Below are 57,671 nucleotides of genomic sequence, written 5' to 3'. Positions count from 1 at the left end.
CTGGAAGCCGAACATGGAGTAGTAGATGAAGAACGGGATCATCGGCTCGCCATGCACCGAATAACTGGTCGCAGCCGCGATCCAATCGGCCATTGCGCCCGCTTCGTTGATGCCTTCCTGAAGCACCTGACCGTCCGCACTTTCCTTGTAGTACGACATCTGATCACGGTCTTGCGGGGTATAAGTCTGGCCCAGAGGGTTCCAGATACCCACGGACCGGAACAGCCCTTCCATACCGAAGGTGCGCGACTCGTCGGGAACGATTGGAACAACCCGGCGGCCGATTTTCTTGTCGCGCAACAGCGTTGTCAGGATGCGCACAAATGCCATCGTCGTGGAAATCTCGCGATCCCCCGATGATTTCAACTCCTTCTCGAACTTGTCGAGACCCGGAATTTCAAGCTTGGGTGCATCGCGCCAATGACGCACAGGGAACGACCCGCCAAGCGCCTTGCGGCGATCCGCAAGATACGCCTTTTGCGCATTGTTCAGCTGAACAAATGGCGCTTTGGGCAAATCTTCGTCAGACACAGGAATCTGGAAGCGGTCGCGCATGGCGCGCAACTGATCTTCGGCCAGTTTCTTTTGCTGGTGCGTCGTGTTCTGGCCTTCGCCAGCCGACCCCATGCCATAGCCTTTGACCGTCTTCACCAGAAGACAGGTTGGTTGGCCTTTTACATCTGTCGCCCGTTTGAACGCGGTGTAGACCTTTTGGCTGTCATGGCCGCCGCGGCGCAGATTCCAGATCTCGTCATCGGTCATATCCTCGACCATCGCGGCGGTCTCGGGATACTTTCCGAAGAAGTGTTCGCGAATGTACGCGCCGTCCTTCGATTTGAAGGTCTGGTAATCGCCGTCTACGGTTTCATCCATCAACTGGCGCAACCGCCCGGTGACGTCTTTTTCCAGCAGCTCATCCCAGCCACGGCCCCAAAGAAGTTTGATCACTTCCCAGCCTGCGCCACGGAATTCGCCTTCGAGTTCCTGAACGATCTTGCCGTTGCCGCGCACCGGGCCATCAAGACGCTGAAGGTTGCAGTTCACGACGAAGATCAGGTTGTCGAGCTTTTCGCGCGCCGCGAGGCTGATCGCGCCAAGGCTCTCTGGCTCGTCCATTTCCCCATCACCGAGGAAGCACCACACTTTGCGGTCTGCCATGTCGATGAAGCCGCGCGAATGCAGATACTTCATGAACCGCGCTTGATAGATCGCCATGAGCGGGCCAAGCCCCATGCTCACCGTCGGGAACTGCCAATAGTCGGGCATCAACCACGGGTGAGGATACGAAGACAGGCCAGACCCGTCGACTTCGGAGCGGAAATTCTCAAGTTGTTCGGCGCTGATACGACCTTCCATGAAGGAACGGGCGTAGATGCCGGGAACCACGTGACCCTGGAAAAACACCAGATCGCCGCCATGCATGGCAGAGCGCGAGCGCCAGAAGTGGTTCAGGCCCACATCGTACATCGCCGCAGAAGAGGCGAAGGACGCGATGTGCCCACCGTATTCGCTGCTTTCCTTATTGCGCCGCACAACGGTCGCCATCGCATTCCAGCGATTGATCGCCCGGATGCGGCCTTCCATATCCAGATCGCCAGGAAATTCGATCTGATCATCTGTAGGAATTGTATTCTGATACGGCGTTGTCGCCGAGAAGGGCAACATCGCCCCGGCAGCCCGGGCCTGCTGTACTGCGCGATCCAGCAAATAATGCGCTCGGTCCGCGCCATCGCGTTCAATGACGTCCTGAACCGCGTCCTGCCATTCCTGGCTTTCTATCGGGTCAAGATCTTCGTGTTCACCCATGTTCTACCTCCCTAGTTCAGCGTTTCTGTGCAAAACAAAATGTCAGCCTTGTGTGGCGCAAACGAAAGAATGTTGCGGGCCCGATGCCCTTTTTCCGTTGCTTTTCAAGTGCCTAGCCTTGCCTCTCAATTCGTTTAACCGAAGATTTCTTTTTTGCCACCCTTTGCAAATGCATACCTAACCTTACGGAATTGCATGGCAGGTTCTGCAAACCGCAAAACCGGCGTCGATTCATAACTGGTTAACAGTCTCATTTTTCTTGAAAAACGCCGACTCCATACAGACCAACTTGCAGTCACCTGCCCGAAGCCGGGAACTTGCGTCGTTCCGCAAATTTTTTGAATTTTCGACTACCATGCCATGCGAGGTATATGGCCGTGTGCTGCATCTAGGCGCGCGAATCCCGCACCTGTCACCGATTCAGCGCCCACGCGCACGGCCTCAGAACGTTTTCGAAAACGTATCATCTCATCGTCCCCCCTCAGGTACTCTGCACCGGGCCTCACCAGCACGCAAGCCACTGTGAACACCAAGATCGCCGATCCACATTTCGGGCTTCCGCAACGCGCCAAATCTGATCCGGTCCTGACCCTTGCAGCCATTGCGTGAATTCCGCCTTGTCGCCACCCAGCGTTATGGCATGATCAAAACATGACGGGTCAAATCGACAGCAACACCGAAACGCCTCAGGGAACGAGCGCCTACCTCACGGTCCACGAACTGGCGGGGATGCTGCGCGTGAAAGAACGCAAAGTTTATGACTTGGCGGCCGCTGGTGAGGTGCCTTGCCTCCGGATCACAGGCAAGTTGCTCTTCCCGGCAGACGACATTCAGCGCTGGATGACTGGGGCTGTATCAGGCGGAAACATTGAAGCCGCCAGCCGCCCTCCGATTGTTCTTGGCAGCCATGACCCTTTGCTCGATTGGGCGCTTCGCCAATCCCGCGCGGGGTTGGCCAGCTTTTTTGACGGCAGCGGCGATGGGCTGCGCCGTTTTGAAATCGGCGAAGGGATCGCGGCAGGGCTGCATTTACCCAATCCGTCTTCATCTGGCCCAGACGCCTGGAACACACATGCCGTGGAACAGGCCCGCGTGGGCAACACGGCGGTTTTAATCGGCTGGTCTATTCGCCAGCGCGGGCTGATCCTTGCACCGGGTCTTGGCCGCGAAGTCCGATCGCTTGCAGATCTGGCCGGGCGTCGCGTGGTGCCGCGCCAAGCCGGATCTGGAACACAGTCGTTGTTCGACGCAATGATCAAGAACGAGGGCTTAAATCCGTCTGCATTTGAATTGACCGATGTGGCACCGGACGAAGACGATGCCGCCCGGCTAATCGCACGAGGCGAGGCTGATGCGGCCTTCGGGTTGGAAGCCCTGGCGCGCCCCGCGGGCTTGGATTTTGTTCCACTGGTGGCGGAAAGGTTCGATCTTTTGGTTGATCGTAAGGCTTGGTTTGAACCGCAGTTCCAAAAATTCTGGGAGTTTTGCACCGGCCCCAACTTGGCCAAACATGCCGCAGGGCTTGCCGGGTACGATATTGCTCCGCTGGGCCAAGTCCGCTGGAACGGTTGATGCTCGTCATGGATGTTACTCGCGAAACCCACGGGGTTTCCAATGATCTCTAGACAGATCTGGAAATTGCGCACAGCGCTTCGCAAAATCTGGGTGCGCGTTGTTGCCTTTGCCGTACTGGCGGCGGCGTCTATCGTTCTGGCAAAACTTCTGGCCCCTCTTCTTCCAGAAGGGTTGGCTTTCAAAACCGGTGCGGAATCTGTCGAACGGTTATTGAACTTGTTGGCCTCGTCCATGCTTGCGGTCACAACCTTTTCATTGTCCATCGCAGTGTCAGCGTTTTCCGGAGCCGCGCAAAATGCGACCCCCCGCGCCATTGCACTGCTTCAGCAGGACCGCACGACGCAAAATGTTTTGGCTACGTTCCTTGGGGCCTTCTTGTATAGCCTGCTCGGCATCATTGCCCTGAGCGCCGGACTGTACGACTCCAATGCTCAAGTGATCCTGTTCTTCGTGACCATTGCAGTTACAGGCTTGGTTATCGTCGCCCTGATGCGCTGGATCGGCCATCTGATGAGCTTTGGCCGTATGGGCAACACCTTGGACCGTGTGGAATTGGCTGCAAAGAACGCGCTGGGGCGGTGGCGCACTGCGCCTAACTTGGGGGGACACCCCATAAACGGGGACGTGCCCGCAGGAGGGTCAGAGGTTCTGGCGAAAAAGTCGGGCTATGTGCAGCACGTGGATATGCCCTCGCTCAATGGACTTGCCGAAAGAACAGGTGCGCAAATCTTCATTGACCGGCGGCCGGGCGGCTTTGTTGCCACAGGTCAGGCGCTTTGTAGTGTTCATGGATCACAGCTTGAAGCAGATGACCGCGCGAATATTCAGGCCGCGTTCAGCATCGGCACAGAACGGGTGTTTGAAGAAGACCCACGTTTTGGCCTCATCGTCCTCTCGGAAATCGCATCACGGGCGTTGTCGCCCGCGGTGAATGACCCCGGCACCGCCATCAGTGTCATCGGGCGCATTGTCAGGTTGCTTTCTGACTGGCCGAACCACGAGACACCGGAAATTTGCTTCCCACAAATGCATGTACCCCGCATTCTTGCCGAGGATATGCTGGTCGATGCCCTGCGTCCGGTTGCGCGCGACGGTGCCGATAATATCGAAGTACAGGTTCGGCTTCAAAAGGCACTGGCTTCCCTGCGCAACACGGCACCGGATGACTTTGAAGATCCCGCTGCGCGTCTGGCATGCGAGGCGCTGGAACGCGCCAACCGGGCCGGACTGCCTGACAGCGAACTGACCGACCTTTACGACATCGCCGCTTGGGCCAGACCAAAAGAGATAGCCGCGCATACCTGAAAAAGTCAGCTCCAGTCAGGACGCCGTTTTTCCAAAAATGCCGCGATCCCCTCGGCGGCGTCAGGCGTTTCCCATACATCCGCAAGACGGGCGATTGACGCGTCAATGACCGCATCCGTGATGTCGGGACCCAAACTGCGCGCCATGGCCTTGGCCGCGGCAACCGCAGACCCGGAGGTAGACAGATAGGGGGCCGCCTCGGCTTCGATTTGTGCGCTCAACTGCGCCTCTGGCACGATCCGGCTGACCACACCAAGCTCTTTCGCTTCGGTTGCTGAAAAGAGCCGCGACGACATGAACACCTGCCGCGCCGCGCCTTCGCCCATTCGCGCCAACACATAGGGCGCAATTGTTGCCGGGATCAGACCCAGCCGGGTTTCCGTCAATCCAAATCGGCAATCAGGCAGCGATAGCGCGACGTCGCACACGCAGGCCAAGCCGACACCGCCGCCAAAAGCCCCCCCATGAATCGCGCCGATCAAGGGGCATGGCATCTCGTTCAACGCGCGTAGCATATCGGCCAGTTTGCGCGCCTCTGCGATCCGCGTCGCCCGGTCCGCCTTGATCTGATCTTGCATCCAGCGAAGATCGCCCCCTGCGCAAAAGACAGGCCCGGCTCCGCGCAAAACGATCACACGGGTGGACCGCGCGGCCCCAACACTGCGCGCCATATGGGTCAATTCGGAAATCATCGCCGCCGACAATGCGTTGCGCGCTTCAGGTCGGTTCAGGGTTACCGTGACAATGCCGCGACCGTCATCGGCCAGGTCAAGTGTTGTCCAGACCGTCAAACTGCTGCCCCCTGTCGCACGGCTTTGGCGATCGCTTCGGCATGACCAAGCGCGTCAGCGTCCAATCCAGTTTGCACGCCGTGTTCCTCAAGCCATTCCATGACAACGCGGGTGTCCGCATTGCCGGGGGCACCCGGTGCATAGGGGCAGCCCCCAAGCCCTGCCACGGCAGTGTCAAAGACCCGAACCCCTGCATCCAGGCAAACGGCAATGTTCCTTATGGCTTTCCCGCCAGTGTCATGAAAGTGCCCAGCCAACACAGACGCAGGTAATTCGGTCATCACCGCTGCAAGCATCGAATAAACCGTATCCGGCCGCCCTTTGCCAATCGTGTCCCCAAGGGAAATCTCGAAGCAGCCCATTGTCATCAATTTCGTCGCGATACGCGCAACCGCCGAGGGGGGTGTTGACCCATCAAACGGGCAATCCGTCACGCAAGACACATATCCCCGGACAGGGATTTTCGCATCTTCCGCCGCCTCCAAAACCGGTGCGAACCGCGCAAAGCTCTCGGCGACAGAACAGTTCAGATTGGCCTGACTGAACCCCTCAGAGGCTGACGCAAACACCGCCACTTCATCTGCCCCCGCCGCACGCGCAGCTTCAAACCCCCGAAGGTTCGGCGTAAGCACTGCATATCGGACGCCGGGCGCACGGGTAATTCCCGCCATCACGTCGCCCGCATCTGCAAGCTGCGGAATAGCGCGGGGGCTGACAAAGCTCGTCGCTTCAAGCCGCGAGACACCGCACTGCGACAGCGCATCAATCAGCGCGATCTTCTGGTCGGCGCGGATCATCACCCTTTCGTTTTGCAAACCGTCGCGCGGGCCGACTTCGAATAAGGTAACGTGATCAGACATCGACCTGCTCCAGTGTCACAAGAACGGCACCTTGCCCCGCATTGGCCCCAGCTGCCAACAGCACTGCAGCAACGACCCCATCCCGCGGCGCGCAAAGCGTGTGTTCCATTTTCATCGCCTCCATCACCACAAGCGGATCGCCCTTCGCCACCACATCACCCGGCGTGACCCGAACATCCCGCACTAGTCCCGGCATGGGTGCCTCGACCACGTCGCCTGCATAATCTGCGGCGTCTCCTGCACCCAATGGATCAGACAGATCGAAAACGTGCGGTGTGTTGCCTTCGAACACGGTCAGGCGCCGCCCGTCGCGATGTATGTGTACCGTGCGGGTCAGCCCCGCATGCGTCACACGCACAGCTGTATCCGCCAGGGGGTGAACGCATAAGGTGACCTCTTCGCCCCCGATCTCAATTGTGTACGCGCCATCCCTTTCAATCGTGATCATTGCGCTCAACCGATCACCCAGATACTCAAGATCGGCAAATGTTCGGGCCGGACCCCAAGCACGGAACCCCCGCAACATGGCGCCGGGGTCACCCGTTTCTAGTGGCTCACCCAAACCTGCAGCCGCCAGCGCGGCCACCCCAAGCAGAACTGGCCCGGCAGGGGCCATCGCCAAAAGCGCGGCGCCGCGGCGCGCGATCAACCCTGTGTCAACGCGCCCGGCCTGAACATCGTCATCGGCCAACAACGCGGACAAGAACGGCACATTGGTAACCGGCCCGGCAATCCGCACCTCTGCCAAGCCTTTTTGCAATTGCGCCAACGCCGAGGCCCGGTCGGAACCATAGGCGATCAGTTTGGCGATCATTGGGTCATAGTGGGCCGTGATCGTGTCGCCTTCGGCAATACCGCTATCAACGCGAAGCGCGCCGGTTGCGAACCTGGCCGCCGACGGCCAATGAAGATGCGTGACTGTTCCCGGCGCCGGAAGAAACCCGGCTGCCGGGTCTTCGGCATAAATCCGGGCCTCAAACGCATGACCGCGCAGCGAAAGATCGACTTGCGTGAACGGCAATGCTTCGCCCAAGGCCACGCGGATCTGCCACTCTACCAGGTCCAGCCCGGTCACGGCTTCGGTAACTGGATGCTCCACTTGCAGACGTGTGTTCATTTCCATGAACCAGAACCCGTCTTCGCGTAACCCGGCAGACCCATCGGCGATAAATTCCACCGTTCCGGCACCTGCGTAGCCAATGGCACGCGCTGCCTCCACGGCGGCGGCACCCATGGCTTGGCGCACGGCCACTGGCATATCGGGTGCTGGCGCCTCTTCGATCACCTTCTGATGACGACGTTGCAGCGAGCAGTCCCGTTCAAACAAATGCAGGACCGTGCCATGTGCGTCCGCCAGGACCTGCACCTCTATATGCCGCGGCGTTTCAATATACTTTTCGACCAGCACAGCCTCATCGCCAAAACTGGCCAAACCCTCGCGGCGCGCACCTTCCAGCGCGGCGGCGAACTCTGCCGGTGCATCCACCCGGCGCATTCCCTTTCCGCCGCCGCCCGCCCGCGCCTTGAGAAGGACCGGATATCCGATCTGGTCCGCAGCGGCGGCAAGGGTGTCGAGCGACAGATCTGAACCGTGATGACCGGGCACAACGGGGACGCCTGCCGCTTCCATGCGAGCCTTGGCTGCGTCTTTCAAACCCATGGCTCGGATTGCGGAGGCGGTCGGCCCGACAAAGATCAAACCCGCCTGTGTCACCGCTTCGGCAAACTCGGCGTTTTCAGACAAAAACCCATAGCCGGGGTGGATAAGTGTCGCCCCCGTCGCGCGCGCAGCCGCAAGAATTGCGTCACTGCGCAAATAGCTTTCGGTGGCGGAAGCCGGACCAATGCAAACCGCCGTGTCAGCAACCTGCACATGTGGCGCGAACCGGTCGGCATCCGAATAGACAGCAACCGTGCGCAAGCCCATCCGCTGGGCGGTTGCTATGATGCGACAAGCGATTTCGCCGCGATTGGCTATAAGTATGGTGTGCATCTGGTTCACATCCTGAACAGACCGAACCGGGTGTCCGGCACGGGCGCATTTCTGCAAGCCGCCAGCGACAGGGCAAGCACCTCGCGCGAGTGGCGCGGGTCGATCACCCCATCATCCCAAAGCCGCGCAGAGGCATAGAGCGGATGCGCCTCGCGCGCGAATTTCTCGCGGATCGGCGCACGCAGGGCCTCATCCTCGGCCGCTGACCAAACGCCGCCCCGCTTTTCCACGGAGGCGCGTTTGACATTTGCCAACACGTCGGCGGCCTGCTCTCCGCCCATCACGCTGATACGGCTGTTGGGCCATGTCCACAAAAAGCGCGGGGAATAGGCCCGCCCGCACAGGCCATAATTCCCGGCCCCGAAAGAGCCGCCGATGATCATCGTGATCTTTGGAACACAGGCGGTTGCGACAGCCGTGACCAACTTGGCCCCATCCTTGGCGATACCGCCCGCCTCATAGGCGCGACCGACCATGAAGCCGGTTACATTCTGCAAGAACACGATCGGGATTTTGCGCTGACAGCATAGCTGGACGAAGTGGGCACCCTTCAGCGCGGATTCTGAAAACAGCACCCCGTTATTGGCGATAATTCCGACAGCCATTCCCATCACGTGGGCGAACCCGCACACCAGCGTTTCGCCATAGCGCGGCTTGAATTCGTCCAGCCGAGACCCGTCCACAATGCGCGCGATCACCTCGCGGCTGTCATAGGGCGTACGCAAATCTGCGGGCACCACGCCGGGCAGTTCATTCGGATCGGCAGCGGGTGGTTCCGGGGGAAGATCCGGTCCCGAAGGTTCAGGAAGGTTCAGCGACGCGACCGCCTGCCGCGCAAGCGCGAGGGCATGGGCGTCGTCATCGGCAAGTTGATCGGCCACGCCCGACAACCGCGTGTGCACATCGCCGCCACCAAGGTCTTCGGCACTGACAACTTCGCCTGTGGCGGCCTGCACCAAGGGCGGGCCGGCCAGATAGATAGTGCCCTGCCCCTTCACGATGATCGTCACGTCGGACATCGCGGGCACATAGGCCCCGCCTGCCGTGCACGACCCCATGACAACCGCGATTTGTGCGATGCCCTGCGCCGACATCTGTGCCTGGTTGAAGAAGATGCGCCCGAAATGGTCGCGGTCAGGAAACACTTCATCCTGATTGGGCAGGTTCGCACCGCCGCTGTCGACCAGATAGACGCAGGGCAGCCGGTTTTCCTGCGCGATTTCCTGCGCACGTAGGTGCTTTTTGACCGTGACCGGGTAATAGGTTCCGCCCTTCACGGTCGCATCATTGCAAACGATCATCACATCGCGCCCGGCGACCCGGCCAATGCCCGCTATGGCACCCCCGCAAGGCGCGGCGCCGTCATACATGTCATGCCCGGCAAAAAGGCCGATTTCCAAAAACGGTGATCCCGGGTCCAACAGCCGCGCCACGCGATCCCTTGGCGCGATCTTGCCCCGCCCCGCGTGGCGGGCTTGTGCCGCTGGGCCGCCGCCGGACAAGGCCAGATCAGCCGCTGCTTGAACATCGGCCAATGCCTCCGCGTTTGCGTTCTCGTTCGCACGAAAAACGTCTGAGCCGGGCACGACAGTTGATTTGAGAATTCCCATCAATTCGGCTCCCGGCGGACTGCACGCAGGGCTACCACACGTTCAGCGGTGAGGTGCGCGCGACAGGCTGGCCAAGCGATTTGCCGAAACGTGCCCATCCCCCAACGCGCCGTTTGAAACCGGCACTCTGCATCGCGAAACACGATCCAGGCACGCTGTGCGTCGACCAAGTTATCCTCAATGTCCTGTTCTGCAACATAGCTCCGCAACGATGGCCAAAGCGCATTCAATGCCCCGTCCCACGCCTCGAACTCTGCCACCTGGCATTGAGAAATACCGATCGTCGTGTCCCGCTCTGTGTCCGGCATGGACTGGGCGCACACATCGGCCGTTAGCCCGAAACACGCCATATCACAGTCTTCGCTGGCACAGGGCACAAGACAATTTTCAAGCGCCCCTGCGCCTACGCTTCCCCCCCACAGGATCAAACACAGCGCCGCAGCTCTCACGCCATAGCTCCCATCATTTCGCGGCCAATCAGCATGCGCCGAATTTCCGATGTCCCGGCGCCAATTTCCATCAGTTTGGCATCACGGAACAAACGCGACACGGCACTGTCATTCATAAAGCCGCTGCCGCCCATTGCCTGCACCGCCTGATGGGCGACCACCATTGCTTCTTCACTGGCATAAAGGACACAGGCCGCAGCATCCTGCCGGGTGACGCTGCCCCGGTCGCAAGCTTTGGCCACTTCATAGACATAGGCCCGCGCGCTGTTCATCTTGGTATACATGTCGGCGATCTTGCCCTGCATCAGCTGAAAAGACCCGATGCTTTGCCCGAACTGCTTGCGGTCCCGCATGTAGGGCATGATTTCATCCAGACATGCCGCCATTATGCCGGTGCCGATCCCGGACAGGACCACGCGCTCATAATCCAGCCCTGACATGAGCACTGCAACGCCGCGCCCTTCCTCGCCTAGGACATTTTCAAACGGAACCTCGACATCCTCGAAGATCAACTCAGCGGTGTTGGATCCGCGCATGCCCAGCTTGTCAAAATGCGGGCTGGTCGAGAACCCGGTCATCGACTTTTCGATCAGGAACGCCGTGATACCCTTCGCGCCAGAATCTGGGTCTGTCTTGGCGTAAACCACCAACGTGTCGGCATCGGGGCCATTTGTGATCCAGTATTTCGTGCCGTTCAGGCGGAAATGGTCATTGCGCTTCTCTGCACGTAACTTCATCCCGACGACGTCCGAGCCGGCACCCGCCTCGGACATAGCCAGCGCGCCCACATTCTCGCCCGATATGAGGCCAGGCAGATAGCGCGCCTTTTGGTCCACAGTGCCATTCAATGCGATCTGATTGACGCACAGATTGGAATGCGCCCCATAGCTCAACGCAATCGAGGCTGACGCCCGCGCGATTTCCTCTACCGCGACCGTATGAGCAAGATACCCCATACCGGCCCCGCCCTCAGCTTCGGGCACTGTTATACCCAAAAGCCCCAACTCACCCATCTCTCGCCACAATTCAGACGGGAACGTGTTTTGGCGGTCAGTGTGATCTGCCAATGGCTTGACCCGGTCTTGCGCCCAGCGATGTACGCTGTCGCGCAAAGCGCCGATATCTTCGCCCAAATCGAAGGTCATGGATGCAGTAAACAAGTGTATTTCCTCCCTCGTCGCCTCTCACGGGCCATTAAAGCCAGTGTGCGGCGCGATAGCGCCGGAAGCCAGAGAGAATCTCAAGAGCGGCAACTTGTGTCGCGCCCGTGCAGGTCTGCTAGGGTTGGTTCGCAGGTGTCGCGATGAAGCCGAACGCCGCTCCAACGGCCGTTCCGGCAAGGGCACCTGGAACACCGCCAACGGCAAGTCCGCTGATAGCGCCAAGTCCTGCACCTTGAGCAAGGTTCATATTCTGATCTTGGGTGCAACCTGCCAACAGAGCCATAATGCACAGCACTGTTGCACGAAAGAAAGGACGACCGAGGTGGCGATAAGCGGGGCGCATGGAATTCCTTGCAACCGTGATTTGCGCCCTTCTACCCTCAGTGAAAGATATTGGCCACACTGGTGCCGTGTGGTCATGTGAATGTGAATGAGCGCTTGCGATGTGTGGCCAGACGTTTATGTGTTAGCGCAATCAATGAGCATCTGCACCAAATCATAGCCGGTTACATGAGTTCACATCCGACAATCTGTGGCTTGACGACATCCCGTCAACAGGCTCGTGATGGTTGTTACTTAACTGGTAGGGTCGCGTGAACGCGGCATCACGAAGGAACTTTACGAATGACATCCGTTGAATTGCGCGACAGCATCTTGCACCATCTTAAGTATTCACTGGGCAAAGACGCGGAACATGCCGTTACCTATGACTGGCGTATGGCCCTTTCACTCGCCGTTCGGGACCGCATCACCGACCCATGGTTCGACGCAACTCGTGCAAGCTATGCCGGCCAACACAAGCGTGTTTATTACTTGTCGATGGAATTCCTGATTGGCCGACTTCTTCAGGATGCCATCGTCAATCTGGGGCTTCTTGAAACAGCGCAAAGCGCCTTTGACGAGATTGGCCTGCCGCTGGTCGACGTCCTTTCAAACGAACCCGATGCCGCGCTTGGCAATGGCGGCCTAGGACGACTAGCCGCTTGTTTTATCGAGTCATTGTCCAGCCTTGGCGTGCCCGCGATGGGCTATGGCATCCGGTATGAGCATGGCTTGTTCAAGCAGAGCTTTCAGGATGGAAAGCAGATCGAAGCCCCAGAAGATTGGCTACAGCAAACCCACGCGTGGGAATTTGAACGCCCTGAATCAACTTATCACATCGGGTTTGGCGGCACCGTAACTGAAAAGAATGGTCGTAGCATCTGGGAACCGGAAGACGGTTTGATCGCCCAAGCCTTTGACACGCCTGTTATCGGCTGGAAAGGCAACTGGGCCAATACATTGCGGCTTTGGTCGGCGCGCCCGACACAGATTTTCGACCTCGACCAGTTCAACAGCGGCGACTACATCGCAGCGTCGGCGCCGGAAACGCTGGCGCGTACAATCAGCCGAGTATTGTACCCGGATGACACCACGCCCCAAGGCAAAGAGTTGCGCCTGAAGCAAGAGTTCTTCTTCACCGCAGCCTCCCTGCGCGACGCCTTGCGCCGCTTCGACACCGAGTATGACGACCTTCGCATGCTGCCCAAGAAGGTTGCGTTTCAGCTAAATGATACGCACCCGGCCATTGCTGGCCCGGAACTGGTGCGTATCTTGTGCGACGAACGCGGCATGAAGATGGAAGACGCCATTACGACCGCGCGCGGCTGTCTGGCCTATACGAACCACACCTTGCTCCCCGAGGCGCTTGAACGCTGGTCGGTCGATTTGATGGGCCGCTTGTTGCCACGGCACGTGCAGATCATCGAACAGATCGACGCGGCGCACGCCAAGGAAAAGCCAAAGCGCACGGTTACCGCGCTTGAAAATGGCGAAGTCAAAATGGGCGAGTTGGCCTTCATCATGGGCCATAAGGTCAATGGCGTTTCGGCCCTGCACACCGACCTTATGAAACAGACCGTGTTCAAGGACTTGCATGAACTGCACCCGGATCGGATCGTGAACCAGACCAACGGCGTTACGCCGCGCCGTTGGGTGCTCGGCGCCAATCCACGCTTGAGCGGGCTGATCACCGACGTGCTGGGCGATGGCTGGGTTGCCGATCTTGAGCAACTCAAGGGACTGGAGCCGCATATCGACGATGCAGGTTTCCTTGATCGTTTTGCTGCGGCCAAGCGTGCAAACAAGACTGACTTGGTGGACTGGGTGAAAGAGACCCATGACCTTGATCTTGACCCTGACGCCATGTTCGACGTCCAGATCAAGCGCATGCACGAGTACAAGCGCCAGCACCTGAACATTCTTGAAGCCATCGCACTTTGGCAGGAGATCAGGGACAACCCGACAGGCAACTGGACACCGCGCGTGAAGATCTTCGGCGGCAAGGCTGCGCCGGGATATGTCTTTGCAAAGGAAATAATTCACTTAATCAACGATGTCGCCGCGGTTCTTAATGCTGACCCCGTGACGTCGAAGTACCTTAAGGTGGTTTTCTTGCCAAACTACAACGTCACGATGGCCGAGCGTTTGATCCCCGCATCGGATTTGTCAGAACAAATCTCGACCGCTGGTAAAGAAGCGTCAGGTACGGGAAACATGAAATTTGCCCTCAATGGCGCGCCGACGATTGGCACGCTGGATGGGGCGAATGTGGAAATCCGCGAGCATGTAGGGGCCGAGAATTTCTTTTTGTTCGGTATGACTGCACCAGAAGTTGACGAACGTCGTCTGCTGGGCGATCACGCGGCACAAGCCATCGCAGCAGACCCGCGCCTTGCGCGCGCTCTTGATGCCGTGCGCGGTGATGTGTTCTCGACCGGCGACGCAGGGCGCCATGCGGTCATTGCGGACAACCTTTCAACACATGATTATTTCGTCGTGTGTTCCGACTTCACCGATTACTGGCGTGCCCAGCGAGAAGTTGATGCGGTATATGCTGATCAGAACAAATGGATGCACATGGCGGCTTTGAACACCGCGCGCTCCGGCTGGTTTTCATCAGACAGATCCATGCGCGGCTATCTGGCCGATATCTGGAATGCTGGGTCGGCGTTACCCGAGAAATAGGGCCGGAAGGGGCGAAAAACCTACGCAACATTTGCGTCTTGAGACGAGACAGTTAGCATAGAGGTATGTCAGTGACAAAAAACACCCCCGACTTTCCGCCCCTCGACGCCCTTCACAGCCTTGCCGCCGCCCAACACGGTGACCCGTTTTCGGTTCTTGGTCTACACAAGCACGGCAACGTGCCGTGCTTGACCGTTTTCCGACCCGATGCCGCCAAAGTGACCGTGCTGAGCGAAGATCGCGAGTTGGATCTTACCGAGCACCCCGAGGTATCGGGCGTTTTTACCGGAACGGTCCCAGATGCGCCCTATCGATTACGCGCGACATCCGCCGCCGGACACTCTTGGGAATTTGAAGACCCGTACAACTTTGGCCCCGTCATCGGCGAGATGGATGAGTATCTCTTGGGCGAAGGGACACACCAACGCATCTGGAAAGTGCTTGGCGCACATCCCACAACCCATGAAGGCGTCAACGGTGTTCATTTCGCTGTCTGGGCTCCCAATGCAAAGCGCGTTTCTGTCGTCGGCAGCTTTAACCAGTGGGATGGACGCACGTACCCGATGCGTTTGCGCGGTGCGACAGGTGTCTGGGAAATTTTCATCCCCTCACTCGTCGAGGGTGACGTCTATAAATACGAAATTCTGTCCAATGACGGCACCGTGCAACCGCTCAAGGCCGATCCGGTCGGCTTTGGCTCGCAGCATCCACCGGAAAACGCGTCGGTGGTCCGCGATATTGGCGGATACGGCTGGCATGACGACGATTGGATGTCAGAACGCAGCGGGCACAATGATCGAACGGCCCCGATTTCGGTATATGAAGTACACCTTGGATCGTGGCGCCGCATCACCGCCGAGGGCAATCGGCCCCTGTCTTACAAAGAAGCCGCAGAGCAATTGGTGCAATACGTGGCCGACATGGGATTCACCCATATCGAATTGATGCCAATCAGCGAGTTTCCATTTGATGGATCTTGGGGATATCAGCCCGTTGGCCTATTTGCTCCAACAATTCGCCACGGTCCCCCGCACGAGTTCCGCGATTTGATTGACGCGGCGCATGCTGCGGGATTGGGGGTCTTGATAGACTGGGTTCCCGGGCACTTTCCGACCGATGCACATGGGCTTGGAAAGTTCGATGGCACACCGCTTTATGAACATGCCGATCCGCGCGAAGGGTTTCACCAAGACTGGAACACCCTGATCTACAATTTCGGCCGGACCGAAGTCGCGAACTTTCTGATTTCCAATGCCTTGTACTGGCTTGAAGAATACCACGTGGATGGACTGCGCGTCGACGCTGTGGCATCGATGCTCTATCGCGATTACTCGCGCAAAGAGGGTGAGTGGGTTCCAAATGTCCATGGTGGGCGCGAGAACCTTGAAGCGATTTCCATGCTCCAAAGGGCCAACACGATCACCTATGGCGCGCAACCGGGGATCATGACAGTGGCGGAAGAAAGCACCAGCTTTCCAGCCGTGTCACGACCTGTCGATACGGGCGGCTTGGGCTTTGGCTACAAGTGGAACATGGGCTGGATGAATGACACGCTGTCCTACATCAAGACCGACCCGATCTATCGCAAATACGATCATCACAAGATGACGTTCGGTTTGCATTATGCCTTTTCCGAAAACTTCATCCTGCCCATAAGCCATGACGAAGTGGTGCATGGCAAAGGATCCATGCTTGGGCGGATGCCGGGGAACGATTGGGAACGCTTTGCCAACCTGCGCACCTATTACAGTTTCATGTGGGGCCATCCCGGCAAGAAGCTGTTGTTCATGGGCTGCGAATTCGGTCAGCCCGAAGAGTGGAACCACAACGCCCAATTGAATTGGGCCGCCGCCGCACAGCCTGAACACGCGGGTATTCAAAGACTGGTGCGCGATCTGAACACGCTTTACCGCGAGCATCCCGCCCTTCACATGGCAGATTGCGATCCGGCCGGATTTGAATGGATCGAAGCAAACGATTCAGATGCGTCTGTTTTTGCGTGGTTGCGCAAGGGATCCGGTGATGTCGACCCGGTGGCAGTGGTGTGCAATTTCACACCGGTTGAACGGACCGCTTACCAGCTTGGCCTGCCAAGTACGGGAAAGTGGAAAGAAATTTTGAACAGCGACGCCGCGATCTATGGCGGAGGTGACCGTGGAAACATGGGCGCAGTAACAGCAACATCAGCACCGCATCAGGGGCAACCAGCATCCGCAGAGGTGGTGATACCGCCCCTGTCTGCCGTGTTCCTTACGCCGGATCGCTGAGCGATACTTTTAGGGGGAGGAGAAACATCATGGATCACCCATCGCATAACCGGCTATCCAGCCGGACAATGGCTTTTGTTCTGGCAGGCGGTCGCGGGTCACGGATGAAGGAACTGACCGACCGGCGCGCCAAGCCGGCGGTTTACTTCGGCGGCAAAGTTCGGATCATCGATTTCGCGCTTTCAAATGCTCTGAATTCCGGCATCCGGAAAATGGCAATTGCGACACAGTACAAAGCCCACAGCCTGATACGTCACTGCCAGCGCGGCTGGAACTTTTTCCGCGCGGAACGCAACGAGTATCTTGATATTCTGCCCGCATCGCAGCGCGTGGACGACAAATGGTATCGGGGCACCGCAGATGCCGTGGCACAGAATATCGACATCGTAGACGATTATGATGTGGATTACGTGCTGATCCTTGCCGGGGACCACATCTATAAAATGGATTACGAGCTGATGATCCGTCAGCACGTGGATAGCCGCGCGGATGTCACAGTCGGCTGCTTGACCGTTCCGCGCGACGAAGCAAAGGCTTTTGGCGTGATGGGCGTAGACGCCACTGGCCAGATCACAGAGTTTCTTGAAAAACCAGAAAATCCGCCTGCCACGCCTGAAGACCCCAATATTTCGCTCGCATCGATGGGGATTTATGTCTTCTCGTGGAAATTCTTGCGCGAATTGCTGATTGCCGATGCCGAGGACAAGAATTCCACCCATGATTTTGGCGGCGACCTGATCCCTGGTATCGTCAAGAACGGCAAGGCGATGGCGCATCGATTCACGGACAGCTGTGTCAAAAGCTCGCCAGACGCCCCGGCATACTGGCGTGACGCTGGTACGATTGACGCCTTTTGGAAGGCGAATATCGATCTGACCGATTTCAATCCGGATCTCGACCTGTGGGACAAGGAATGGCCAATCTGGACCTATTCGGAAAGCGTTCCACCCGCCAAATTCATCCATAACGAAGAAAAACGGCGCGGGTCTGCTGTGTCTTCTCTGGTGGCTGGCGGCTGCATCATTTCCGGCACGGACGTTCGAAATTCAGTGCTGTTTACCCAAGTACACACGAATTCCTTCGCGGCTCTGGAGGGGGTGGTTGCGCTGCCATATGTTGAAGTTGGCAGGCATGCACAGCTTAGAAATGTCGTGATCGACCGCGGCGTGATTATTCCGCAGGGGTTGGTCGTCGGGCAAGACCCGGAAGAAGACGGAAAATGGTTCCGTGTTTCAGAAGGTGGCGTCACGCTTATTACTCAAGACATGCTGGACAGGAAGGCCGCCGCAGAATGAAAGTCCTCTCCGTCGCATCGGAATGTGCGCCGTTGATCAAGACCGGCGGGTTGGCCGATGTGGCGGGCGCTTTGCCCGCTGCCTTGGCCCCCCATGGGTGCACGATCAAAACCCTGTTGCCGGGCTATCCCAAGGTAATGGACCAAATTGCCGAAACCGAAGTGGTCGCCACGCTGCCCGATCTGTTCGGCGGAAATGGCAGAATCCTTGCTGCAACTGCCGCTGGTCTTGATCTTCTGATCCTCGACGCACCGCATCTTTTCATGCGCGACGGCAGCCCGTATCTTGGGCCTGACGGGCGTGACTGGCCCGATAACCCAGAACGGTTTGCGGCCCTGAGCTGGGCCGCCATGTTGATCGCTCGAGACGGCGTTGAAGATGGCTGGAAGCCCGATATCGTGCACGGCCATGACTGGCAGGCAGGGCTTGCTCCGTATTACCTGCGACGCCATTCCCCCGGCACCAAATCCGTGCTGAGCATTCACAACATCGCTTTTCAGGGGCTTGCGCCGCCATGGCGATTGAACTCCATGCGGATTGATGCGTCGGACTTTCACCCCAACTCGGCCGAGTATTACGGCCAGATCAGTGCACTCAAAACTGGCCTTCTCAATGCGGACAAGCTGACCACCGTAAGCCCAACCTATGCACGCGAATTGCTCACCGAAGAATTCGGCATGGGGCTGCAGGGGGTTTTACGCGATCGCCGTGACGATTTGGTCGGCATTCTGAACGGCATAGACCTTGATGCATGGAACCCTGAAACAGATCCCGAAATCAGGACATATCGCACGCCCAAGGGAAAGGCCCCCAACAAGATCGCGCTGCAAGAAGAATTTGGTTTGCCTGATGGCGACGGGCCACTTTGCATCGTCGTCTCGCGATTGACCGAGCAAAAGGGCCTTGATCTGTTGATCGACGCTCTTCCCGCACTCACCGAGAACGGCGGGCGACTTGCGCTTTTGGGCAGCGGTCAGCCGGAATTGGAAAGTGCATGGCAATCCTGTGCCGCCCGGTTTGCCAATGTGTCCGTGAAACTGGGCTATGACGAGGCTTTGTCTCATCGGATGATGGCCGGGGCCGACGCAATTCTGATCCCATCCCGGTTTGAACCTTGCGGGCTGACGCAGCTTTACGGCCTGCGCTATGGCACCATTCCTGTCGTTGCCCTGACTGGCGGCTTGGCCGATACGGTCATCAATGCGTCCGATGCCGGGGTGAAAGCAGGTGTCGCCACGGGGCTCACGATTAGTCCTTTGACGGCAGATTGCCTGCACGATGGGCTGTTGCGCCTTTGCAGCCTCTTTTCTGATAGCAAGGTCTGGACGAAGATGCGCCGCAATGCCATGCGTCATTCCGTAGGGTGGGAAAGCTCTGGCGCGGCATATGCCGCCCTTTATAAGGACCTCGCGGACAGTACTTAAATGGCAAAAAATACCACGATGAGCGTTGGCCGGTCGAATCCGGTCGGCGCAACTTTCGACGGAGACGGGGTCAATTTCGCCATCTTCTCGCAGAATGCGACCCGGATGGAGTTGTGCCTTTACTCAAACGACGGCACCGTGGAAATTGCGCGCCACGACATGCCAGAACGCAACGGCGATGTCTGGCACGGCTATATTTCAGGTCTAAGGCCCGGCCAGCTTTACGGCTACCGCGCACATGGGCCCTATGACCCGGCAGCGGGGCACAGGTTCAACCCGAACAAGCTTCTGGTCGATCCTTACGCCAAACGGCTGACCGGTCACCCCATCTGGCACGACGCGCTGCTGGGGTATGTCGCCGGTGAGGATGATCTGAGTTTCGACACCCGCGACAGCGCAGCCTACATGCCAAAATCGGTCGTGGTCGATCCGTCGTTTGAATGGGGCGGCGATAGGCGCCCAAGGACCCGCACGCGCGAGAGCATCATTTATGAGGCGCATGTCAAAGGCCTGACAGCAAACCACCCCGATGTTGCCCTGCCCGGTACCTTTCTTGGTGTGGCCTCGGATGTGATGCTGGAGCATTACACAAAACTTGGCATAACGGCGCTTGAACTGCTGCCGGTTCAGGCGTTTTTGAATGATCGCTTTCTGGTCGACAAAGGGCTGACAAATTATTGGGGCTACCAGAGCCTTGGCTTCTTTGCGCCCGACCCTCGCTATATGCTGGACGGACAAGTCGCCGAGTTTCAGCAAATGGTCGCCCGCCTGCACAGCGCCGGGATCGAGGTGCTGCTTGACGTCGTTTATAACCATACCGGCGAAGGCAACGAAAAAGGCCCGACACTGGCGTTTCGCGGGCTCGACAACTCGAGCTACTACAGGCTTGCGGATGACCCGCGCTATTACATCAACGACACCGGCACCGGAAACACGCTGAACCTTGATCATCCGATGGTGCTGCGGATGGTAATGGACAGCCTGCGATACTGGGTTGAGGTCATGCATGTTGACGGGTTCCGCTTTGATCTGTGCTCGACCTTGGGCCGCACGGGCGATGGCGGGTTTGACCGGGGTTCCGCTTTCTTTGATGCCCTGCGGCAAGATCCAGTTCTATCTGATGTGCGCCTGATTGCAGAGCCATGGGATATTGGCCCTGGCGGCTATCAACTGGGCGCGTTTCCTCCCCCATTTCTGGAATGGAACGACAAGTTCCGGGACGGTGTCCGTCGGTTCTGGCGCGGCGATTCAGGCTTGGCCCCCGACCTTGCCGACCGATTGACCGGCTCAGCGCAGCAATTCGACCATTCCGGGCGTCCAGCAACGGCGTCGGTCAATCTTTTGACGGCCCATGACGGGTTCACGCTGAGCGATGTGGTCAGCTACAATACTAAGCATAACATGGCCAACGGCGAAGACGATCGCGATGGCCATGGTGAGAATTACTCCGACAACATGGGCGCTGAAGGCCCCACCAAGAACAGGCGCATCTCAGCGGCCCGCTCGCGCCGTCGTCGCAACATGATGGCGACCTTGCTGCTCAGTCAGGGCACGCCGATGATCTTGGCCGGGGATGAACTTGGAAATAGCCAGAACGGCAACAACAACGCCTATTGCCAAGACAACGAAATCAGCTGGATTGATTGGGCGAATGCCGATGAAACCATGCTGGATTTCACCCGCGCCATGATCGCCTTCCGTAAGGAGCATCCGATCCTGCGGCAAAAGCTGTTCCTTCACGCTGAAGAAAGGGCCATTGACGGCAAGCCAGATTTGTTTTGGTGGCGCGCTGATGGCGAACCCATGACCTCTGAGGATTGGGAAAATCCAGACCTGAACCACATCGTTGTTGAAATGCGGACCGCAGGGGCAACACCTGACTATGACGTTCTGGAAACAGCTTTGCTTTTGGCGTTCAATCGCGGTGACAGGCTGGACTTTCGGCTGCCAGATCCGGGCAATGGCGGGCGCTGGCTGCGCTGTGTGGACACATCTCGAACGCCACCTGTGCGGGACGAACGCACAGGCGATGTTGTCAAATTATCTGCCAATTCGGTGACGGTCTTCGGGCTGGATGCGCGCGAATGATCGACGCTGGCAGCGCATTAGGCGAATTGGTCAATGCAGCAGGCATCCTGCTTCGGTTCAAGGACGTCACACAGCAGGAGCGGTTGACAACACCGCAAAGCGCGCGCGCGCTTCTGGCCGCGATGGGTCTGCCCGCCGAAACTGACGTCGACGCCGTCAACAGCCTTGCTGCGCTCAGGCGCGGCCCGAACGACGGCTATGCAGGATGGATCGTGGTGCAATCCGGGGTTGCATCGACATTGGACGGCGCTGGCCCGTGGGTTCTGTGGACGGAAGACGGCGAAGAGACGCGCGGAACTGGACAGGGCCACATCGCTCTGCCACCGCTGCAAAATGGCTATCATACGCTGGAACAGGACGGGCGGCGCACGCTGGTGATCGCAGCACCCCGTACCCTGACCACGCCCCCCAAGAGCTGGGGTGTTACCCTTGCGCTTTACGGGCTGCGTACAGCACAAGAAGGCGGCTTTGGCAGCTATATGGACCTTGCGCAAGCCGTCGAGGGATTAGGTCAGGCCGGTGCGGATTTCGTCGGCATAAACCCAATTCATGCCGGGTTTCCAACGGATCCAAAGGCCTTCAGCCCTTACTCCCCGTCCAGCCGCCAACGATTGAGCATTGCCCATATCGCCGTGCCCGGCGTCAGCGGCAGCCAAAGCGATCTGATCGACTATATGGCGGACCGCCCTGCTCAGATGGCTGCGCTCAGGGCGGCATTCGCGGCACTGGACCCGCAGACCAGAGCCGGTTTGGACAGCACCGCTGCGCGCGACCCTTCCTTGCATCTCTTTGCAGTGCATCAAGCCATTGCAGACCGCCACGGACCCCTTTGGCCGGAATGGCCGACAGAGTTACAGGACCCGGCTTCTGAACACGTCGCTATGTTTGCTCAAGAACATGCTGAAGCCGTTGCATTCCATGTTTGGGCACAAAACATGGCAGCCCAGCAACTTGATACAGTGCGAGAAGCCGCAGCCGGTGTCGAGATGCGCTTCGGTCTGTATCTTGACCTTGCGGTCGGCACACATCCCGGCGGGGCCGAGACTTGGGCGCAGCCAGATGCCTTTGCACGCGGTGTTTCCCTTGGTGCGCCGCCCGATGCATTTTCGCCCGGCGGTCAGAGTTGGGGCATTGCCCCGTTCAATCCACGCGCCCTGATCGCACAGGGATTTGCGCCCTTTATCGAAACGCTGCGTGCCCAATTCCGCTATGCCAAATTGCTTCGAATTGACCATGTTCTGGGGTTCGATCGGGCCTTTTGGGTTCCCGAAGGTGACGCGCCCGGCGCCTATGTCACGATGCCAAAGGCCGCGCTGTTGGCCATTGCACGGGTCGAAGCGGCACGCGCAGGCGGATGGGTCGTTGGCGAAGACCTTGGGAACGTGCCGGACGGGCTGCGTGAAGATATGGAAGACGCCGGCATATTGGGATGCCGTGTCGCGATGTTCGAACGGAATGGAACGCCGCCGGTCTATTCCGCGCCCGCAACGTATGACCCGCTGACGCTTGCGTCGTTTGCAAGCCACGATTTGCCCACATGGAAAGGCTGGCGCGCGGGCCGCGACCTTGAATGGTGGGCGCAGATCGGACACCTGCCCGAAGACCAATTGCCTATTGCCAAGGCGGAACGCGCCGCCGAGGTCGCCGCTTTTGATGCAATTTATGGCACAACTGACGGGTCTGCCGACAGTCTGCACCGTGCGCTTGCCCTAAGCTCGGCAACCCTTGTGGCCATCCAAGCAGAAGATATGCTGGGGGTAACCGAACAGCCGAACCTTCCGGGTACGATTGACGCGCATCCTAACTGGCGTCGCCGTTTGCCCGTCTCAGCAGCCGCCCTTGGCCAAAATCCCGATGTGCTGCGCACCTGCGCTTTGATGCGCCGGGACAGCCCCTGACAGGAGCCTTCATGACAGACCTCGCCGATCGCCTTCACGCCGATGCAGACGCCGCACGCGCCCTTGCCGACTGGTGCGCAAAAACCCTCAATTCGGCCGAAACCGCCTTTGATGGTGAATGCGAGATAGCGAAACGCCTTGGGGCTCACAGTCGCGCGGATGGCAGCGCGACCTTTGGCTTTTGGACGCCAGAGTTGTTGGATCACCGCGTTTCAGATGGCGACGTGTTCCTTGAAGTATTGTCCCCGGTTGAATCGCTGGACCTGACCCGCGCTCATCAGGATGTGACATTCGCACGGGTCTATGTGCCCGTGGCGCGCTATGAAGCGCATACATTCTGCGTTGTGGACGGCATGATCGCCGGAAGCCGTGACCGCGTGGGTGATTTCTATTCCCTTGTTTGGCGCGATGCCCACGGCGAATGGCACCGCATCCTTGACCCTCTTGCCATGTCACTGCCCTTTGGCGCGTTCGCCCCTGCAGAGCTGTACGACCTGGACGCCATGCAGGCCGCGCGCAAAGATCTGGACTATTATGCCGAACTGAGAGAGGCCGCCGGCGGCAAGCCTCACAAGTTTGATCCGCCCTGCAATATTCTGCAAATTCATGTCCCTACGGCAACGGCCGGGGGAACGCTTGCTGCCCTTACCCGGCAATTCGAAAGATTGGCAGAACGGTTTGCGTCGGATTTGCCGCTTGAACCATCAGACCAGCTTTACCTTGGGTATGACGCGGTTCAACTGCTTCCTGTGGAACCCACAACAGTCTATGAAACCGGGCCTGACTTTTGGCAAGAAGACCCCAAAGGCATTGACTACACCACGGTCAGCCTGACCCGGCCTGACACTACAAACTGGGGCTATGACGTGGTGATTGCGGGCATGGCGACCGTCAATCCTGTTTTGCTGGAAACGGGGCGCCCGGATGAGCTGGTAGACCTTGCCGCAGTCCTGCACAACTTTCCCAAAAAGCGCAAAATGCTGATCGTCGATGTGGTCTTCGGGCATTCCGACAATCAGGGCCTTGGCGCATTGAACCCGCATTTCTTTGCCGGGCCGAACATGTACGGTCAAAACCTTGACTATCGAAATCCGGCGGTACGCGCGATCCTTCTGGAAATGCAACGCCGTAAGGTCAATTTCGGCGCAGATGGCGTGCGGGTCGATGGGGCGCAGGATTTCAAATGGTACGACCCCGCAACACAGACCATGCAGCACGACGATGAATATCTGCATCAAATGGCGCTGTTGCCGCAAGAAGTGGCCGGCACCGCCTTCCGCCCATGGTTCGTTTTCGAAGACGGGCGCCCTTGGCCGCAAGAAGATTGGGAACTGTCTTCGACATATCGCGCCGTGACCGAAAACATGCGCGACATTGACCCCGATGTGTTTCAGTGGGGGCCGCTGACTTTTGCGCATAACACGCCGTTCATCTATGGGTTTTGGCTGTCAAAATACTGGCGCATCCGCGAGATGCTTGAAGTTGGATCAAACTGGATTTCCGGCACCGCGAACCACGACACGCTGCGACGCGGAACGCAGGTCAGCCCGAAACTGAACATCAACACCCGCCTTGGTGACACCAAGATGGATATCCTTGACAAGGCGTATGACAACCCGGCCGTATCCATGCTGACCTATGGTGCGTTTCCCGGCGTGCCGATGGATTTTTTGAACGCGACAAGCCGTGCAAGTTGGGGCTTTATCCGCAATCAGGACGACAAATATGGCGTGAAGGTTGTCGCAGAAGAAGCGATCAGCCTGACCTGGCAGGTGGATGAGTACAGTTACTCCGTTCCCCAGAACTTTCGCCGCCTCAAGGAGATTGGCTTCGAAACCCGCGAGGACCTTCTTCGGTTTTTCGAATTTCTGCCCGCACTGGTCGAAGTGACCGCCTATGATCTGAACGTGATCCCGGATCTGCTCAATTCGGTAGAGCCAAAACTGGCAGGTCCGTCCTATTTTACAGCGCAGGAACTCAAGCACATTGCGCGGGCGTGGATGGACGACATGCACGAGTATTGTAACGTGTCCAATTCCGTGTCGAGCCTCGATCCAGTGCAGACCGAGTACATGTTCGAATTACGTAAATACCGGCGTGCGAACCGGTGGCTGCGTAATAATCTGGGGCCGAAGGACCATTTCGACTACATGCAGCCAATAGACGGGCGCACTGTCTTTACGTGCTTGCGGCATGCGCCGGACGGGAAGCAAACCTTCATCATTGCCCATATGGAAGGCGGCGAGACTGGGGATTTTGATCCCTTGCGACTACCAATTCCGGGTCTGGACGGCTTTGGGTGGAACTTGCGCCTAAGGACACCTTCGATCGGGTCCGAGTATATCGGCGGTCCCATCACCTTGCGCGACAGCATGGCATTGATGTTCGAGCGGGACCCAGCCGCATCTTGAAGCTTGCCCACGCCTCGCCTTGGGGCAATCATTGGGTTGCTTTGCAGCACTTCGGACCAAAAAAGGGAATGTAATGAAGGTCGATGGCGTCAGTTACAGATCAATCTGGCGCGATGCGGCCAGCGACGAAGTTCGGATCATTGACCAGCGGTGGCTACCTCATGAATTTCGCGTTGCCGCGCTGAACACCCTGGAAGAGTTTGCAGGTGCGATCAGAGATATGTGGGTGCGCGGCGCGCCGTTGATTGGGGCGACAGCCGCTTATGGCGTCGCATCCGAGATGGCAAAAAACGCCAGCGACAGCCATCTGGACCACGTGCACGCGGTGTTGAACGCAACGCGGCCAACCGCGATCAATCTGGCCTGGGCTTTGGATCGATGCCGAACCGCGCTTCGCCCGCTGCCAGAGCACGAGCGGGCCATGGCCTCACGGCAGCTGGCTGATGCCATTGCCGACGAAGATGTCGAGATCAACAGACAGATTGGCCTGCACGGGCTGAGCCTGATCCGCGACATTGCAAGCCAAAAACCTGCAGGAGAGCCGGTGCGTCTTTTGACCCATTGCAACGCCGGTTGGCTCGCAACCGTGGATTGGGGCACCGCCACCAGCCCGATGTACCAAGCCGCAGATGCGGGCATTCCCCTGCATGTCTGGGTCGACGAGACACGCCCGCGCAATCAAGGGGCGCTCACAGCTTGGGAGCTTGGCAGTCACGGGATTGGCCACAGCTACATCACCGACAACGCAGGCGGGCACCTGATGCAGCACGGGTTGGTGGACATGGTGATTACCGGGACTGACCGCACAACTGCAACTGGCGACGTATGCAACAAGATCGGCACCTACCTTAAAGCGTTGGCCGCACGTGACAACGACATCCCTTTCTATGTGGCCCTGCCCTCACCCACCATTGACTGGCGCGTCGCAGATGGGGTGGGCGAAATACCAATCGAAGATCGCCCTGCAACAGAAGTCAGCCATATTCAGGGTCGCGCACCGGATGGCGGCATCTCACCCGTGCAGGTGACGCCAGAGGGCAGCGCGGTCGGGAATCCGGCGTTTGATGTCACACCCGCCCGGCTTGTTACGGGCTTGATCACCGAACGCGGGGTCTGCGCCGCAAGCGAGGATGCGCTTACCGCGCTCTTTCCAGACCTCGCACGCGCGAATTCTCGCGCATCGTGACGTGATCACGTGTCCGTGGCGCGACTTTCCCTTTGCTGCAACTATAGTTTACTCAAACATAGGGTGTTAATCGCAAAGCGCCGATACTGGAGACGAACAATACAATGCAGGACTTGGCCTGGAAACATATGATCGACGAGACTGCGCCGACCCTTCCGGTTGGTGAGTCATCCTCGGCGCTGCACAGAGCCTTCGGTCCCTTGCTTGAGGCCCGGCGCAAAGGCCGACCACATATCATCGGGCAGCTTGGTTTGTCACTTGACGGGCGCATCGCGACCGAAAGTGGCGAATCCCGGTACATCAACGGTACCGAGGCTTTGCATCATCTGCACCGTATTCGCGCGCTTGTGGATGCGGTAATTGTCGGCGCTGGCACTGTTGAGGCTGACGACCCACAACTGACCGTGCGCCACTGCGACGGACGCGATCCCGCGCGAGTGGTGATTGACCCAAACGGACGAATCGGTCGGGGCGCAAAGATCTGGTCTGCATCCGGCGCGCGCAGGATCGTATTGGGCGGTGCTGCTGATTTGCCGGATGGCGTCGAAAAAATTGCGGTCCCAAAGGGGCCGCTGACCGCAAAGCGCATTATCGGGCATCTGGCGGACCAGGGCCTGCATCGCGTTTTGGTCGAAGGCGGGGCGGACACCCTCGGTCGTTTCCTTGCCGAAGGCGCAGTTGACTCGCTGCATTTACTTTATGGCCGGGTGATAATTGGCTCAGGCAAGGCAGGTCTGACGCTGCCTCCTCTGGCCTCTCTAGATGACGCACCGCGACCGCACACCGACACGCATGTCTTTGACGATGGCGATTTTCTGGTGGCCTGCCGGTTCAACACTTAACCTTTCGGCGGCGTTGCGAAAATATCTGTGTGGCCGATAGTCAAGCGCGTCGTGTTCGCCAGTCGCATGTCGCACCAACGCTGTGCAACCTCGTCACCCACAAGGCCTTTCATGGCGTCGGACCAGCCGCGTATCAGTTCTTTCATCAACAACGTGTCACGCGGCGCTTGGAGGCGCCACGCGCTGTCTTCCATCTGCACTTTATACCCGCGGGCAGACAAAGCCCTGGCCAGCGCAACAGCCGCACCAGGGCCCGCTGCCGGCCCGCCCAGCCCCTTGTCGCCCCGTTGATGACGATTAAACGCCGCTGAAAGCGCAGCGTCACCGCCCATAGCAGGCGCAAAGCCAAGCCGCCCATCATAGGTCAGACACGCCAACACTGGCAGCTTGTCTTCGGCCAACCGGTCTGCCAGTTTGTTAATCCATTCTGGAGCCGCCAAATCAAACAGCGCCGTTGCTGTCACAAGGCGGCACGCCTCTGGCCACGGCGCGGGATCTGCGGAAAGATCAGCCAAGGCAGTCTTTACCCCCTTAGCCGCCCCCGCAATTGCCAGTGTTTCCGGGTCATGATCGGTCAGTAACCACTGTGTGTCCTTCGGAAAGGAAGGCGCAAAGGCACGCATCCCAGCCCCCGTGCCAGACCCCAGATCACACACGAGCGGCGCAGTATGTTGGGCAAGCATCGCCCCTGCCCGGTCAATCAAGTCGCGCGACCGGGACCGGCTGTCTGCAGGTTCGCGTAGAGCAAGCCAGTCGGCTGAGAACCCACTCATCCCTGCGCGACCGGCCCTTCCAACCATGCCCTTGCCACATGGCTTTCGTTCAACGTCACCTTCAGTTTGGTAATCTCGCGCGCATCCTCACCCAAACGGCCCGCCGCGATTTCAGCCGCCATTGCATCAAACACGTATTTGCACAGCACTTCTGTGGTGGATCGTTTTCCGCCGAAAAGATCCAACTCGTCCAGGTTCTTGTAGTTCACAGTCGCTGTCACACGGCCAAGGGCTTCGGCGGCCAGACCGATATCTACAACAATGTCATTCTCGGTCAGCGTCTCGCGGAAGAACGCCACATCGATCACAAAGGTTGCACCGTGCATGCCTTGGGCCGGGCCAAAAGCCTCGCCCGGCAAGGAATGCGCGATCATGATGTGGTCTCGGACTTCAAGTGCGAACATACGGTGTCTCCGTTCAGGGGTAAGTCAGGACAGGGCACAAAGCCTCTGCCCCCGGTGCAAGCAAAATTGGCAGACGCGCAGGAGCATCTGCAAAAGGAATCTCATGGGTGAGCAGCGCTTCAAGCTGAGGTGCCTGTGCCAAAAGCCGCAAGGCCATTGAAAGACGGCGTGTATAGTCCCATCGCGCCTTGCGGTCAGCGGGTATATCGCCAACCTGGCTCGACACGATGGACAAACGTTTGGAATGGAACGCGCCACCAAGTGGCAAGGCCACGTCATTGCTCCCGTGCCAACTGGCTTCCACGACGCGCGCAGACCGACCCGCAGCTTCAAGAGCCAGCCGAAGGCCCGCGGCGCTGGCGGATGTGTTGATCGTGATGTCCATGTCCCTCGGCGCGGCATCGGGTAGCGAAAATTGCACCCCCAGCGTGTCCGCAAGCGACTTGCGAGCCGGATTTACATCAACAATGGTTACATCAGCACCGGGCATACCGGCGATGATATGCGCTGTCAAAAGCCCGACAACACCGGCACCAACAATCAAAACGCGATCTCCCGGGCCTGCTCCGCTGTCCCACACAATATTCGCTGCGGTTTCCATGTTGGCCGCAAGAACGGCCCGCCGCGCTGGCAAAGCGTTCGGTAAAGGCACCGCCGCTGCGCCCGGCAGCACCGCGTGGCTTTGATGGGGGTGCAGGGCAAAACACCGCTGGCCCAACCGCTCGGAAGGGCCGTCTATGATCTCGCCAACAAAGGCGTATCCGTACTTCACTGGAAAGGGAAAGTCGCCCTCTTGAAACGGGCAGCGCATGCGGTGCCACTCACTTTCGGGTACGCCGCCCCGCGCTACCAGCCCTTCTGTTCCGCGACTAACCCCGGAATAAAGCGCTTTCAGCGTCACATTGCCGGGTTCGCCATCGGATAACGCGACTGGGCGAAGCGCGAACGTATTCTGCGCCACCGTCCAAAGCGCCTGTGCTGTCATCGCCCGATCTCCGCCGTCGTATTTCAAACCCATGTGTTCACTGTCTGGGGCGTTGGACCGCAATGCGCAATCCCAGTCATGCGGATTTCGTCGCTGATTGTCGCAATGCTAGGCCGGACTCAGTCGAAAGGCATACCTGCGCTCGCAACACGCGCAACCTCCCTGCGCGCCCGCGCGCGCAGGGCCGGGCCCAACGGGATGAGACATGGCAAATGTCGAAGACGGACGGGAGCGTTCCTGCCGACCCGAGCAACACGTGTGATCAGGCGTTCAGATGCGCACGGATCTCTTCGCGCGTGGGCATCGATGCGGCTGCGCCGGGCCGCGTCACCGATATGCACGCCGCCGCAACGCCAAATCGAAGCGCATCGACCGGGCTAAGCCCCTCGGCCAAAGCTGCTGCGAAGGCACCGTTCAACGCATCTCCTGCGCCTGTAGTTTCGCAGACAGGCCCAGCCTTCAATATAGGCACATGCACACTTTGGTCCGGCCCATGCAGCAAGGCCCCCTTTTCTCCCAACGTGATGATCGCGGCCCCTGCCCCTTGTTCGATCAGCGCATCTGCGGCCCGGCGCGCATCGTCGACCGTTTGCACAGAGATGCCTGTCAGCCCCTCTGCTTCAGACTCGTTAGGGGTCACGTAATCGCACATTGCCAACATGCCATCCGGCAATGACGCAGCAGGCGCTGGGTTCAGGATCGTGACAGCGCCCGCAGCACGCCCCCGCGCCAAGAACGCCTGAGCCGCAGGCATCGGCTGTTCCAACTGTGTCATGACGACGCCAGCCGTGTCGATCACGCTGCCCCAAGCCTCTACGTCCTGCGCTGACAAATCCTCGGCGACGCCCGGGCTGACGATAATTGCGTTCTGGCCGGTTTCCGCCTCAAGAAAGATGAAGGCTGCGCCGGTATAGCCCTCTGGCTGTTCTAACGCGTGATCCCGCACTCCGGCCTTAGCCCAGACATCACGCGCAATCGCGGCGAAGGTGTCGCGCCCGAGCCGGGTCAAGATCCGTGCGTCTGCTCCAGCGCAAGCAGCCGCCACGGCTTGATTTGATCCCTTTCCACCGGGGCCGAGTGCGAACCCCTGCCCCAGAATTGTCTCGCCCAGCTTCGGCATCCGGTCTGCGCGATACGAGGTGTCGGCCACAAAAACGCCGAGGATCACAACGGGTGATGACATTTACCAACTCCTAAAGGTTTCGGACCGCGCTAAGCGAAAAAGGCGAAGCCTCCGTACGACGCGCATCTGTGACGTCTTTGGCTCTCCCGTAGCCGATTCAAGACTAGCGGTCTTGTCCCCAGTGCGAAAGCTCAAAGCCTGCTATCGCGACGATGCAAAACGCGCCTCGGAAGGCATTCGGGCCCCGTTCCACGCTGTTAGCGACCTGCATTTTCTGCATAGCAGCATTTCCAACACATCCATTGTGCACTCGCAGCATTTGACTACATCTAGGGTCATACAGGCGGACTGTTCCGCACTCGACTTACAGGAGAATGGCAATGGCCTTCATGACAGATATCACCCGTTTCGAAAGTGGCTTCGCGCAGCGTTTCCAGTCAATCGCAGAAGCCCTTCGCACACAGCGCGCGCGCCGCAGCATCTATCGCCGCACATTTGACGAGCTGTCCATGCTCAACGATCGCGAACTGAACGACCTCAACATTTCGCGCGCAGACATTGCAACGATTGCCCGTCAGGCCGCAGACCAAGCCTGATACCAGCGCCCGGCCTCCGCGATTTGCTCAAATTCGAGCCGCGGTGCCGGGCCGCCCCCATTTGTCTGGGGCTTAAAGCCTAGGGTTTCCTTGACCGGCCGATCGGAAAAACCGTCAATGCCAGACCTCTAGGACTGCGACGAAATCTGTGTCGCAACTTATCAGCACAAACAGAATTTTCTTGGCCGCCCACCCGATTATTATCGTTGGGCTTTCTGCCATTGTGGATGCACCCACGGACGATCGTTCACGGCTGGAAGCGGATCGCGCCCAAGAATATGGTCCGATGCCTTTTCCCCAGTCATGATGGATGGACCATTCAGATTGCCGTTGGTGATCTGCGGGAAAATTGAGCTGTCCGCAACGCGCAACCCATCCACGCCAATGACCCGATTTTGGGGATCAACCACTGCACCCGATTCATCTGCGCGGCCCATTCGGCACGTCCCGCAGGGATGATACGCCGATTCTGCGTGCTCGCGGATAAAACCGTCCAGCTCCGCATTGCTTTGCAAAGCTGCGCCGGGCTGAATTTCGTGCCGGACAAAGGGTGCGAATGCCTCTTGCGCAAATATTTCGCGCGTCAATCGTATACAGGTGCGGAAATCCTCCCAATCTTGGGGATGTGACATGTAGTTGAAGGCAATGCGCGGCGCGTCTGCCGGATTAGCCGATGCCAGAGTAACAGCGCCGCGCGATGCTGATCGCATCGGGCCGACATGAGCCTGAAAACCGTGGCCTTCGGCGGCGGCTTGACCGTCATACCGGACCGCGATTGGCAAAAAATGGTATTGGATATCTGGATACGCAATCCCAGCCTTAGACCGAATAAACGCCGCGCTTTCGAATTGGTTCGATGCGCCAAGCCCGGTTTTGGTGAAAAGCCACTGCGCCCCGATGGCCGCTTTCCCCCATAAGTTCCAGTACTTGAACAATGTGACCGGCTGGCTGGCGGCCATTTGGATGTAAAGCTCCAGGTGGTCCTGAAGGTTTGCACCGACGCCTGCCCGGTCTGCGATGACTGGAATTCCATGTTGCGCCAGATGCGCGCCAGGGCCGATACCCGACAGCATGAGCAGCTTTGGCGAATTGATCGACCCGGCCGACAAGATCACCTCGCGCCGCGCGCGGAGAACCTGCGATTCTCCTCCCCGCTTCACTTGCACCCCGTTTGCGCGACCGTCTTCAATGACAACCCGTTCGACAAGACCGCGAACAATGTCGCAATTGGGTCGCTTCAAGGCCGGCTTGAGATAGGCATTGGCCGCAGACCAGCGCCGCCCCTTCCAGACGGTCTGTTCCATCGGGCCGAAGCCTTCTTGCTTTTCGCCGTTATAATCACCGGTCACTTCGTATCCAGCCTGCTTCCCGGCCTGCACAAACGCATCAAAGAGCGGATTATTGCGGCGGCCGCGGGTCACATGCAGCGGCCCATCGGTCCCGCGCCATGCTGGGTCACCCCCATGGCCCCCGTCATGCCATGATTCCATCCGTTTGAAATAAGGCAGGACATCGGCATAGGCCCAACCGGCTGCCCCCATGTCGGCCCATGTGTCGAAGTCGTGCGCATGGCCCCGCACATAGACCATTCCGTTGATGGAAGACGATCCGCCCACCACTTTGCCGCGCGGCGTGGCAAGGCGGCGCCCCCCCAAATGCGGTTCTGGCTCTGATTGGTAACCCCAGTCGTACCGGGCCATGTTCATGGGATACGATAACGCGGCCGGCATCTGGATCAGCGGGCCTGCATCCGTCCCGCCATGCTCGACAATAAGGACAGAGGCGCCCGCCTCGGCCAATCGATAAGCAATGGCACAGCCGGCGGACCCGGCTCCGACGATGACGAAATCCGCTTCCATTTACTTCACTCCTTACTAAATCCTGACACGGATCACGCGCCAAAGCGGTGCATCCGCTCAGAATGGCGCCTCAACCGACCCCATGGCGACATAGACGCTTTTCAACTGCGAATAATGTTCGATCGCTGCCTTGGCGTTTTCGCGACCAACCCCACTGTCTTTTACCCCGCCGAAAGGCATCTCAACCGGGGTCAAATTATAGGTGTTGATCCAACATGTTCCGGCCTCAAGCCCCGCCACAACACGGTGCGCACGGGCCAGATCGCGGGTAAACACCGCACCAGCCAACCCAAAGCCCGTGTTGTTGGCACGAGACAGCGCCTCGTCTTCCGCCTCAAAGCGAAAAACGCTCGCCACAGGACCAAAAATCTCTTCGCGGGCAATTGTCATCTCGTCTGTGACATCGGCAAAGACGGTCGGTTGCATATAGAAACCTGGCCCTTCTATTGCGTCGCCGCCTGCAACGAGCCGCGCCCCTTCCGCCTTGCCCTTGGCGATGTATCCAAGAACAATCTCGCGCTGCATCGCACTGACCATTGGACCAAAATTGGTCGCCTCGTCCCGCGGATCACCAATTACTGCGCCGGTCAAACGCCGCGTCAAACGCTCCACAAAGCTCTCATAAATCCCGGATTGCACCAAGAGCCGCGTCCCGTTGGAGCAAATCTGCCCGCTGGAATAGAAATTTCCGTTGATCGCCGCACTGACAGCATCGTCGATATCCGCATCATCAAACACGATCATTGGGGATTTGCCGCCAAGTTCCATGGTCACGTGCTTCATCTGCTCTGCCGCCGCAGCGTACACCTTGCGCCCAGTCGGAACCGACCCGGTGAGCGACACCTTGGCAACGCGCGTGTCTGAAACCAGCGCTGCACCGACATCGCCGCGCCCCTGAACCACGTTGAATACACCCGGCGGCAGGCCTGCTTCCATCAAGATTTCAGCCAATTTCAAGGTACACAGCGGTGTCGTTTCGGACGGCTTGAACACCATGGTGTTGCCACAGGCAAGCGCGGGCGCGGCCTTCCAACAGGCGATCTGGGTGGGGTAATTCCAAGCGCCGATGCCAACGCAAACCCCCAACGGCTCGCGCATCGTATAGGCCCAATCCCCATCCGCAAGCTGGATGTGTTCCCCTGTAAGCCCCGCCGCGATCCCGCCGAAATATTCCAACGCATCGGCGCCGCTGGCCGCATCTGCCACAAGCGTCTCTTGCAGCGGTTTGCCTGTGTCCAAGGTTTCGAGTTCAGAGAGTTCGCGGTTCCGCGCGCGAAGAAGATCTGCCGCCCGGCGCAGAATACGCCCACGCTCTGTTCCGGTCATGGCCCGCCACGCCGGCAACGCGGCTTGTGCGGCGTCCAATGCGGCATCGACAGTCGCCTGCGTCGCCGTGTTGAGTGTTGCAATTGTCTCGCCCGTGGCCGGAAACACGACAGGCAATTCATCGCCATTCGCGTCATCAAAATATGTCCCGTTGACGAAGTGGCTTGCGGTTGGGGTCGGGTCCGTCATGCGCGCTGCGCCTCTCTGTGATGTGTGGTCGTGCAAAGGATGGCATCGAGGTAGCCGGTTACCAAACCAATCGACGCCGTGGCATCCAAGCTTTCGTTGCGCAAGGCTTGGCGGATGTAAAACCCGTCAATGAGGGCCGCAACCGTCTGCGCCACTTGCACAGCGTCCGGCCCGGCCAAAGGGCGAAGTTCAGCCAGCAAATTTGAGTGAAGCCGCCGCTGATAGACCCGCAAAAGCCGGTGGGCCTGATCTGACGTTTGCGCCAGAACATAAAAATTCAGCCAGGCCGCGACAACTTCGGGTTGGAAGTTTGTCGGTGAAAAGCACGTGCGCACGATGGCATCGACACGGTCGCGAGGTGCCACAAGGCCAGAACGCTCTGCTCGGACTTCATTGCCGAATTCGCTAAGCACCGCCCGCATGGCGGCCAAGAAAAGCTGTTCCTTTGACCCGAAATAGTGATGTGCCAAAGCACTGGAAACTCCGGCTTTTCGCGCGATCTGGCTCACGGTTACCTCAAGCGAACCAGTCTTGCCAATTTGGTCCACCGTTGCGGCAATGAGTGCTGATTTTCTAAGCGCCGAAACATTGGCTCGTGCCATTTGAGAAACCTTGACTGTTGCAATACCAAATCTTTCGGCTTTTAATTGACTCGTCAATCAATAAATATCGGGAGCGTTCAATGACCTTCAAGATCACGGTTTCGGCCCTCGCGCTCAGCGCATCTGCTGGCCTTGCGTCCGCCAATTGCGACAGCGTCACCTTCTCTGACGTGGGCTGGACCGACATCACCGCAACCACTGCCGCGGCCTCGGTTGTGCTCGACGCACTTGGTTATGAAGCCGACGTTCGGGTTCTATCCGTTCCAGTCACATACACTGCCATGGCCGATGGCGATGTGGACGTGTTCTTGGGAAATTGGATGCCAACGATGGAGGGCGATATCGCGCCCTATCGTGAGGCAGGCACAGTGGACACGGTTCGTGCAAACCTGACTGGTGCCAAATACACCCTCGCGACCAACGCTGCTGGCGCGGCATTGGGCATTGGTGATTTTGCCGACATTGCGGCACAAGCCGATGCGCTTGATGAAACGATCTATGGGATCGAAGCCGGCAATGACGGCAACCGCCTTATCCTTGATATGATAGAGGCTGACGCCTTTGGACTGTCAGATTTCGATATCCGCGAAAGTTCCGAACAGGGAATGCTGGCGCAGGTTGACAGGCTCAGCCGCCGGGACGAGCCGATTATCTTTCTGGGGTGGGAGCCGCACCCGATGAACGCCAATTTCGACCTGACCTATCTGACAGGTGGCGATGACTGGTTCGGGCCCGATCTGGGCGGCGCAACGGTTTATACCAACACGCGTGCCGGGTATGTTGCAGAGTGCCCGAATGTCGGCAAATTGCTCAGCAACCTTGAATTCACCCTTGCGATGGAAAACGAAATCATGGGGATGATCCTCAATGACGGGATGAACCCGAACGAGGCCGCAGCCACCTGGATCGAAGCAAACCCTGATGTGCTTGATACTTGGTTGGCTGGCGTCACACATATCGACGGATCGGATGGGCGCGAAGCTGCCCGCATGGCCCTTCAATAAACCCGAAGAACCGCCGCTCGGCATTTGGCCGGGCGGCACTTTCGAACTCTGAAAGACGAGAGGCATCTGCATGGATTGGCTGACCAACGCCAAAATACCCATCGGCGATGGGGCGGCCGCCCTTTTCGACTGGCTTCAGATCAACGGCGCTTGGTTTTTCGACGGGCTTGCCGTCGGCATGGAGGTCTTGATCGACGCGATCCTGTGGGTCCTGCAAACGCCGCCGCCTTTGATCATCGTCGCGGTCTTTGTGCTGCTCACCTATGTCGCGCAGCGCAGTTGGAAAACCGCCCTCTTCGTCGGGCTTGGGTTTCTGTTTATTCTCAACCAAGGGTATTGGGAGGAAACGACCGAAAGCCTCACCCTTGTTTTGTCAGCCTGCGTGGTGTGCATGGCTGTTGGCGTGCCCATCGGCATCGCGGCCGCGCATCGGCCCCGGCTTTATACCGGCATGCGGCCTGTGCTTGACCTGATGCAGACACTGCCGACCTTCGTCTATTTGATCCCGGCCATCGTGTTTTTCGGCATCGGCATGGTGCCCGGCCTGATCGCAACTGTAATCTTTGTTCTGCCCGCCCCGATCCGCCTGACGCATCTCGGTGTCAGTTCCACACCAAAACCTTTGCTAGAGGCGGCGCAGGCGTTTGGTGCGACGCCGTCACAAACCTTGTGGAAGGTCGAACTGCCCTATGCGATGCCACAAATCATGGCCGGGCTGAACCAGACCATCATGTTATCGTTGTCCATGGTTGTTATTGCCGCTTTGGTGGGCGCGGACGGACTTGGCGTGCCGGTTGTGCGCGCCCTGAACCAAGTGAACACGTCGCTGGGGTTTGAAAGTGGTTTCATCATCGTCGTCGTCGCCATCATGCTCGACCGAATGCTGCGGGTGAGGGAAAAATGACCAAAGCTGTCAATTTTGATGCCGTGTCCATCGTGTTCGGCGATGCCCCGCAATCCGCCTTGCCACTGATGGATGCCGGGCAAAGCCGAACCGAAATCCAATCCAGCACTGCTCAGGTTCTTGGCGTGCACGATTGTTCGCTGAGCGTGGACGAAGGCGAAATCCTCGTGCTGATGGGCCTGTCCGGTTCAGGCAAATCCACGCTTTTGCGGGCGGTCAATGGGTTGAATCCGGTGGTGCGCGGCACGGTAAGCGTGAATGACGGCGGGCAGATGGTTGACGTGACACATGCCAACGCAAAGACGCTGCGCCACATCCGCCAGCACAGTGTCGCGATGGTGTTTCAGCAGTTCGGCCTGCTGCCCTGGCGCAGTGTCCGTGAGAATGTCGGGCTCGGGCTGGAACTTTCTGGAATGGCCCGCGACGCCCGCGACGCACGGGTCCAAGATCAGCTAAACTTGGTTGGACTGTCGGACTGGGCTGACCGCAAAGTCAGCGAATTGTCCGGCGGTATGCAGCAACGCGTAGGGTTGGCCCGCGCCTTTGCAACCGACGCGCCAATCCTTCTGATGGATGAGCCGTTTTCAGCCCTCGACCCGCTCATCCGCGCCCGGCTTCAGGATGAGCTTTTGGATCTGCAACGCGATCTTAAACGCACCATTATTTTCGTCAGCCACGACCTCGACGAGGCCTTCAAACTGGGAGACCGAATTGCAATCATGGATGGTGGGCGGATCGTACAATGCGGAACCCCGCGCGACATCTTCTCAGCTCCAGCATCGGACTACGTGGCCGAATTCGTGGCAAATATGAACCCTCTGGGCGTACTGACGGCTCGCGATGTGATGGCGAAAGGCCATGGTCAAGGTACGCCAGTTGGCCCTGAAACCCCGGTCAGCGATGTGATGGATCGACTGCGTGTTGACCCTTCGCCGGTGCCTGTAACAGAAAACGGTGAAGTCATCGGGGCTGTGACCCCGCAAAGCCTGATCGGACGCCTGCGCGACTGACAGCACGCGCCAGATCCCATGTGAACGCCGTAAACTTGGCCGACACAAAGCTTGGTGCGGTGACAACTGACCAAACATCAAAGCGACTTCAGCAAGCCGCACAACGGTGACAATCGCCAGAGTAACCCGTTTCAAGTTTCCAGTCCAAACCGGGCCGCAAATGAGCCCATTGGCACACTCCCCCATGAATACATTGCACAGCGCTGGGTGTTTGATCCCTTGGTTTGATCATGCGATCTTTTGCGAGGAGTGGAAGGACGCGATGTGGGACAAGTACGTCATGAGAGCGTCAGGACCACGCACGCTGTCAGAACAGCAGTTCCGAAAGGCAACAGACGGACCAGCCACCCGAAAGCGATAGACGCAAGCAGATGGGCAGCCTAAGCAGGCTCATGAACAACGCTTCCTCAGCCCCTGTTTCCACAGACCGTATCCTCGCCGGTGTGACACTGATGCTCGGATTCTGCGTGACCGCTCCACTGCTGGACGTGGCGGCAAAGCTGGCATCGACAAGCGTGCCGGTAGGACAGATCACCGCCGCGCGGTTTCTCGTGCAATGTGCGCTCATGGCACCGGTTGTGTGGATCATGGGGCTATCGGTCAAGGTGGCGCGAGGCCAATGGCTCGCGTTGGTATGTCGAGCCGCATTTCTGTTGTCCGCGACGTTCTGTTTTGTCGCTGCGATCAGCGTCATGCCGCTGGCAGACGCCTTGGCAATCGTCTTTGTGGCCCCCTTCATCGTGTTGCTGATCGGCAAGTTCTATCTTGGCGAGGATGTCGGCCCGCGCCGCGTAGGGGCCGCTTTGGTCGGCTTTGCCGGTGTCCTGTTGGTGATCCAGCCCAGTTTCGCAGCCTTTGGCGCAGTGGCGCTGTTTCCGTTGGGCACCGCAGTGGCGTTCGCGTCTTATATCCTTGTCACGCGCGGGCTGTCGCGGCGCGTCCATCCTGTCGCGTTGCAATTTCACACAGGACTGCTTGCAAGCCTCATGTGCTTACCCGTCCTTTTGCTCGCTGACGGGACCGGGCATGCACTGTTTGATCCGGTCTGGCCTGAAGGGGTTGCCTGGCTCTGGCTTTTGGGCGCCGGTTTCTTCGCGACAGTCAGCCACATGATGATGACCTATGCACTGTCTCTGGCGCCGTCAGCCACTTTGGCACCGCTGCAATATCTGGAACTTCCGGTAGCCACCTTGCTGGGTTACTGGGTGTTTGGCGATTTTCCCAACGCACTGACCCTAACTGGCATTGCCGTCATCATCGGCGCAGGCCTGTACATGATCCACCGGGAGCGGGTGACGGCACGAAAATTGATCACCGAACGTGCTGCGCCGCCGATCTGACCCAGCTAGCGTCTGTTGCGCATAGAGCGCGTTCTTTTGTCCGGCGCAGCCACCGCAACGCGTTTCATGTCTCCCCTCTATCGCGTCGGCAAACCCAACCTTGGCCGCAATCCATCCATCCCATCTCGCAGAGCCTCGGGCGCCCCCACGCCTTCGATCGCTGTGCGCAAGGCAGCGTTCAATCCGCCTTCGGTCGCGAGACTACCCAGAAGGCCCGCCAGATGGTGGCCCGATCCGTCAGGGTGCATGTACCCTGCGAACAGCGCCGTAACATACGCCTCGGCTGCAACCGGATCACCCGTCTCACGCGCCAGCCATTGTGTGCCTTCGACAAGCATTCGCAAGATTGGCGCCGAAAGGGATGATGCCGCGAAATGCGCATTCAAAGCCACTTCGCTTGCAACGGGCAGAATGATATTCCGCTCTCCAAAAAGTGCTCTCAATGCGGAACTTTCTGGATACACCGGCAAGGGGCATCCCCCCCGCGCGATGAAGGGCATGGGAATGGACAATGCAATGTCAATCGCCGGGGCGCAGAGCGTCGCCAGATCGGCGCATGGCACATCCACCATGACAGAAATCACAGCATGGTCTGACCGCCATGGCAGGTCCGGCAGCACAAGGCGCGCCGTAGCCGCCATCAAACATGCGATCACAATGTCAGACTTGCCGACAACGTCCGCGTTCGCGGCAATGCTCACCTCTTGAAACTCGGCCGACAACTCCGCCGCGATGTCGGCGTTCCGCTCGCTGACAAAGATCGTATGCCCCTGCCCGGCAAGCCCGCGCACCATTGCCGATGCAATCTCTCCCGTTCCTAGAAATCCAACACGTGCCATCGCCTGCCCTTTCCATTCCCTTGCGGTTCACGCTACCACCAGTTCAGTTCTGCACAAGACAGGGAGGAGCAGTCATGATCCGGATGGCAAAATCAGTGGACAGACTGGGAACAGAATCCGCATTCGATGTTCTGGCACGCGCGGGGAAACTCGCGGCGGAAGGGCACGACATCATCAATTTGGGGATTGGGCAGCCTGATTTCCGCACGCCTGAGCATATCGTCGAAGCGGGCATCAAGGCGCTTCGCGACGGGCATCATGGGTACACGCCCGCCAACGGTCTGCCTGTGCTGCGCGAAGCGGTTGCCGCTGATTTGGAAAACCGCCATGGCGCGTCCGTCGATCCAGAATGTGTCGTCGTGGTGCCGGGCGGCAAGCCGACGATGTTCTTTGCCATCATGCTGCTGGGCGAACCGGGCGCGGAAATCATGTACCCCAACCCCGGCTTCCCGATCTATGAATCGGTGATCCGGTATTCCGGTGCAACACCGGTGCCCATCGCACTTGAGGAGGCGCGCGGCTTTGCCTTTGACGCTGACACGGTGCTGGGTCAGATAACGCCCGCGACACGCCTTATCATCGTAAACTCCCCCGCGAACCCTACGGGCGGCGTTACGCCCAAGGCCGAAATCGACAAGCTGGTTGCGGGCTTGGCGGATTGGCCCGACGTCGTGCTGATGTCGGACGAAATTTACTCCCAGATGCTCTATGGCGGGCGCACCCATGTCAGCCTGTTGCAATATCCCGAAATTCGTGACCGCCTGATCCTTCTGGACGGCTGGTCAAAAACCTATGCCATGACCGGGTGGCGGCTCGGCTATGCGGTCTGGCCCAAAGGAATGGTCGATGCGGCAGTGCGGCTCTGTATCAACGATCATTCTTGCGTCAATGCGTCGGCCCAGTTTGCGGGACTCGCCGCGCTGACCGGCCCACAAGACGAGGTTCAGGCGATGGTCGCGCAGTTCGACACGCGACGAGAAGTTATCGTTGCCATGCTCAATGATCTGCCCGGGGTGCACTGCGCAGATCCAGGCGGTGCGTTCTATGCCTTCCCGAACATCGAAGGTACCGGGCTGACCGCACGTGCTGCGCAGGACCTGTTCCTGTCAGACGCCGGGGTTGCCACAGTTGCCGGCACGAGTTTCGGCGCGATGGGCGAAGGGTTTGTGCGCTTTTCCTATGCCAACAGTCTTGAGAATATAGAGCGCGCTATCAACAAGATACGTGGCGTTCTTTAACCAACGCTAACCAAGCTCCAGGGTGGCCACACTTGCCACCATCGGCTGCGCTTTCGGTGCCGGGCCACGATACATGCGGGCGGTTGAAAACCCGCATGTCATCCCTTCGGCCAAGCACAGCGACGTCAGCCCCTGCTGGCTATCCGGCACATCAATAGTCACCGGACCATCCCCCGTGGCAGCCGCCGCCGCACGCAAGAGTATTTCGGCGTCGTTATCCGTCGTCGCTATCAGCGGCCCGATCTTTGTACTTGTACGGCAAGCGCGCAGCGTCACGAACCCCATCATCTTGCCGTCGCGATCCAACACAAGCGTCTTGCGCGTCGTCGTATCAGTAAGCCAAGCCTTGAGGAACGCGGATTTATTGTACCCGTTTGCCGCCGTATCCATGGCAATCAGACCGGGCAAATCGGTTGGCCGCACGCACCGCACATTATTGCACTCTTGGCCTGTCACCTGTCCCTCAAATCGGGCCGTTTGACCCGCCGAGACAAAGCCAGACACCTGATAGTTCTGCTCTTGGTCGCGCACCCCATCAAGGCCGACTGTGCGCGGACCCGCATGTTGCATCGCGTAGTCCCAAAGGGTGAATCCAATCCCCTTCCCGCGCCATGCAGGCTCGACAATGTACAGTCCCAGAAACGCGAAACTGGGATCGTGGTTCACGACGGAAATGGCGGCGACAGGTGTGTCATTTTCAACGGCCACAAAAAACCCATCGGGATCAGCGGCAAAAAATGGGGCTGCGTCGTCGTGGCCAGGGTTCCACCCTTCCCGCGCCGCCCACTCCAGCGCGATCGGCAACTCATCCGCCATCATTGTCCGGTAGATCACACTCATGACTTACCCAACGCTTCGGCCAGCGACCGGGGCGGTTGTGCGCCGTGTGGCAAATCAAGAAGCGACAACAAATCGACAAGGTGGCTTTTCATCAGCGCTTCCGCCTCGTCTGCGTTGCCTTCGGCCAACGCCCGCAGCAAGGCATGATGCGCGTGGCTTTCACAAATCGCATTCCGCCACCGCCAATACAAAGCAATAACCAACGACGAGCGCGATACAAGGTTAGCTATAAAGGCCGCGATCGTCGTCTGATCGGCAATGCGCGCGATATCCAAATGGAACTGTCCAGACAGGCGCAATGCGCGCCCGGTTTCACCAGCGGCCAATGCCTCATGCTCCGCCGCCAAATGCGCCTCTAGCAGGGCGATATCTTCCGGTGTCGCTCGCAATGCCGCGGAATGGGCTGTGCGCGGTTCCAAAAGCGCGCGCGCTTCGAACACTTCGCGTGCTTCGCGCATATCAGGTTGCGCGACGAAAGCCCCCCTGTGCGGCGCGATGGTGACCAACTGCTCATGGGCGAGGGTTTGCAGTGCTGCCCGCACAACGGTGCGCGACACGTTAAAGGCCGCGCCGACTTCATCTTCGCCCAGTTTCATTCCGGGGGTCAGGCGATGTTCGTGAATCGCTGTCGCTAGGCCTTCTGCCACTGTACCGGCGCGCGCTTGTCTAGAATTGGTGTCCAAGGCTGGCTCGGGAATGGAATTGGTCATGTTATGATCTTTTTGTTCGGCTTCCTCAGTGGTGACGTCTTCCCGAAGTCAGCGCAAGATCCCCAAACCGCAACACCGTTGGATACAAAATCGTGCACAATCTGCGCGACGATATTGTGCACATTTCAACCATTGAGATTAAAAAACACTCACTGAGGAAGAAACAGGCACTGTTGCCGCCTTATGAAGTGAAAATCGCTTCTGCTTGCGCTCCTCTCAGGCACACCTTTTGGAAACTGAAAAGGAACCGCCATGGCGACCCCGCCCGATCTGCAATTGGTGAACCTCACAAAACGCTACGGCACGACCACTGCCGTGGACGCAATAAACCATCATTTTCGCGCAGGCGTCTATGCTTGTCTTCTGGGGCCATCGGGCTGCGGGAAGTCTTCCACACTTCGGATGATCGCAGGCCACGAAAGCGTCAGTGACGGGTCTGTCGTGCTGGGCGGCACGGATGTGTCACACCTGCCACCCGCCAAGCGCGGCACGGCAATGATGTTTCAGAACTATGCACTGTTCCCGCACCTGAGCGTAACCGACAACGTCGCTTTTTCTCTCAAGATGAAAGGCGTAGACACGGCGACCCGCCGCAAACGTGCAGCCGAGATGCTGGAACTTGTGGACATGTCTGCGCAAGCAGAACGCCTTCCAGCGCAGCTTTCTGGCGGCCAGCAGCAGCGTGTTGCGTTGGCCCGTGCCTTGATTACCCAACCGCAAGTGTTGTTGTTGGACGAGCCGCTTTCCGCCCTGGATCCTTTCCTGCGCATCCGAATGCGCAGTGAATTGAAGAAGTTGCAGCGCGAGCTTGGCATCACCTTCATCCACGTCACCCACGGACAGGACGAGGCGCTGGCTTTGGCGGATGAGATCGTCGTGATGAACAACGCGGTCATCGAACAATCCGGCGCCGCGCGTGATGTGTTCAACGCGCCGCGCACCGATTTTGTGGCGCGCTTCATGGGCGGTCACAATGTCATCGCGCTGCCCCACGGCGGCCAAGTCGCGGTCAGAAGTGACCGGATTTCGCTGACCGACCCATCGGCCGGACGGCTTGAGGGCCGCATCATGACGATTGAATATCAGGGCACCGCCGTGACGCTGAATGTGCGCGCAACAGGCGATCAAGACATCGCCGCCCTGATCCCGGAAGAACAGTATTTTGCCAATCCCTTGACCGAAGGCACCGCCGTCGGACTGACCTGGGAAGACGTGGCGATGCACTCGCTGCACGCCTGACACGAGAAAACTGCCAACACCGAACACGCAACAGAGAGGAAAACCATGACCCCCAGCAAAAAGACCGGCGGCATGAACCGCCGCAGCCTGCTTAAAGGCGCCGCCGCTACCGCCGCAATCGCAAGCACCAACACCATCGGTGCGCCGATGATCTGGGCCCAAAACATCAAGGACATCACCCTGCGCCAGTTCGGCACCGGCGTGTCAAACTTGAATGATGTCGCCACCAAGGTGAAAGAGGATCTCGGTTTCACACTTGAGATGACAGCGCTCGACAGCGATGCTGTGACACAGCGCGCGGCGACCCAGCCCGACAGCTTCGACATCGCAGATATCGAATACTGGATCTGTAAGAAAGTCTGGCCAACTGGCAACCTGCAGGCGATGGATACGTCGAAAATCGCCAACTATGACAAGATCGTTGGCATTTTCCGCGACGGCAAACTGACCCCCGAGTCGACCATCGCGCAAGGCACAGCACCGCACAGCGTCGGCTTCGTCGAAGGCCCGGGCGGCACGGAATTCGTGGACAATGAATCCGGTTGGATGACCCTGATCCCAACGATCTATAACGCCGACACACTGGGCATCCGCCCCGACCTCATCAACCGCCCGATCAGCAACTGGTCCGAACTTTTGAACCCGGAATTCAAGGGCAAGGCGTCGATCCTCGACATCTCGTCCATCGGGATCATGGACATGGCCATGGTCTGCGAATCCATGGGCGAGATCAGCTATGGCGACAAAGGCAACATGACCAAGGAAGAGATCGACAAGACATTTGCGATCTTCACCGAAGCCAAGAAAGCGGGCCAGTTCCGCGCCTTCTGGAAAACGTTCGACGAAAGCGTCAACTTGATGGCCTCGGGCGAAGTCGTGATCCAGTCGATGTGGTCGCCCGCGATCACAGCGGTCAAATCGCGGGGAATTCCGTGCGTTTATCAGCCGCTGGAAGAAGGCTATCGCAGCTGGGGCGGCGGGCTTGGCCTGTCAAACTCTCTGTCCGGCTTGGAACTTGAAGCCGCCTATGAATACATCAACTGGTACCTGTCCGGCTGGGTCGGCGGCTATTTGATGCGTCAAGGTTACTACTCCGCCGTGCCGGAAACCTCTAAAGAGTTCATGAGCGAGAACGAATGGGGCTACTGGTTCGAAGGCAAAGCCGCGACCGACACCATCACGTCGCCCACTGGCGATCCGCTGGCACAAGCCGGCGACGTACGCGATGGCGGTTCGTTCACCGACCGCATGGGCGCCGTGGCGTGCTGGAACGCCGTCATGGATGAAAACCAGTACATGGTCCGCAAGTGGAACGAATTCATCGCCGCGTGATGCAGTGACCAAGATCGGCGCGGGGGCAATGTTCCCGCGCCACGATGAATAATTTACCGGAGAGAGGACGCGCAATGCGCCTGAACCGACATGTTGCAGGCTGGCTGATGGCCACCCCCCTTTCTCTCGTTTTGGCGCTGTTCCTGCTTTTGCCAATCGGCATGATCGTAATTGTCAGCTTTTGGGGCGCGACCGAATTTTCGATCTATCCCGCGTTTCAGTTCGACAATTACGAGTTTCTGTTCGGATCACCGGTCACCTATTCGGTGTTTATAAATACCTTCAAATATGCTGTCGTGACTTGGTTTTTTACACTGACCATCGGGTTCACGGTCGCCTATTTCCTGGCATTCCACGTGCGCAGCCTCACCTGGCAGATCGCCCTGTTCTTGGTGTGCACGATCCCGTTCTGGACCAGCAACATCATCCGAATGATTTCGTGGATCCCATTTCTGGGGCGCAACGGGTTGGCCAACTCGACATTGATTTCGTGGGGCGTGATCGACGAGCCGGTTGAATGGCTTCTCTTCTCGGATTTCTCGGTGATCCTGACCTTCGTACATCTTTACACTCTGTTCATGGTGGTTCCGATCTTTAACACCATGATGCGGATCGACAAATCCCTGATCGAAGCGGCCTATGACAACGGCGCAACCGGGTTCCAGACCTTGACCAACATCATTATCCCGCTGACCAAACCGGGGATCATGATCGGGTCGATCTTTGTGGTGACGCTCGTCATGGGCGATTTCATCACGGTGCGCTTCATGTCTGGCAGCCAATCCGCAAATGTCGGGCGCTTGATCTCGAACGATATCGCGCTGCTTCAATACCCGTCAGCGGCGGCAACGGCTGTTGTGCTGCTTGCGACGGTGTTGATCGTCATCGCGGTGCTGCTGCGCTTTGTCGACATCCGAAAGGAGCTTTGAGATGGACGGAAAACGCCCCCGCTCTTTTTATGTGCTGGCCGCAGTCTTCACGCTGTTCCTGATCTTCCTCTATGGGCCCACCATCACCATTGCGATCCTCAGCTTTCAAGGGCCGCAGGGCGGATTGACCTTCCCGATGCGGGGCGTGTCGTTGCACTGGTTCTATGACTTGTTTGAACAACAAGCTGTGGGCGACATCTGGGGCAGCTTCTCGCGCTCGCTGATCTTGGGTCTCATGGTTATGGTCACCACTGTTGTGGTGTCAGTCATGGGCGGTTTGGCGTTTCGCAAACGCTTTGCCGGGTCCGGATTGCTGTTCTATGTGATCATCACCTCGCTGGTGATCCCGTCCATCCTTGTGTCGCTGGGCGTAGGGCTGATCTTCAACCAACTCGGGTTCAAGGTACACTGGGCGACCTCGGGCTTTGGCTCGCAACTGACGTGGACCCTGCCCTTCGGCCTGCTGATCATGTTCGCCGTGTTCAACCGTTTCGACAAAAGCTATGAAGAGGCGGCCCGCGACCAAGGCGCAAGCCCGTGGCAAACAATCCGCCACGTGGTTCTGCCGATCATCGCACCATCCCTGATCGGCGTGGCCCTGTTCGGCTTCACCTTGTCCTATGACGAATTTGCACGCACCTTGCTTACCGCCGGCAGTTACAACACCCTGCCGCTGGAAATCTATGGCATGACCACCAACGTCACGACGCCGGTGATCTTTGCGCTTGGCACGCTGACCACGATCTTTTCGTTCTTTGTCATCGGTGTGTTCCTGCTCACCGTGTGGAGCCTTGGGCGTCGTCGCAGCAAGCAAGGATCGGACGCAGGCAAGGGCATGGTGTGATCCGATGACCGTTGTTCTGATCAACCCCAACAGCACGCAAAGCATGACGTCTGCGATGCTGGACGGCGCACGCGCCGCAGCGCCGGACCTCATGATTGATGGCTGGACGTCGCACACTGCTCCGCCTGCAATTCAAGGCGTCGAAGATGGAGATGCGGCAACCCCGCCTTTGCTTGACCTCGTCCGTGAGGCCAGCGCGATGGGGGCGACCGGCATCATCATCGGTTGTTTCGACGATACGGGCCTAAGCGCTGCGCGCGACATCGCATCTTGCCCGGTCATCGGCATTGGACAGGCCGCCTATCATATGGCTGCTTTGCGGGTGGGAAAATTCTCTGTCGTGACGACGCTCGGCGTGTCGGTCCCCATCTTGGCGGAGAACATTGAAACCCAAGGCTTTGCGCCACAGCTTGGGCGCGTGCGGGCAAGCGAGGTTCCGGTGCTCGATCTCGAAGCAGATCCAGATGCGGCCTATGCCGCGATCTTGGCCGAGACCCGCAAAGCGGTTGATGAAGACGGGGTGAGCTGTGTGGTTCTGGGCTGCGCGGGTATGGTCGGACTGCCAGAACGACTGGCAACCGAAACCGGTGCAACGGTGATCGACGGCGTGACCTCTGCAGCCCGGTTGATGGTTGCCCTAGCGGATCCAAAAGCGGTCTGAACTCACAAACCTTTTTTGTGGCACGGAGGCGTCGAAGTGCGGAACTTTGCACACCCCGACGCCACGACGCTCATAGCGCGGCGGCCGCCTAGTGGTTGTCACGCGGCAAATCGTTCACCACCCGGTGATACGCCGTCGCCAGCTCTAGGCATCCCCCATCGGCAAGCTGCCCTACATGGGTGCGGTAGATCTCTTGCCACGGGGTCTGGTGATGCAACTCCGGCGCGGTCCAAGCCGCACGGCGCTCTGCCCATTCCTCATCATCCACCAGTGCATTGAGGGTCCGCGCATTCAAATCCAACCGAACCCGGTCACCGGTTTGCAACAACGCCAACCCACCGCCAACAACCGACTCAGGAGAGGCATTCAGGATCGACGGGCTTTCGGATGTGCCCGATTGCCGCCCATCCCCGACGGTTGGCAAATGGTTCACCCCGGCCCGGATCAGCGCGTCGGGCGGCTGCATGTTCACCACTTCGGCGGATCCCGGATATCCGACGCAACCCACGCCGCGGATGAACAGGATCGTATGCTCATCAATCTCAAGCTCCGGGTCGTTCAGCCGGTCGTGATAATCCTCGGGGCCTTCAAACACGACCGCCCGCGCCTCCATCACGTTTTCCGCGCCCGGCGCGCTCAGGAACCGAGCTCGGAAATCCGGAGAGATAACCGATGTTTTCATCAGCGCACTGTCAAAGAGGTTGCCCGACAGAACCACAAAGCCCGCCTTGGCTCGCAGTGGGTCGGCCACTGTCCGGATCACATCCGTATCGCGCGACCGCCACCCTTCCAGCGCAGCTGCCATGGTTCCGCCCGCAACGCTGGGTGCATCGCCGTCCAGTAAACCGGCTTCTGCCAGTTCGCCCATGACGGCCGGCACACCGCCCGCCCGATAGAACGACTCGCCCAAATAGGCCCCGGCAGGCTGCATGTTCACCAACAACGGCACATCATGGCCAATTTCTTGCCAGTCGCGAACGTCCAAAGGCACGCCCGCGTGCCGCGCAATCGCCTGCAAATGTGGTGGCGCGTTTGTGGACCCGCCAATCGCGGAATTGACCCTGATGGCGTTTTCAAATGCTGCGCGGGTCAGAATGTCGGACGGTTTCAGATCCTCCATCACCAATTCAACCGCGCGCTTGCCCGTGCGATAGGCCATCGCCATCCGTTCGCGGAAGGGGGCTGGTATCGCCGCACACCCCGGCAATGACATGCCAAGGGCTTCGGCCATGGCGTTCATCGTGCTGGCGGTGCCCATCGTGTTGCAATGCCCAAGGCTGGGGGCCGAGGCACACACCCGTTCGATGAACTCGTCATATTCAATCTGACCATCAGCCAGCAATCGGCGACTTTCCCAAACGATCGTCCCTGACCCGGCCAGCTTGCCATTCCACCAACCATCCAGCATCGGTCCGCCCGACAGCGCGATCGCCGGAAGGTCCACCGTGGCAGCCCCCATCAGCATGGCAGGCGTTGTCTTGTCACAGCCGGTTGTCAGAACCACCCCATCCAACGGGTAACCGTGCAGAACCTCTACAAGGCTCAAATAGGCCAAGTTCCGGTCCAACGCGGCCGTGGGTCGCTTGCCGGTTTCCTGAATTGGGTGCACCGGAAATTCCATCGGCACGCCGCCCGCATCGCGGATGCCTGCCTTAATCCGGTCCATCAAGAAAACATGGATCTTGTTGCAGGGCGCAAGATCGCTCCCGGTTTGGGCGATTCCAATCACCGGCCTTTCGCCCTGCAATTCCTCGCGGGTGTATTCCTGGTTCAGATACCGCTCTAGGTACAGAGCGGTCATTCCCGGATTATTCGGGTTGTCGAACCACTCCTGCGAGCGGAACCTGCGGTTTGCGCGTGTGTTTGACATGGTTCCTCCGGTTTACCTGCGCGTGATTGATCCCGCGCTGCTGACCGAAATGGTATACCAAACCACGGGGATGACAATGCACCGTGGCGCGTCAGGGCAGATATACGGCCCGAAAGACAGCAAGAACCGCGTCATCGCTATCTGACAAAACAAGCGTCTGGCCGGTTACCCTGTAGCTGCGCGTCTGAGCCAAGGCTGCCGCAAGGTCCCTCTCCATTTCGGCAAGGGGCGACATGCAGGCCATCAACGTCGCCATGCCCGGCCCAAATGTAAGCGCGGTTCCGGAAACCTCATAACTGCCGGACATCGCGTTGCACCCGACTGTTGCGGAATAGCGCGGCACCGTTTCGTCCAGTGACGCAGCGCGCAAAACGATATGCGGCTCGCGCATATTAGGTTGGGCCTGCACCTCGGCACCGCCCAGTTGGTCCAGTTTCCAATAGGTGTTCACCAAGGATGCCGTCGCCATGTCTCGGCGGCAATCCTCGCCGGGGCGCGTGTCAATCAACCGGTCCACCACGACCATGCGTTGCGGGGGCCCTTCCATCGCGGGTAACGTGGCGATCTGCCCATCGATCACCACAAGCATAGGTGCTTGCGGTGCAAGCCGCTCGGCAAGGTAGGCGCGTTCAAGGTCCAGATATCCGCCCTGCATCGCGACCCCAAACCGCTGCCCGCTTTCGCAATGTTCAAACGTCGCAGCATCCGCAAAATAGACAAAACTGCCTGTCATCGGCATCGATGGAAGGTCAACCGGGTCAAACGCGCCGTCAGTGGTCAGCTCATAAGGCAAGTCGGATACAATTTCGCTGCCATCGGCGGCCAAGGCGCGCAATGTCGCTGGCCCTTTGATCTGCCACTGAAGCGGCGCATCGTTCGCTTGGGACCCGCGCGGCGAATGCAAAACCAAGGCTCCTCTATCCGGCGCCACCGACCAACGGCCAATCGCGCCCGTTACCAAAGGGTCTTCGCGGCCCAGCCATTCGCGTCGCAACTGGTAACTCTGATCCGGCCAAAGATCGAGGTGATGCTGCACCCCACTGCAATCTGCGCACGGCAGAATGCCGGAAAAACTGGCTGGCAACCGAAGCCCATGCGCCCCAAGAACAGGCTCCGCATCACTCTGCTGCCGCGCAGCGACCCGAACCATCCGTAGCTCAACACTCTGACCGGCGCCACGTGTCAGAACCGTGTGGACTGTGTCGCTTGTGAACATCAATCCCTCGGGGCCTGTGATCCGGGCGCGCACGGAATATGTGTGGGCAGGATCTATCGCTGACGGATCATATTCGATTGCAAAGGCATAAGGCGGGCCAGATGACCCGTCGCTTTGCACGCGCCCCAGTTCAATGGCCGCCGCATCCGCCAATGATATGTCTTCAAGCACTGCTTCAAAAGTTGCGCCGGGCGGCACGGCAATCCTCTCGCGATAAAAGGCCGTTCCGGTGACCGTCTCAGCAAAAGCAGAGGTCATGAAAACCCCCAAAAGACAGAACACCGCCGGGATCAGACGCGTCATGATACTCTCCGTATTGGCCGCAGGACGCGGACCTTTCGCTCGCCTCCATCATGGACCGATCCCACATCGCACAACAAGCCCATCCCGCGCCTATTGCGGCGAAGGCTCTTCTGCCAAAAGTGCGGAAATGGCGCTTACATCTTGAGCGACTGCGGCCCCTGCCTTGTCCTGCATCTGGCGGTAGTGCATCAAAATCAAGCGGCCGGTATCCGTTAAAACCGCCCCGCCGCCCTGCGCGCCACCACGGCTTCGCAAAACCAAAGGCTCCCGAAAAGCCTTGTTCATCGTCTCAACCAGCGACCAGGCGCGTTTATAGCTCATGCCCATGCTTCGCCCCGCCGCAGCGATTGACCCCGTCGCGGCAATACCTTCCAACAGGTCGGCCTTGCCCGGCCCCAACATCATCCCATCAGAATAGACCAAACGCAGGCGTAGTTTTGGCGCTTGCGTATCTGCGTGATCAGCACACGCATTTTGGGGCGAAACATCGGTCTGACTGTGGCTCATTGCCCCATCACACTCTGCGGGGACAGAATTTGCAACGCCTGCTATCACTTGCGGTAACATTTTTGAGGGGTAATAGTCGTGTTCATTCAACCTGGGAGGGGCAAATGTATTTGGTGCGCAATGTCCTTGCCGCTATTGGTCTGGTATCGCTGATCGGTATCGGATCAGCGGCAGTCTATGCAAAAGTACATTTTAGCGGCTTTCACCCACGGGCGATCAGCGTCTACCTGTCGATGGCGCAGGTTCTTATGGAAACAGGTAACCCTGCTGAAGCCACAGTGTGGAAGGCACGCGTTGCCAATGGTCTGACGTTCGAAGACGTGGAACAGTCCATCCAGTCGCTCGCCCATGAATACAACATCCGCGGGGTGGGCATGCTGCCACTTGGCGATCAGGTGGCCGCGATGCAGGGCGCGCCTTGGCGGCGGCTGAACGTGTACTTGTACTGCAACCCGCTTGTGGCGGCGCGCATGGTCGAGTTTTCCGAAGCTTTCGCCGCCTATTTGCCCTGTCGCATCGCATTGCTAGAGGATGAACAGGGCGATTTGTGGCTTTACTCTATAAACATGGATCTCCTGATAGAGGGCGGGCGACCGCTGCCAAATGGCTTGCGCGTCGCCGCAGAAGAGGTCCGCGACGTAGTTAAGGCAATCATGGACCGCGCCGCCAACGGCGAGTTCTGAAAAATGGCGACGCTCAGTGGTGCATCCGCGAAATAGGCGCGCCGCTTGGTACAAGGCTTTTCAAGTTGCTCCCTTGCATGGTCATGCGACCAATTTCCAGCCCGAGTCGACGCGCCGAACTGACCAACGGCCACATTCGATCGGCAGGAACCAAAAGCATCGCCATGAGCAATGCGTCTTCTTCGTTTTCGCTGCTGGCGATTGTCACGAAATGCGCCAAAAGCGTTTCGTCGAGCCCGGCACATGGGCACCCCGCGGAATGCCGACAGAACCGCCGCCGCCCCTGCCCTAGCAAGATTGACAACGTGGTCTCGAATTCCGCCAACACAGTTCGCGCACGTGCAGCGCCCAACGTCCCCGCCAAAGCTGTCCAGACCCGTGCTTGACCGTCAGGCCCTTCGCACCAATCGCGTAACGCTCGCACCAACCATTGCTCTCTTGCAGGCAAGTCCGTCAAAGCCCGAACGGGCATACCGCCTCTTATGTCTGCGCGCGCCGTCATTTCGTCAGTATCAATTTGCCGGCGCGGGTAATGCGCAGGGTATAAACCATCCCATCCAACACGATCTGCGCTGTCTGGCCGGGGCCGATCAGAGCACGGGCGTCGTGCATCGGCGCGGTGTCGGTCTCCATGTCAAACCCGGCCGCGTCGGCAGGGCTCGCGCTAGTCGGGCGAAACGCGACAGTCATGGTCGCCCCTCCATCCAATCCAAAAGGTCCTCGATCCCGCGACTAGAGCGGCCATCCTGCCCCGCCAACAGGTCTAAAATTTCAAACAGGTTCTCGTTTCGCGAGAACTGCGACTTAGGGGTTTGCAGCGCGACGCTGCTGGGGTGTTCAGGGGCTGCAAAGGGCGACAAGGGGCTATGCTGCACACCGCTAGATAATTGGGTCATGCCAATAAGTCCTTCAGATAGAAGTCAGGATGTATCCGGCACCGGGCTTCCCGAGGGTGGCTGGGGCTTACCTTTTAAACCTGAGTGAATCACTAAGGTTTGTCAAGCGGTCTGTGCGTTACACCGCGGCGCGCCAAAAACGAAACCGGCTTTGCCCGGTTACTTCGCGCACCAACCCCATATCTTCAAAGCGCAACATGTTGCGCTGCACGGCTGCCCGAGATGCCCCTGTCTGCTCTTCGAGCATCGGCGCAGACACAAGCGGCCAGTCCATCAACGCATCCACAAGACGGGCTGGCGTCCGACCCGATAATGGTGCGATCCGCGTCAAGGCTTGCACATGCCACGCAGCCAGGCGGTCACATTCCATCAAGCCGCGCAATGCAGCCTGCTCCATTCCGCGCAACCAAGCAAAAAGCCGGGCAGCACCATCACCGGTCGCCCGCAGCGCATCACCGCCCCCCAAGGCCAGCGGCACAAAACCCAAGCCCCCAGGACGTAAGGCTTGGGCCGCAAGTTTGGACGCAAGAACAGCACCTTCCACATCTGCCAGATCACCGGACAACCCGCGCGCGCGCCATCCCTGCCAAGCACCGGCCGCAATTACAAAGGGATGAAGTCCACCCAAAGCGTCCACATGCTGCGCCCAGTCCCGTGCAAGCGCCTCAAATTCAGTGCCCGTCGGGCGGGACATCAACTCAGCGTCCGGCGCGACTCCAACAGATTCACGCCCCAAGAACTCCGCCAATGCAACAGGGTCCGACAAGTGGGGCAGCCCTGCATGGTCCAACCTGCGCTGTGCCCAGGCTGCCCGCGCCAGAGATTGAGAATCCTCGCTCAGCGCGGCCAACCGCAACACGAGATAGAGCGCCAGCCGGTCAACAGTCACGCGATCACCCAGGTGCCAGCCCAAATCCGCGACTTCGGAACAAATTAACCTCCGGCGCAATCCGGGAACCCCATTGCGAACGCGATCATCCAACCCGCCCACCGCCATTGCGGCGCGGGCTAAAGCCGCTGCATTCACCGCTTCGGACTCAGCCCAATCATCGGCCCGCAAATCATCTTGGGCGGATCTGGACGAACTTGTCAGCCAAGGCAGATCACCCGGCGCTTCTTCTCCGTCTGGCGAAGCTGGTATGAACCATAAGTCGTCATCCTCGGCGTCCGGGTCAGGGTCGTACATTCCCCGGGTCCCCGTGTCGGCCTCTTCATCATTGGCGGAAGCATCCCGCCCGGTTCGGGAACGGGCATGCGAGGACAAGGGAAAATCAGGGGCGCGCACCATTCGCAAAGCCTATGCCATCGCGGCGCGCGCACCAAACTCTTTCATGACCTGCGGCGGCGCTTCACGTGCGACAGGATCACCAAAGCCCCAACGCCACCGGCCAACATGGGCAATGCTGGCGGCAGCGGCACAGGTTCCGGCGCACCCAACGTTTCAAACGCGACCACAGTCCCATTAGCGGCTGTGACCGCCTCCGAGCCACCAGTCAGTGTACTATACGGTGACACACGAAAGGTTGTCAGACCTGCGGACAGTTCGGTTTCCGGCAATTCCGTCAGCGTTTCGGTGGAAGCGAACCGCTCACCCGTAAAACGGATCTTCGCCCCCAACGCCGACAGAACCGCGTTGTAATTTGCCAAGACCGTCGCGCTAGCAGCCTCTGCCACAAGGAGCACGGTGCCTGCTCCCTCGCCAAAGGCCTTGATCGCAGCAAGCTCAGCAGGGGAAAAGTCGAAGATTGTGTTGTAATTTGTGGTCAGCACCAACAAATCTACCGGCGTTAAAGCCGCAGTCGTCAGGAGCGCGGACCGATCGGTCAGGGTCACACCAAGCGCCCGAAAATGGCTGACGACACCCCCGAGTTGCCCGAAGCCACGCGAAAAAACGACTTGGTTTCCGCCATTTAAGACGTTTTCGTATAACCCAAGATTATCGGCGGAACCCGCGTTCACGTCACCGATAACCGTCAGCGTCGCAGCTTCAGAAGGCGGGGCCACGGCCCCCAGAGACATCCCAAACGCGAAAACAAGTGGCATAGACCTGCGGATAAAACGCAACATCGAATGTCCTTTCGACACAGATTTCATAGCGGGGAAAAATCCCGCTCTCTCTGCCTAAAGCAAACATGCTTGATGCCCGGTTAACCGTAATGCGCGCTCAGCGCTTATAGCTGACCTGCTGTATCCCGCGCACCGGCACATCAACGACATACAGCCCGCCCGCCTGTGGGTTCGCATCGAGCATCGCAGGCGTCATTTCTATTTGTGCTGTTGTGATGAACAAACGCCGCATGGTCGGGCCACCAAGCGCACAAGAGGTGACGTTTGGCACCGGAACGCGAATAATCGTGTCCAACGTGCCATCGGGCAGATATCTGGCGACCGCCCCGCCGCCAAATCGCGCGTTCCAAAGCCCGCCTTCCACGTCCACCGTGGACCCATCAGGCTTGCCTTCGCCCTCGCCCAAAGACACGAAACTGCGCCTTTTAGACGGCGTTCCCGTCGCTGGGTTGTAATCATACGCCCGAATTTCACCCTCTACGGTATCGGTGAAATACATCACCCTTCCATCTGGTGAAAACGCAATCGAATTGGCGATCGCCACATCGTCAATAACAACCCTGACCCGGCCCCGATCCACCGACCACACCGGCGTGATCGGCTTCCGTTCTGCTTCGTCAATTCCGCCGACAACAAACCGGCCTTGGCGATCGACACCGCCATCGTTCATCCGGACGCCGACAGCTTCCGTCTGGTAGTCTTCGAACAGACGCCTCTGGCCAGTTATCGGGTCGAGCCATGCCAGACCGTCGGCAAATGCCCCAAGCATCCGCCCATCGTCGCAAAACGCAAAAGAACACAGCGGGGCGTCGAGCGCCTTGGTTTTCAAGTTTCCCCCGACCTCGTCACAAGACCAAAGCGCTTGCCCCTTGATGTCGGTCCAGAACAAGCGGCGCCGCCGAGGGTGCCATTGCACGCCTTCACCCAGAAGGTTCTTGCAATCCACAAGGAGTTGAGCGTCGAGAAAACTCACACCAATATCCTCACGCGCTCCAGCCGTTGCCATCATTCGTTCCGCCCCCGCGCTGCAAAACGAGGCAACAGCGCCGAAAAGTCCTGCGTTCCCGCCCCCTCGACATCCACGAAATCTGCATATAGCTCGGTCGCCCGTGCGCCAAGCGGTGTGTCTGCATCCACTTGTTCTGCCGCCTTTTGGGACAACCGCAAATCCTTCAGCATAAGCTCTGCCGCAAAGCCGGGCCGATAATCGTTATCGGCTGGCGAGTTTGGTCCAACGCCGGGTGCCGGACAATATGTGCTGATCGACCAACTGTTCCCCGACGACGTGGACACCACATCATACATTGCCTGTCGATCCAGCCCCAATTTATCCGCAAGCGCGAAGGCTTCGCAGGTGACAGCCATGGTCGCGCCAAGGATCATGTTGTTGCAGATCTTCGCCGCCTGTCCGTT

51 protein-coding genes (1 of these 51 running past the window's edge) are annotated in these 57,671 nt (G+C 58.8%); 23 read left to right on the top strand and 28 right to left on the bottom strand.

Annotated features, from left to right (window positions below):
- Nucleotides 1-1,806 carry the 5' portion of a pyruvate dehydrogenase (acetyl-transferring), homodimeric type gene (gene aceE, locus E2L05_RS11150; RefSeq protein ID WP_133342987.1) on the bottom strand. It extends 855 nt beyond the left edge of the window, so the window shows 1,806 of its 2,661 coding nt (coding positions 1-1,806); it begins with the start codon at nucleotides 1,804-1,806; its stop codon lies beyond the left edge, outside the window.
- A 651-nt stretch (nucleotides 1,807-2,457) separates the two neighbouring features.
- On the opposite strand from aceE, the gene E2L05_RS11145 reads away from it, so the two are divergent.
- Both E2L05_RS11145 and E2L05_RS11140 read left to right on the top strand, forming a co-directional pair.
- Nucleotides 2,458-3,378 (top strand): helix-turn-helix transcriptional regulator, encoded by a 921-nt coding sequence (locus E2L05_RS11145; RefSeq protein ID WP_133342986.1) that lies wholly within the window; start codon nucleotides 2,458-2,460, stop codon nucleotides 3,376-3,378.
- Nucleotides 3,379-3,420: 42 nt separating this feature from the next.
- The gene (locus E2L05_RS11140; protein WP_165971741.1) at nucleotides 3,421-4,686 is read left to right on the top strand and encodes a DUF2254 domain-containing protein; all 1,266 of its coding nucleotides are present in this window, start codon (nucleotides 3,421-3,423) and stop codon (nucleotides 4,684-4,686) included.
- A gap of 5 nt (nucleotides 4,687-4,691) precedes the next feature.
- Here the strand turns inward: E2L05_RS11140 and E2L05_RS11135 are convergent, their stop codons facing one another.
- From E2L05_RS11135 to E2L05_RS20780, 7 genes are all read right to left on the bottom strand, one after another.
- On the bottom strand, nucleotides 4,692-5,477 hold the full coding sequence (locus E2L05_RS11135; RefSeq protein ID WP_133342984.1) for a crotonase/enoyl-CoA hydratase family protein: 786 nt from the start codon (nucleotides 5,475-5,477) through the stop codon (nucleotides 4,692-4,694).
- On the bottom strand, nucleotides 5,474-6,337 hold the full coding sequence (locus E2L05_RS11130) for a hydroxymethylglutaryl-CoA lyase (protein ID WP_133342983.1): 864 nt from the start codon (nucleotides 6,335-6,337) through the stop codon (nucleotides 5,474-5,476). Before E2L05_RS11130 ends, E2L05_RS11135 begins: the two co-directional genes overlap by 4 nt.
- Nucleotides 6,330-8,330 (bottom strand): acetyl/propionyl/methylcrotonyl-CoA carboxylase subunit alpha, encoded by a 2,001-nt coding sequence (locus E2L05_RS11125; protein WP_133342982.1) that lies wholly within the window; start codon nucleotides 8,328-8,330, stop codon nucleotides 6,330-6,332. The genes E2L05_RS11130 and E2L05_RS11125 overlap by 8 nt, the downstream gene beginning before the upstream one ends.
- 5 nt (nucleotides 8,331-8,335) lie before the next feature.
- Entirely contained in the window at nucleotides 8,336-9,940 is a 1,605-nt protein-coding gene (locus E2L05_RS11120) for a carboxyl transferase domain-containing protein (protein ID WP_133342981.1), read from the bottom strand.
- On the bottom strand, nucleotides 9,940-10,389 hold the full coding sequence (locus E2L05_RS11115) for a lysozyme inhibitor LprI family protein (protein WP_133342980.1): 450 nt from the start codon (nucleotides 10,387-10,389) through the stop codon (nucleotides 9,940-9,942). Before E2L05_RS11115 ends, E2L05_RS11120 begins: the two co-directional genes overlap by 1 nt.
- On the bottom strand, nucleotides 10,386-11,549 hold the full coding sequence (locus E2L05_RS11110) for an isovaleryl-CoA dehydrogenase (protein ID WP_133342979.1): 1,164 nt from the start codon (nucleotides 11,547-11,549) through the stop codon (nucleotides 10,386-10,388). The genes E2L05_RS11115 and E2L05_RS11110 overlap by 4 nt, the downstream gene beginning before the upstream one ends.
- A 118-nt stretch (nucleotides 11,550-11,667) precedes the next feature.
- Nucleotides 11,668-11,895: a hypothetical protein gene (locus E2L05_RS20780; protein ID WP_165971740.1), complete on the bottom strand. Its 228-nt coding sequence runs from the start codon at nucleotides 11,893-11,895 to the stop codon at nucleotides 11,668-11,670.
- A gap of 281 nt (nucleotides 11,896-12,176) precedes the next feature.
- Between E2L05_RS20780 and E2L05_RS11105 the strand changes: the two genes are divergently transcribed.
- The 9 genes from E2L05_RS11105 to E2L05_RS11065 all read left to right on the top strand — a co-directional run bounded on the left by E2L05_RS11105 (nucleotide 12,177) and on the right by E2L05_RS11065 (nucleotide 27,969).
- A complete protein-coding gene (locus E2L05_RS11105; protein ID WP_133342978.1) occupies nucleotides 12,177-14,558 on the top strand; it encodes a glycogen/starch/alpha-glucan phosphorylase in 2,382 nt (793 codons plus the stop codon).
- A gap of 71 nt (nucleotides 14,559-14,629) precedes the next feature.
- On the top strand, nucleotides 14,630-16,825 hold the full coding sequence (gene glgB / locus E2L05_RS11100; protein ID WP_243721944.1) for a 1,4-alpha-glucan branching protein GlgB: 2,196 nt from the start codon (nucleotides 14,630-14,632) through the stop codon (nucleotides 16,823-16,825).
- 29 nt (nucleotides 16,826-16,854) lie between these two features.
- Nucleotides 16,855-18,120 carry a glucose-1-phosphate adenylyltransferase gene (glgC, locus tag E2L05_RS11095; protein ID WP_133342976.1) on the top strand — a complete coding sequence of 422 codons (1,266 nt, stop codon included), beginning with the start codon at nucleotides 16,855-16,857 and terminating at the stop codon, nucleotides 18,118-18,120.
- Nucleotides 18,117-19,544, top strand: a complete 1,428-nt coding sequence (gene glgA / locus E2L05_RS11090; protein WP_133342975.1) for a glycogen synthase GlgA — start codon at nucleotides 18,117-18,119, stop codon at nucleotides 19,542-19,544. Before glgC ends, glgA begins: the two co-directional genes overlap by 4 nt.
- A complete protein-coding gene (gene glgX / locus E2L05_RS11085) occupies nucleotides 19,545-21,632 on the top strand; it encodes a glycogen debranching protein GlgX (RefSeq protein ID WP_243721943.1) in 2,088 nt (695 codons plus the stop codon). It abuts the gene before it with no gap.
- Nucleotides 21,629-23,530, top strand: coding sequence for a 4-alpha-glucanotransferase (malQ, locus tag E2L05_RS11080; protein WP_133342974.1), 1,902 nt, complete (start codon nucleotides 21,629-21,631; stop codon nucleotides 23,528-23,530). Before glgX ends, malQ begins: the two co-directional genes overlap by 4 nt.
- Nucleotides 23,531-23,541: 11 nt before the next feature.
- Nucleotides 23,542-25,941 carry a glucosylglycerol hydrolase gene (gene gghA, locus E2L05_RS11075; protein ID WP_133342973.1) on the top strand — a complete coding sequence of 800 codons (2,400 nt, stop codon included), beginning with the start codon at nucleotides 23,542-23,544 and terminating at the stop codon, nucleotides 25,939-25,941.
- 73 nt (nucleotides 25,942-26,014) lie between these two features.
- A complete protein-coding gene (gene mtnA / locus E2L05_RS11070) occupies nucleotides 26,015-27,127 on the top strand; it encodes an S-methyl-5-thioribose-1-phosphate isomerase (RefSeq protein WP_133342972.1) in 1,113 nt (370 codons plus the stop codon).
- A gap of 128 nt (nucleotides 27,128-27,255) precedes the next feature.
- On the top strand, nucleotides 27,256-27,969 hold the full coding sequence (locus tag E2L05_RS11065; RefSeq protein ID WP_133342993.1) for a RibD family protein: 714 nt from the start codon (nucleotides 27,256-27,258) through the stop codon (nucleotides 27,967-27,969).
- On the opposite strand, the gene E2L05_RS11060 is transcribed toward E2L05_RS11065, so the two are convergent.
- From E2L05_RS11060 to E2L05_RS11040, 4 genes are all read right to left on the bottom strand, one after another.
- On the bottom strand, nucleotides 27,966-28,742 hold the full coding sequence (locus E2L05_RS11060) for a class I SAM-dependent methyltransferase (protein WP_133342971.1): 777 nt from the start codon (nucleotides 28,740-28,742) through the stop codon (nucleotides 27,966-27,968). The genes E2L05_RS11065 and E2L05_RS11060 overlap by 4 nt on opposite strands.
- Entirely contained in the window at nucleotides 28,739-29,146 is a 408-nt protein-coding gene (locus tag E2L05_RS11055; protein ID WP_133342970.1) for a 6-pyruvoyl trahydropterin synthase family protein, read from the bottom strand. Before E2L05_RS11055 ends, E2L05_RS11060 begins: the two co-directional genes overlap by 4 nt.
- Before the next feature lie 13 nt (nucleotides 29,147-29,159).
- Complete coding sequence (locus tag E2L05_RS11045; RefSeq protein WP_133342969.1) at nucleotides 29,160-30,164, bottom strand: zinc-dependent alcohol dehydrogenase; 1,005 nt, start codon at nucleotides 30,162-30,164, stop codon at nucleotides 29,160-29,162.
- A 229-nt stretch (nucleotides 30,165-30,393) separates the two neighbouring features.
- The gene (locus E2L05_RS11040; RefSeq protein WP_133342968.1) at nucleotides 30,394-31,314 is read right to left on the bottom strand and encodes a ribokinase; all 921 of its coding nucleotides are present in this window, start codon (nucleotides 31,312-31,314) and stop codon (nucleotides 30,394-30,396) included.
- 320 nt (nucleotides 31,315-31,634) lie between these two features.
- On the opposite strand from E2L05_RS11040, the gene E2L05_RS11035 reads away from it, so the two are divergent.
- Nucleotides 31,635-31,850 carry a DUF1127 domain-containing protein gene (locus tag E2L05_RS11035; RefSeq protein WP_243721942.1) on the top strand — a complete coding sequence of 72 codons (216 nt, stop codon included), beginning with the start codon at nucleotides 31,635-31,637 and terminating at the stop codon, nucleotides 31,848-31,850.
- Between the two features lie 200 nt (nucleotides 31,851-32,050).
- On the opposite strand, the gene betA is transcribed toward E2L05_RS11035, so the two are convergent.
- Genes betA through betI form a run of 3 tightly spaced genes read right to left on the bottom strand, consistent with a single transcriptional unit; the run spans nucleotide 32,051 to nucleotide 35,826 of the window.
- Complete coding sequence (gene betA / locus E2L05_RS11030; protein ID WP_133342967.1) at nucleotides 32,051-33,709, bottom strand: choline dehydrogenase; 1,659 nt, start codon at nucleotides 33,707-33,709, stop codon at nucleotides 32,051-32,053.
- A 57-nt stretch (nucleotides 33,710-33,766) separates the two neighbouring features.
- Nucleotides 33,767-35,224 carry a betaine-aldehyde dehydrogenase gene (gene betB / locus E2L05_RS11025; RefSeq protein WP_133342966.1) on the bottom strand — a complete coding sequence of 486 codons (1,458 nt, stop codon included), beginning with the start codon at nucleotides 35,222-35,224 and terminating at the stop codon, nucleotides 33,767-33,769.
- Nucleotides 35,221-35,826 (bottom strand): choline-binding transcriptional repressor BetI, encoded by a 606-nt coding sequence (gene betI, locus E2L05_RS11020; RefSeq protein WP_133342965.1) that lies wholly within the window; start codon nucleotides 35,824-35,826, stop codon nucleotides 35,221-35,223. The genes betB and betI overlap by 4 nt, the downstream gene beginning before the upstream one ends.
- An 80-nt stretch (nucleotides 35,827-35,906) precedes the next feature.
- Here betI and choX point away from each other — a divergent pair, with 80 nt between their 5' ends.
- The 4 genes from choX to E2L05_RS11000 all read left to right on the top strand — a co-directional run bounded on the left by choX (nucleotide 35,907) and on the right by E2L05_RS11000 (nucleotide 40,084).
- Entirely contained in the window at nucleotides 35,907-36,830 is a 924-nt protein-coding gene (gene choX, locus E2L05_RS11015) for a choline ABC transporter substrate-binding protein (RefSeq protein WP_133342964.1), read from the top strand.
- 70 nt (nucleotides 36,831-36,900) lie between these two features.
- The gene (choW, locus tag E2L05_RS11010) at nucleotides 36,901-37,734 is read left to right on the top strand and encodes a choline ABC transporter permease subunit (RefSeq protein WP_133342963.1); all 834 of its coding nucleotides are present in this window, start codon (nucleotides 36,901-36,903) and stop codon (nucleotides 37,732-37,734) included.
- Complete coding sequence (gene choV, locus E2L05_RS11005) at nucleotides 37,731-38,744, top strand: choline ABC transporter ATP-binding protein (protein ID WP_133342962.1); 1,014 nt, start codon at nucleotides 37,731-37,733, stop codon at nucleotides 38,742-38,744. The genes choW and choV overlap by 4 nt, the downstream gene beginning before the upstream one ends.
- 392 nt (nucleotides 38,745-39,136) lie before the next feature.
- The gene (locus E2L05_RS11000; RefSeq protein WP_133342961.1) at nucleotides 39,137-40,084 is read left to right on the top strand and encodes a DMT family transporter; all 948 of its coding nucleotides are present in this window, start codon (nucleotides 39,137-39,139) and stop codon (nucleotides 40,082-40,084) included.
- A 77-nt stretch (nucleotides 40,085-40,161) separates the two neighbouring features.
- On the opposite strand, the gene E2L05_RS10995 is transcribed toward E2L05_RS11000, so the two are convergent.
- Nucleotides 40,162-40,923, bottom strand: coding sequence for an NAD(P)-binding domain-containing protein (locus E2L05_RS10995; RefSeq protein WP_133342960.1), 762 nt, complete (start codon nucleotides 40,921-40,923; stop codon nucleotides 40,162-40,164).
- A gap of 74 nt (nucleotides 40,924-40,997) precedes the next feature.
- Here E2L05_RS10995 and E2L05_RS10990 point away from each other — a divergent pair, with 74 nt between their 5' ends.
- The gene (locus E2L05_RS10990) at nucleotides 40,998-42,161 is read left to right on the top strand and encodes a pyridoxal phosphate-dependent aminotransferase (RefSeq protein ID WP_133342959.1); all 1,164 of its coding nucleotides are present in this window, start codon (nucleotides 40,998-41,000) and stop codon (nucleotides 42,159-42,161) included.
- A gap of 6 nt (nucleotides 42,162-42,167) precedes the next feature.
- Here E2L05_RS10990 and E2L05_RS10985 read toward each other — a convergent pair whose 3' ends face one another.
- Together E2L05_RS10985 and E2L05_RS10980 are read right to left on the bottom strand one after the other, a co-directional pair.
- Nucleotides 42,168-43,001 (bottom strand): GNAT family N-acetyltransferase, encoded by an 834-nt coding sequence (locus E2L05_RS10985; protein ID WP_133342958.1) that lies wholly within the window; start codon nucleotides 42,999-43,001, stop codon nucleotides 42,168-42,170.
- Nucleotides 42,998-43,711 carry a GntR family transcriptional regulator gene (locus tag E2L05_RS10980; protein ID WP_133342957.1) on the bottom strand — a complete coding sequence of 238 codons (714 nt, stop codon included), beginning with the start codon at nucleotides 43,709-43,711 and terminating at the stop codon, nucleotides 42,998-43,000. Before E2L05_RS10980 ends, E2L05_RS10985 begins: the two co-directional genes overlap by 4 nt.
- Nucleotides 43,712-43,963: 252 nt before the next feature.
- On the opposite strand from E2L05_RS10980, the gene E2L05_RS10975 reads away from it, so the two are divergent.
- The 5 genes from E2L05_RS10975 (at nucleotide 43,964) to E2L05_RS10955 (ending at nucleotide 48,716) form a co-directional block, all read left to right on the top strand.
- On the top strand, nucleotides 43,964-44,950 hold the full coding sequence (locus tag E2L05_RS10975; protein WP_133342956.1) for an ABC transporter ATP-binding protein: 987 nt from the start codon (nucleotides 43,964-43,966) through the stop codon (nucleotides 44,948-44,950).
- A 45-nt stretch (nucleotides 44,951-44,995) separates the two neighbouring features.
- The gene (locus E2L05_RS10970) at nucleotides 44,996-46,282 is read left to right on the top strand and encodes an ABC transporter substrate-binding protein (RefSeq protein WP_176600822.1); all 1,287 of its coding nucleotides are present in this window, start codon (nucleotides 44,996-44,998) and stop codon (nucleotides 46,280-46,282) included.
- 74 nt (nucleotides 46,283-46,356) lie between these two features.
- Complete coding sequence (locus E2L05_RS10965; RefSeq protein ID WP_176600821.1) at nucleotides 46,357-47,211, top strand: ABC transporter permease; 855 nt, start codon at nucleotides 46,357-46,359, stop codon at nucleotides 47,209-47,211.
- 1 nt (nucleotide 47,212) lies between these two features.
- Nucleotides 47,213-48,055 carry an ABC transporter permease gene (locus E2L05_RS10960; protein ID WP_133342954.1) on the top strand — a complete coding sequence of 281 codons (843 nt, stop codon included), beginning with the start codon at nucleotides 47,213-47,215 and terminating at the stop codon, nucleotides 48,053-48,055.
- Nucleotides 48,056-48,059: 4 nt separating this feature from the next.
- Nucleotides 48,060-48,716 carry an aspartate/glutamate racemase family protein gene (locus E2L05_RS10955; RefSeq protein WP_133342953.1) on the top strand — a complete coding sequence of 219 codons (657 nt, stop codon included), beginning with the start codon at nucleotides 48,060-48,062 and terminating at the stop codon, nucleotides 48,714-48,716.
- 88 nt (nucleotides 48,717-48,804) lie between these two features.
- Here E2L05_RS10955 and E2L05_RS10950 read toward each other — a convergent pair whose 3' ends face one another.
- The 3 genes from E2L05_RS10950 to E2L05_RS10940 all read right to left on the bottom strand — a co-directional run bounded on the left by E2L05_RS10950 (nucleotide 48,805) and on the right by E2L05_RS10940 (nucleotide 52,612).
- Nucleotides 48,805-50,586 carry an IlvD/Edd family dehydratase gene (locus E2L05_RS10950; RefSeq protein WP_133342952.1) on the bottom strand — a complete coding sequence of 594 codons (1,782 nt, stop codon included), beginning with the start codon at nucleotides 50,584-50,586 and terminating at the stop codon, nucleotides 48,805-48,807.
- A 91-nt stretch (nucleotides 50,587-50,677) separates the two neighbouring features.
- Entirely contained in the window at nucleotides 50,678-52,105 is a 1,428-nt protein-coding gene (locus E2L05_RS10945; protein WP_133342951.1) for a YbaY family lipoprotein, read from the bottom strand.
- A 90-nt stretch (nucleotides 52,106-52,195) separates the two neighbouring features.
- Nucleotides 52,196-52,612 (bottom strand): winged helix-turn-helix domain-containing protein, encoded by a 417-nt coding sequence (locus E2L05_RS10940; protein ID WP_133342950.1) that lies wholly within the window; start codon nucleotides 52,610-52,612, stop codon nucleotides 52,196-52,198.
- Between the two features lie 104 nt (nucleotides 52,613-52,716).
- Here E2L05_RS10940 and E2L05_RS10935 point away from each other — a divergent pair, with 104 nt between their 5' ends.
- Nucleotides 52,717-53,295, top strand: coding sequence for a DUF302 domain-containing protein (locus tag E2L05_RS10935; RefSeq protein WP_133342949.1), 579 nt, complete (start codon nucleotides 52,717-52,719; stop codon nucleotides 53,293-53,295).
- Nucleotides 53,296-53,308: 13 nt separating this feature from the next.
- Here E2L05_RS10935 and E2L05_RS10930 read toward each other — a convergent pair whose 3' ends face one another.
- From E2L05_RS10930 to E2L05_RS10900, 7 genes are all read right to left on the bottom strand, one after another.
- Nucleotides 53,309-53,767 carry a hypothetical protein gene (locus E2L05_RS10930; protein WP_133342948.1) on the bottom strand — a complete coding sequence of 153 codons (459 nt, stop codon included), beginning with the start codon at nucleotides 53,765-53,767 and terminating at the stop codon, nucleotides 53,309-53,311.
- 26 nt (nucleotides 53,768-53,793) lie between these two features.
- Nucleotides 53,794-53,928, bottom strand: a complete 135-nt coding sequence (gene hemP / locus E2L05_RS10925) for a hemin uptake protein HemP (RefSeq protein ID WP_133342989.1) — start codon at nucleotides 53,926-53,928, stop codon at nucleotides 53,794-53,796.
- A 53-nt stretch (nucleotides 53,929-53,981) separates the two neighbouring features.
- On the bottom strand, nucleotides 53,982-54,191 hold the full coding sequence (locus E2L05_RS10920; protein WP_133342947.1) for a hypothetical protein: 210 nt from the start codon (nucleotides 54,189-54,191) through the stop codon (nucleotides 53,982-53,984).
- Nucleotides 54,192-54,309: 118 nt separating this feature from the next.
- A complete protein-coding gene (locus E2L05_RS10915) occupies nucleotides 54,310-55,377 on the bottom strand; it encodes a helix-turn-helix domain-containing protein (protein ID WP_165971739.1) in 1,068 nt (355 codons plus the stop codon).
- A 143-nt stretch (nucleotides 55,378-55,520) separates the two neighbouring features.
- Nucleotides 55,521-56,258, bottom strand: coding sequence for a hypothetical protein (locus E2L05_RS10910; protein ID WP_133342945.1), 738 nt, complete (start codon nucleotides 56,256-56,258; stop codon nucleotides 55,521-55,523).
- Nucleotides 56,259-56,355: 97 nt separating this feature from the next.
- Nucleotides 56,356-57,264 (bottom strand): SMP-30/gluconolactonase/LRE family protein, encoded by a 909-nt coding sequence (locus E2L05_RS10905; protein ID WP_165971738.1) that lies wholly within the window; start codon nucleotides 57,262-57,264, stop codon nucleotides 56,356-56,358.
- A partial coding sequence (locus E2L05_RS10900) for an NAD-binding protein (protein ID WP_165971737.1) occupies nucleotides 57,264-57,671 on the bottom strand: 408 nt, incomplete at its 5' end. The genes E2L05_RS10900 and E2L05_RS10905, both read right to left, overlap by 1 nt.

The organism is Meridianimarinicoccus aquatilis, from assembly GCF_004358675.1.
In the GTDB taxonomy this organism is placed as follows: domain Bacteria; phylum Pseudomonadota; class Alphaproteobacteria; order Rhodobacterales; family Rhodobacteraceae; genus Meridianimarinicoccus; species Meridianimarinicoccus aquatilis.
This window is presented reverse-complemented; position numbering and strand designations above follow the sequence as displayed.

Coding starts and splice junctions, on each gene's coding strand:
- E2L05_RS10905 (WP_165971738.1), bottom strand. CDS start 57,264: ATGGCAACGGCTGGAGCGCGTGAGGATATTGGTGTGAGTTTTCTCGAC.
- betA (WP_133342967.1), bottom strand. CDS start 33,709: ATGGAAGCGGATTTCGTCATCGTCGGAGCCGGGTCCGCCGGCTGTGCC.
- E2L05_RS10915 (WP_165971739.1), bottom strand. CDS start 55,377: ATGTACGACCCTGACCCGGACGCCGAGGATGACGACTTATGGTTCATA.
- E2L05_RS10980 (WP_133342957.1), bottom strand. CDS start 43,711: ATGACCAATTCCATTCCCGAGCCAGCCTTGGACACCAATTCTAGACAA.
- gghA (WP_133342973.1), top strand. CDS start 23,542: ATGACAGACCTCGCCGATCGCCTTCACGCCGATGCAGACGCCGCACGC.
- E2L05_RS10955 (WP_133342953.1), top strand. CDS start 48,060: ATGACCGTTGTTCTGATCAACCCCAACAGCACGCAAAGCATGACGTCT.
- E2L05_RS11000 (WP_133342961.1), top strand. CDS start 39,137: ATGAACAACGCTTCCTCAGCCCCTGTTTCCACAGACCGTATCCTCGCC.
- E2L05_RS10970 (WP_176600822.1), top strand. CDS start 44,996: ATGACCCCCAGCAAAAAGACCGGCGGCATGAACCGCCGCAGCCTGCTT.
- E2L05_RS10960 (WP_133342954.1), top strand. CDS start 47,213: ATGGACGGAAAACGCCCCCGCTCTTTTTATGTGCTGGCCGCAGTCTTC.
- E2L05_RS10935 (WP_133342949.1), top strand. CDS start 52,717: ATGTATTTGGTGCGCAATGTCCTTGCCGCTATTGGTCTGGTATCGCTG.
- mtnA (WP_133342972.1), top strand. CDS start 26,015: ATGAAGGTCGATGGCGTCAGTTACAGATCAATCTGGCGCGATGCGGCC.
- E2L05_RS10945 (WP_133342951.1), bottom strand. CDS start 52,105: ATGACGCGTCTGATCCCGGCGGTGTTCTGTCTTTTGGGGGTTTTCATG.
- E2L05_RS11060 (WP_133342971.1), bottom strand. CDS start 28,742: ATGAGTGGGTTCTCAGCCGACTGGCTTGCTCTACGCGAACCTGCAGAC.
- glgA (WP_133342975.1), top strand. CDS start 18,117: ATGAAAGTCCTCTCCGTCGCATCGGAATGTGCGCCGTTGATCAAGACC.
- E2L05_RS10990 (WP_133342959.1), top strand. CDS start 40,998: ATGATCCGGATGGCAAAATCAGTGGACAGACTGGGAACAGAATCCGCA.
- glgX (WP_243721943.1), top strand. CDS start 19,545: ATGGCAAAAAATACCACGATGAGCGTTGGCCGGTCGAATCCGGTCGGC.
- hemP (WP_133342989.1), bottom strand. CDS start 53,928: ATGGAGACCGACACCGCGCCGATGCACGACGCCCGTGCTCTGATCGGC.
- E2L05_RS10930 (WP_133342948.1), bottom strand. CDS start 53,767: ATGCCCGTTCGGGCTTTGACGGACTTGCCTGCAAGAGAGCAATGGTTG.
- choX (WP_133342964.1), top strand. CDS start 35,907: ATGACCTTCAAGATCACGGTTTCGGCCCTCGCGCTCAGCGCATCTGCT.
- malQ (WP_133342974.1), top strand. CDS start 21,629: ATGATCGACGCTGGCAGCGCATTAGGCGAATTGGTCAATGCAGCAGGC.
- E2L05_RS10975 (WP_133342956.1), top strand. CDS start 43,964: ATGGCGACCCCGCCCGATCTGCAATTGGTGAACCTCACAAAACGCTAC.
- E2L05_RS10950 (WP_133342952.1), bottom strand. CDS start 50,586: ATGTCAAACACACGCGCAAACCGCAGGTTCCGCTCGCAGGAGTGGTTC.
- E2L05_RS11125 (WP_133342982.1), bottom strand. CDS start 8,330: ATGCACACCATACTTATAGCCAATCGCGGCGAAATCGCTTGTCGCATC.
- betB (WP_133342966.1), bottom strand. CDS start 35,224: ATGACGGACCCGACCCCAACCGCAAGCCACTTCGTCAACGGGACATAT.
- E2L05_RS10910 (WP_133342945.1), bottom strand. CDS start 56,258: ATGTTGCGTTTTATCCGCAGGTCTATGCCACTTGTTTTCGCGTTTGGG.
- E2L05_RS11055 (WP_133342970.1), bottom strand. CDS start 29,146: ATGTTCGCACTTGAAGTCCGAGACCACATCATGATCGCGCATTCCTTG.
- E2L05_RS11140 (WP_165971741.1), top strand. CDS start 3,421: ATGATCTCTAGACAGATCTGGAAATTGCGCACAGCGCTTCGCAAAATC.
- E2L05_RS11145 (WP_133342986.1), top strand. CDS start 2,458: ATGACGGGTCAAATCGACAGCAACACCGAAACGCCTCAGGGAACGAGC.
- glgC (WP_133342976.1), top strand. CDS start 16,855: ATGGATCACCCATCGCATAACCGGCTATCCAGCCGGACAATGGCTTTT.
- E2L05_RS10940 (WP_133342950.1), bottom strand. CDS start 52,612: ATGAGCCACAGTCAGACCGATGTTTCGCCCCAAAATGCGTGTGCTGAT.
- E2L05_RS11065 (WP_133342993.1), top strand. CDS start 27,256: ATGATCGACGAGACTGCGCCGACCCTTCCGGTTGGTGAGTCATCCTCG.
- E2L05_RS11105 (WP_133342978.1), top strand. CDS start 12,177: ATGACATCCGTTGAATTGCGCGACAGCATCTTGCACCATCTTAAGTAT.
- choV (WP_133342962.1), top strand. CDS start 37,731: ATGACCAAAGCTGTCAATTTTGATGCCGTGTCCATCGTGTTCGGCGAT.
- E2L05_RS10995 (WP_133342960.1), bottom strand. CDS start 40,923: ATGGCACGTGTTGGATTTCTAGGAACGGGAGAGATTGCATCGGCAATG.
- E2L05_RS11130 (WP_133342983.1), bottom strand. CDS start 6,337: ATGTCTGATCACGTTACCTTATTCGAAGTCGGCCCGCGCGACGGTTTG.
- E2L05_RS11120 (WP_133342981.1), bottom strand. CDS start 9,940: ATGGGAATTCTCAAATCAACTGTCGTGCCCGGCTCAGACGTTTTTCGT.
- E2L05_RS11035 (WP_243721942.1), top strand. CDS start 31,635: ATGGCCTTCATGACAGATATCACCCGTTTCGAAAGTGGCTTCGCGCAG.
- E2L05_RS11045 (WP_133342969.1), bottom strand. CDS start 30,164: ATGGGTTTGAAATACGACGGCGGAGATCGGGCGATGACAGCACAGGCG.
- E2L05_RS11040 (WP_133342968.1), bottom strand. CDS start 31,314: ATGTCATCACCCGTTGTGATCCTCGGCGTTTTTGTGGCCGACACCTCG.
- E2L05_RS10985 (WP_133342958.1), bottom strand. CDS start 43,001: ATGAGTGTGATCTACCGGACAATGATGGCGGATGAGTTGCCGATCGCG.
- betI (WP_133342965.1), bottom strand. CDS start 35,826: ATGGCACGAGCCAATGTTTCGGCGCTTAGAAAATCAGCACTCATTGCC.
- choW (WP_133342963.1), top strand. CDS start 36,901: ATGGATTGGCTGACCAACGCCAAAATACCCATCGGCGATGGGGCGGCC.
- E2L05_RS10965 (WP_176600821.1), top strand. CDS start 46,357: ATGCGCCTGAACCGACATGTTGCAGGCTGGCTGATGGCCACCCCCCTT.
- E2L05_RS10920 (WP_133342947.1), bottom strand. CDS start 54,191: ATGACCCAATTATCTAGCGGTGTGCAGCATAGCCCCTTGTCGCCCTTT.
- E2L05_RS20780 (WP_165971740.1), bottom strand. CDS start 11,895: ATGCGCCCCGCTTATCGCCACCTCGGTCGTCCTTTCTTTCGTGCAACA.